General features: G+C 40.4%; 53 protein-coding genes (1 of these 53 running past the window's edge). 29 read left to right on the top strand and 24 right to left on the bottom strand.

The features are described 5' to 3' along the window. The 6 genes from FNZ24_RS09145 to FNZ24_RS09120 all read left to right on the top strand — a co-directional run. On the top strand, positions 1-165 hold the 3' end of the coding sequence (locus FNZ24_RS09145; RefSeq protein ID WP_153914174.1) for a peptidase. The gene continues 579 nt to the left of window position 1, outside the view; 165 of the gene's 744 nt are visible here — the last part of the coding sequence; its start codon lies off the left edge, out of view; the stop codon is at positions 163-165. Between the two features lie 321 nt (positions 166-486). Beyond that, the gene (locus FNZ24_RS09140) at positions 487-1,710 is read left to right on the top strand and encodes a tyrosine-type recombinase/integrase (RefSeq protein WP_153914173.1); all 1,224 of its coding nucleotides are present in this window, start codon (positions 487-489) and stop codon (positions 1,708-1,710) included. Next, positions 1,707-2,270, top strand: coding sequence for a hypothetical protein (locus tag FNZ24_RS09135; RefSeq protein WP_153914172.1), 564 nt, complete (start codon positions 1,707-1,709; stop codon positions 2,268-2,270). Before FNZ24_RS09140 ends, FNZ24_RS09135 begins: the two co-directional genes overlap by 4 nt. A gap of 169 nt (positions 2,271-2,439) precedes the next feature. Further along, a complete protein-coding gene (locus tag FNZ24_RS09130; RefSeq protein WP_194945025.1) occupies positions 2,440-2,625 on the top strand; it encodes a helix-turn-helix transcriptional regulator in 186 nt (61 codons plus the stop codon). Between the two features lie 111 nt (positions 2,626-2,736). Beyond that, positions 2,737-3,750 carry a hypothetical protein gene (locus FNZ24_RS09125; protein ID WP_153914170.1) on the top strand — a complete coding sequence of 338 codons (1,014 nt, stop codon included), beginning with the start codon at positions 2,737-2,739 and terminating at the stop codon, positions 3,748-3,750. Continuing rightward, on the top strand, positions 3,747-5,072 hold the full coding sequence (locus FNZ24_RS09120) for a virulence-associated E family protein (RefSeq protein WP_228768428.1): 1,326 nt from the start codon (positions 3,747-3,749) through the stop codon (positions 5,070-5,072). The genes FNZ24_RS09125 and FNZ24_RS09120 overlap by 4 nt, the downstream gene beginning before the upstream one ends. Positions 5,073-5,175: 103 nt before the next feature. Here FNZ24_RS09120 and FNZ24_RS09115 read toward each other — a convergent pair whose 3' ends face one another. Then, a complete protein-coding gene (locus FNZ24_RS09115) occupies positions 5,176-5,745 on the bottom strand; it encodes a hypothetical protein (protein ID WP_153914169.1) in 570 nt (189 codons plus the stop codon). Positions 5,746-6,945: 1,200 nt separating this feature from the next. Between FNZ24_RS09115 and FNZ24_RS09110 the strand changes: the two genes are divergently transcribed. Both FNZ24_RS09110 and tenpIN read left to right on the top strand, forming a co-directional pair. Beyond that, positions 6,946-7,536, top strand: coding sequence for a hypothetical protein (locus FNZ24_RS09110; protein ID WP_153914168.1), 591 nt, complete (start codon positions 6,946-6,948; stop codon positions 7,534-7,536). Between the two features lie 699 nt (positions 7,537-8,235). Continuing rightward, positions 8,236-8,778, top strand: coding sequence for a type III toxin-antitoxin system TenpIN family toxin (gene tenpIN / locus FNZ24_RS09105; RefSeq protein WP_153914167.1), 543 nt, complete (start codon positions 8,236-8,238; stop codon positions 8,776-8,778). A 306-nt stretch (positions 8,779-9,084) separates the two neighbouring features. Here the strand turns inward: tenpIN and FNZ24_RS21835 are convergent, their stop codons facing one another. The 4 genes from FNZ24_RS21835 to prmA form a co-directional block, all read right to left on the bottom strand. Beyond that, a complete protein-coding gene (locus FNZ24_RS21835; RefSeq protein WP_267463728.1) occupies positions 9,085-9,207 on the bottom strand; it encodes a hypothetical protein in 123 nt (40 codons plus the stop codon). Positions 9,208-9,394: 187 nt separating this feature from the next. After that, a complete protein-coding gene (gene fis, locus FNZ24_RS09100) occupies positions 9,395-9,703 on the bottom strand; it encodes a DNA-binding transcriptional regulator Fis (RefSeq protein ID WP_055023591.1) in 309 nt (102 codons plus the stop codon). An 18-nt stretch (positions 9,704-9,721) separates the two neighbouring features. After that, positions 9,722-10,690 carry a tRNA dihydrouridine synthase DusB gene (dusB, locus tag FNZ24_RS09095; RefSeq protein ID WP_153914166.1) on the bottom strand — a complete coding sequence of 323 codons (969 nt, stop codon included), beginning with the start codon at positions 10,688-10,690 and terminating at the stop codon, positions 9,722-9,724. A 173-nt stretch (positions 10,691-10,863) separates the two neighbouring features. Then, positions 10,864-11,745 carry a 50S ribosomal protein L11 methyltransferase gene (prmA, locus tag FNZ24_RS09090; protein WP_153914165.1) on the bottom strand — a complete coding sequence of 294 codons (882 nt, stop codon included), beginning with the start codon at positions 11,743-11,745 and terminating at the stop codon, positions 10,864-10,866. Positions 11,746-12,128: 383 nt separating this feature from the next. On the opposite strand from prmA, the gene FNZ24_RS09085 reads away from it, so the two are divergent. From FNZ24_RS09085 to FNZ24_RS09075, 3 genes are all read left to right on the top strand, one after another. Then, on the top strand, positions 12,129-12,869 hold the full coding sequence (locus FNZ24_RS09085; RefSeq protein WP_153914164.1) for a fumarate reductase cytochrome b subunit: 741 nt from the start codon (positions 12,129-12,131) through the stop codon (positions 12,867-12,869). A gap of 69 nt (positions 12,870-12,938) precedes the next feature. Further along, on the top strand, positions 12,939-14,927 hold the full coding sequence (locus FNZ24_RS09080; protein WP_153914163.1) for a fumarate reductase flavoprotein subunit: 1,989 nt from the start codon (positions 12,939-12,941) through the stop codon (positions 14,925-14,927). Continuing rightward, positions 14,927-15,664, top strand: coding sequence for a fumarate reductase iron-sulfur subunit (locus FNZ24_RS09075; RefSeq protein WP_153914162.1), 738 nt, complete (start codon positions 14,927-14,929; stop codon positions 15,662-15,664). The genes FNZ24_RS09080 and FNZ24_RS09075 overlap by 1 nt, the downstream gene beginning before the upstream one ends. A gap of 628 nt (positions 15,665-16,292) precedes the next feature. Here the strand turns inward: FNZ24_RS09075 and FNZ24_RS09070 are convergent. Together FNZ24_RS09070 and FNZ24_RS09065 are read right to left on the bottom strand one after the other, a co-directional pair. Beyond that, on the bottom strand, positions 16,293-17,312 hold the full coding sequence (locus FNZ24_RS09070; protein ID WP_153914190.1) for an IS110 family transposase: 1,020 nt from the start codon (positions 17,310-17,312) through the stop codon (positions 16,293-16,295). A 571-nt stretch (positions 17,313-17,883) separates the two neighbouring features. Continuing rightward, a complete protein-coding gene (locus FNZ24_RS09065; protein ID WP_153914161.1) occupies positions 17,884-19,137 on the bottom strand; it encodes an alginate lyase family protein in 1,254 nt (417 codons plus the stop codon). A gap of 548 nt (positions 19,138-19,685) precedes the next feature. Here FNZ24_RS09065 and FNZ24_RS09060 point away from each other — a divergent pair. Further along, positions 19,686-21,461, top strand: coding sequence for a sodium:solute symporter family protein (locus tag FNZ24_RS09060; protein ID WP_153914160.1), 1,776 nt, complete (start codon positions 19,686-19,688; stop codon positions 21,459-21,461). Between the two features lie 103 nt (positions 21,462-21,564). Here FNZ24_RS09060 and FNZ24_RS09055 read toward each other — a convergent pair whose 3' ends face one another. Then, on the bottom strand, positions 21,565-22,278 hold the full coding sequence (locus FNZ24_RS09055) for a FadR/GntR family transcriptional regulator (protein WP_153914159.1): 714 nt from the start codon (positions 22,276-22,278) through the stop codon (positions 21,565-21,567). Positions 22,279-23,151: 873 nt separating this feature from the next. Here FNZ24_RS09055 and FNZ24_RS09050 point away from each other — a divergent pair. Next, complete coding sequence (locus FNZ24_RS09050; protein ID WP_153914158.1) at positions 23,152-23,862, top strand: FadR/GntR family transcriptional regulator; 711 nt, start codon at positions 23,152-23,154, stop codon at positions 23,860-23,862. A gap of 73 nt (positions 23,863-23,935) precedes the next feature. Then, complete coding sequence (locus FNZ24_RS09045; protein ID WP_153914157.1) at positions 23,936-25,309, top strand: MATE family efflux transporter; 1,374 nt, start codon at positions 23,936-23,938, stop codon at positions 25,307-25,309. Positions 25,310-25,397: 88 nt separating this feature from the next. On the opposite strand, the gene FNZ24_RS09040 is transcribed toward FNZ24_RS09045, so the two are convergent. The 3 genes from FNZ24_RS09040 to FNZ24_RS09030 form a co-directional block, all read right to left on the bottom strand. After that, positions 25,398-25,883, bottom strand: a complete 486-nt coding sequence (locus tag FNZ24_RS09040) for a VOC family protein (RefSeq protein WP_153914156.1) — start codon at positions 25,881-25,883, stop codon at positions 25,398-25,400. A gap of 310 nt (positions 25,884-26,193) precedes the next feature. Next, on the bottom strand, positions 26,194-28,368 hold the full coding sequence (locus tag FNZ24_RS09035) for a heparinase II/III domain-containing protein (protein WP_153914155.1): 2,175 nt from the start codon (positions 28,366-28,368) through the stop codon (positions 26,194-26,196). 1 nt (position 28,369) lies between these two features. Continuing rightward, complete coding sequence (locus FNZ24_RS09030; protein ID WP_153914154.1) at positions 28,370-30,532, bottom strand: heparinase II/III domain-containing protein; 2,163 nt, start codon at positions 30,530-30,532, stop codon at positions 28,370-28,372. Positions 30,533-30,831: 299 nt separating this feature from the next. Here FNZ24_RS09030 and FNZ24_RS09025 point away from each other — a divergent pair, with 299 nt between their 5' ends. The 3 genes from FNZ24_RS09025 to FNZ24_RS09015 are packed head-to-tail and all read left to right on the top strand — an operon-like array spanning position 30,832 to position 32,777. Next, entirely contained in the window at positions 30,832-31,167 is a 336-nt protein-coding gene (locus FNZ24_RS09025; RefSeq protein WP_153914153.1) for a cupin domain-containing protein, read from the top strand. Between the two features lie 27 nt (positions 31,168-31,194). Continuing rightward, positions 31,195-32,145 (top strand): sugar kinase, encoded by a 951-nt coding sequence (locus FNZ24_RS09020; RefSeq protein WP_153914152.1) that lies wholly within the window; start codon positions 31,195-31,197, stop codon positions 32,143-32,145. Positions 32,146-32,153: 8 nt separating this feature from the next. Then, on the top strand, positions 32,154-32,777 hold the full coding sequence (locus FNZ24_RS09015) for a bifunctional 4-hydroxy-2-oxoglutarate aldolase/2-dehydro-3-deoxy-phosphogluconate aldolase (RefSeq protein WP_153914151.1): 624 nt from the start codon (positions 32,154-32,156) through the stop codon (positions 32,775-32,777). A 303-nt stretch (positions 32,778-33,080) separates the two neighbouring features. On the opposite strand, the gene FNZ24_RS09010 is transcribed toward FNZ24_RS09015, so the two are convergent. Next, a complete protein-coding gene (locus FNZ24_RS09010; RefSeq protein ID WP_153914150.1) occupies positions 33,081-34,475 on the bottom strand; it encodes a PhoH family protein in 1,395 nt (464 codons plus the stop codon). A 345-nt stretch (positions 34,476-34,820) separates the two neighbouring features. Here FNZ24_RS09010 and rapA point away from each other — a divergent pair, with 345 nt between their 5' ends. Together rapA and FNZ24_RS09000 are read left to right on the top strand one after the other, a co-directional pair. Then, positions 34,821-37,727: an RNA polymerase-associated protein RapA gene (gene rapA / locus FNZ24_RS09005; RefSeq protein WP_153914149.1), complete on the top strand. Its 2,907-nt coding sequence runs from the start codon at positions 34,821-34,823 to the stop codon at positions 37,725-37,727. A 92-nt stretch (positions 37,728-37,819) separates the two neighbouring features. Then, a complete protein-coding gene (locus FNZ24_RS09000; protein WP_153914148.1) occupies positions 37,820-38,770 on the top strand; it encodes a DUF3530 family protein in 951 nt (316 codons plus the stop codon). Between the two features lie 100 nt (positions 38,771-38,870). Here the strand turns inward: FNZ24_RS09000 and FNZ24_RS08995 are convergent, their stop codons facing one another. Beyond that, positions 38,871-39,677 (bottom strand): crotonase/enoyl-CoA hydratase family protein, encoded by an 807-nt coding sequence (locus FNZ24_RS08995; protein ID WP_153914147.1) that lies wholly within the window; start codon positions 39,675-39,677, stop codon positions 38,871-38,873. A 378-nt stretch (positions 39,678-40,055) separates the two neighbouring features. Here FNZ24_RS08995 and FNZ24_RS08990 point away from each other — a divergent pair, with 378 nt between their 5' ends. Further along, positions 40,056-41,051 (top strand): response regulator, encoded by a 996-nt coding sequence (locus tag FNZ24_RS08990; protein ID WP_153914146.1) that lies wholly within the window; start codon positions 40,056-40,058, stop codon positions 41,049-41,051. A 60-nt stretch (positions 41,052-41,111) separates the two neighbouring features. Further along, positions 41,112-42,074 carry a sensor domain-containing diguanylate cyclase gene (locus FNZ24_RS08985; RefSeq protein WP_153914145.1) on the top strand — a complete coding sequence of 321 codons (963 nt, stop codon included), beginning with the start codon at positions 41,112-41,114 and terminating at the stop codon, positions 42,072-42,074. A gap of 82 nt (positions 42,075-42,156) precedes the next feature. Here FNZ24_RS08985 and rraB read toward each other — a convergent pair whose 3' ends face one another. The 6 genes from rraB to FNZ24_RS08955 all read right to left on the bottom strand — a co-directional run bounded on the left by rraB (position 42,157) and on the right by FNZ24_RS08955 (position 46,857). Further along, positions 42,157-42,552 carry a ribonuclease E inhibitor RraB gene (gene rraB, locus FNZ24_RS08980; RefSeq protein ID WP_153914144.1) on the bottom strand — a complete coding sequence of 132 codons (396 nt, stop codon included), beginning with the start codon at positions 42,550-42,552 and terminating at the stop codon, positions 42,157-42,159. 55 nt (positions 42,553-42,607) lie between these two features. Further along, a complete protein-coding gene (locus tag FNZ24_RS08975; protein WP_153914143.1) occupies positions 42,608-43,339 on the bottom strand; it encodes a 1-acylglycerol-3-phosphate O-acyltransferase in 732 nt (243 codons plus the stop codon). Between the two features lie 202 nt (positions 43,340-43,541). Then, entirely contained in the window at positions 43,542-44,327 is a 786-nt protein-coding gene (locus FNZ24_RS08970; RefSeq protein WP_153914142.1) for a metal ABC transporter permease, read from the bottom strand. Positions 44,328-44,331: 4 nt separating this feature from the next. Beyond that, complete coding sequence (locus tag FNZ24_RS08965; protein WP_416384829.1) at positions 44,332-45,240, bottom strand: metal ABC transporter solute-binding protein, Zn/Mn family; 909 nt, start codon at positions 45,238-45,240, stop codon at positions 44,332-44,334. Then, positions 45,224-46,489, bottom strand: coding sequence for a hypothetical protein (locus FNZ24_RS08960; RefSeq protein ID WP_153914141.1), 1,266 nt, complete (start codon positions 46,487-46,489; stop codon positions 45,224-45,226). Before FNZ24_RS08960 ends, FNZ24_RS08965 begins: the two co-directional genes overlap by 17 nt. A gap of 77 nt (positions 46,490-46,566) precedes the next feature. Then, complete coding sequence (locus FNZ24_RS08955; protein ID WP_228768427.1) at positions 46,567-46,857, bottom strand: ABC-type zinc uptake system zinc chaperone; 291 nt, start codon at positions 46,855-46,857, stop codon at positions 46,567-46,569. A 219-nt stretch (positions 46,858-47,076) separates the two neighbouring features. Here FNZ24_RS08955 and FNZ24_RS21830 point away from each other — a divergent pair, with 219 nt between their 5' ends. Then, the gene (locus FNZ24_RS21830; protein WP_267463727.1) at positions 47,077-47,202 is read left to right on the top strand and encodes a hypothetical protein; all 126 of its coding nucleotides are present in this window, start codon (positions 47,077-47,079) and stop codon (positions 47,200-47,202) included. Here FNZ24_RS21830 and FNZ24_RS08950 read toward each other — a convergent pair whose 3' ends face one another. After that, positions 47,203-47,535, bottom strand: coding sequence for a hypothetical protein (locus FNZ24_RS08950; protein WP_153914140.1), 333 nt, complete (start codon positions 47,533-47,535; stop codon positions 47,203-47,205). A gap of 105 nt (positions 47,536-47,640) precedes the next feature. Between FNZ24_RS08950 and FNZ24_RS08945 the strand changes: the two genes are divergently transcribed. After that, positions 47,641-49,266: a mechanosensitive ion channel family protein gene (locus FNZ24_RS08945; protein ID WP_153914139.1), complete on the top strand. Its 1,626-nt coding sequence runs from the start codon at positions 47,641-47,643 to the stop codon at positions 49,264-49,266. Positions 49,267-49,337: 71 nt separating this feature from the next. Here FNZ24_RS08945 and FNZ24_RS08940 read toward each other — a convergent pair whose 3' ends face one another. Then, the gene (locus tag FNZ24_RS08940; protein ID WP_228768426.1) at positions 49,338-50,207 is read right to left on the bottom strand and encodes a MaoC/PaaZ C-terminal domain-containing protein; all 870 of its coding nucleotides are present in this window, start codon (positions 50,205-50,207) and stop codon (positions 49,338-49,340) included. Between the two features lie 159 nt (positions 50,208-50,366). Then, entirely contained in the window at positions 50,367-51,278 is a 912-nt protein-coding gene (locus FNZ24_RS08935; protein WP_153914138.1) for a TraB/GumN family protein, read from the bottom strand. Positions 51,279-51,327: 49 nt separating this feature from the next. On the opposite strand from FNZ24_RS08935, the gene FNZ24_RS08930 reads away from it, so the two are divergent. Together FNZ24_RS08930 and FNZ24_RS08925 are read left to right on the top strand one after the other, a co-directional pair. Continuing rightward, a complete protein-coding gene (locus FNZ24_RS08930; RefSeq protein WP_153914137.1) occupies positions 51,328-51,639 on the top strand; it encodes a prephenate dehydrogenase in 312 nt (103 codons plus the stop codon). Between the two features lie 262 nt (positions 51,640-51,901). Continuing rightward, positions 51,902-53,644, top strand: a complete 1,743-nt coding sequence (locus tag FNZ24_RS08925) for a GGDEF domain-containing protein (RefSeq protein ID WP_153914136.1) — start codon at positions 51,902-51,904, stop codon at positions 53,642-53,644. A gap of 54 nt (positions 53,645-53,698) precedes the next feature. Here the strand turns inward: FNZ24_RS08925 and FNZ24_RS08920 are convergent, their stop codons facing one another. Continuing rightward, positions 53,699-54,229: a DUF3016 domain-containing protein gene (locus tag FNZ24_RS08920; RefSeq protein WP_153914135.1), complete on the bottom strand. Its 531-nt coding sequence runs from the start codon at positions 54,227-54,229 to the stop codon at positions 53,699-53,701. 311 nt (positions 54,230-54,540) lie between these two features. Between FNZ24_RS08920 and FNZ24_RS08915 the strand changes: the two genes are divergently transcribed. Continuing rightward, complete coding sequence (locus tag FNZ24_RS08915) at positions 54,541-54,867, top strand: hypothetical protein (protein ID WP_153914134.1); 327 nt, start codon at positions 54,541-54,543, stop codon at positions 54,865-54,867. A 123-nt stretch (positions 54,868-54,990) separates the two neighbouring features. Here the strand turns inward: FNZ24_RS08915 and FNZ24_RS08910 are convergent, their stop codons facing one another. Continuing rightward, complete coding sequence (locus FNZ24_RS08910) at positions 54,991-55,500, bottom strand: DUF4240 domain-containing protein (protein ID WP_153914133.1); 510 nt, start codon at positions 55,498-55,500, stop codon at positions 54,991-54,993. Positions 55,501-55,604: 104 nt separating this feature from the next. Here FNZ24_RS08910 and FNZ24_RS08905 point away from each other — a divergent pair, with 104 nt between their 5' ends. The 3 genes from FNZ24_RS08905 (at position 55,605) to FNZ24_RS08895 (ending at position 57,381) form a co-directional block, all read left to right on the top strand. Beyond that, positions 55,605-56,012: a hypothetical protein gene (locus FNZ24_RS08905; RefSeq protein ID WP_153914132.1), complete on the top strand. Its 408-nt coding sequence runs from the start codon at positions 55,605-55,607 to the stop codon at positions 56,010-56,012. A gap of 88 nt (positions 56,013-56,100) precedes the next feature. Next, positions 56,101-56,898: a response regulator gene (locus FNZ24_RS08900; protein ID WP_153914131.1), complete on the top strand. Its 798-nt coding sequence runs from the start codon at positions 56,101-56,103 to the stop codon at positions 56,896-56,898. Positions 56,899-57,108: 210 nt separating this feature from the next. Continuing rightward, entirely contained in the window at positions 57,109-57,381 is a 273-nt protein-coding gene (locus FNZ24_RS08895) for an HU family DNA-binding protein (RefSeq protein ID WP_144212622.1), read from the top strand. The last annotated feature ends 290 nt before the right edge of the window (positions 57,382-57,671 follow it).

Below are 57,671 nucleotides of genomic sequence, written 5' to 3'. Positions count from 1 at the left end.
GATTTGATGTTTAAGCTGCACTTTATGGATTACCTACAGCAAGGCAGTTTCAATAATCCGTTTAGCTGGGTATTTGGACTATTGATGTTGTTATTGTCTTTATCTGGGGTGTATTGGGTAATTGATAACCTTGTGATGAAGCGATATCGATTTAAGCTTAAGTAGCAAGTTGAGCAGCAAGTTCAAACATGAATAACAAAAAAGGCTAATCATTTCTGATTAGCCTTTTTAATACAACAAATTAAGAATTACTTCTTAGTTCATGCCGTATTAACTTGTATAAATTCTTTGGCTATCTTAAATTGTCTTTTTTTGCCTTATCAAGCCTATAGTTTTCAGTGCTTTATGGTCTAATTGTGTCTTGTTTTATCTAATGGTATCCTACCATGTATTAACCAGTTTGTGGGTTTGAATGTGGGTTTAGTTGTATGATTGAACCCACAAAAGAAGTTTATACCTATCGCCACCTAACTTGTGAGACATACTATGGCATTGACTGACAGTAAATTAAAATCACTGTTAAAAGGGCATGATTCAAAAACACCTAAAAAAATAGCTGATAGAGATGGATTAGCTGCTTTAGTTAGGAGTACTGGTAAAGTCTCTTTTATATATCGTTATCGGTACAAAGCTAAATCTCAAACAGCAACAATAGGTGAATATACAGGAAAGGCTGGTGGGTTATCCTTAGCTGAAGCGAGATTAAAAGCTGCCAAATGCAAAGCTTGGCTAAGTGAAGGACGAAACCCAAGCGTAGAAATTGAGTTAAATAAATGTGCTATCCAAGAAGCTGTAACAGTACAAGAAGCACTTAACTATTGGATAGATGATTTTGCTCGGCAAAAACGAGCAAATGCAGATAAACATTTAGCTCAGTTTGAAAAACATATTTACCCACATATAGGTGGATTGCCTATTGAGGAGTTAGCTACAAGGCATTGGATTAAGGTATTTGATGACATAAAACGAGGAATTCATCATAAAGCCGCACCTGTAGCAGCAGGCTATATTTTTGGGAATGCGAAGCAGGCACTAATTTATTGTCGTAAACGTCATTACTGCACGACACACGCACTGGATGATTTATTAATTACTGATGTTGGTGAAAAACAGGGAAAGAAAGATCGAGTATTGAGTCTTATGGAGTTAAGGGAGCTATTAAGATGGAGTAATGATAAATCTCATAATTGGTATTATCGTCAATTAGTGATGTTGTTATTAATGTTTGGTGCAAGAACTCAAGAAATAAGATTGAGTAAGGTAGATGAGTGGGATTTAGATTCTATGGTCTGGACTTGCCCTAAATCTCACAGTAAGAATGGCCAAGATGTACTTAGGCCAATACCTGTAGGGTTAAGAGAGTATATTTTTAATCTAATTAATGAAGCAAAAAAGTCAGAAAGCTCTTATTTATTAGGTGAATATAAGGAGCCTCCAACAGTATCTTCAATGGGCGGATCTATTCATAAAAAACTCAATCATGAAAAGTGGAACTTGCATGACTTAAGGCGGTCATTAGCAACACATCTTAGTGATATGGGGGTTGAGCCACATATTATTGAAAGCTTACTGGGGCACACTATTGGAGGTGTTGCTGGTATTTATAATCGTTCACAATATCTTGAGCAAAAAAGAGCTGCATTAGAGCTGTGGCAAAGTAGGCTTTATGATTGTGATGCTAAATCAAATGTGATTAGGATTCATGTATGAAGAATTCAGAAAGGTTAAGCGAATTTTATTCAGAAAGGCTATGCGAATTTTTGACAGAGTTTGAGGCACTAGTTGAAAGTAGTGGTTGGGATGAAACTATTGGGACTATTAACTCAGGAGAAATGCTTATTTTTAGCGATATCTATCGAGATAGGGCAATTGATAGTGGAATTGATGATTATTTAATGTTGATTTATTACTTCGTTAGCAAAAACCGTAAGTTACCAAAATTGTTACAAATTGATTTGTCTACAACATTTGCCCAGACGGCTCGAGCTGAAACAAAAGCAGATAAAAAAAGAGCATTAAGTGAAGGCTTTAATATCACGTTAGCTGGTGGAGGCAAGCGTCCAACAATTAGTGATGAAAAGGTTTGGGAGTATGTAAAAACGATTATGAATAGTGAAGGAGTTTGTGAGTCGGCTGCAATTAAAGAAGCAAGTAAAGAGTTAAATCTTGCTAAAAGCACTACTCATGAGAAGTATTTTAGGTTTGAAGATGCAACAAACGATATCTTAAATTTCGCCAAGCATGGCGATCTCTCCAAATATAAAGAATAACTATTACAATACTACCTTATAGCACTATTGAAATACCCGCCTTACGTAAACTTCACTTCCTGCCTCAATTTTTGATTTCTGTTATTCGGATTGCTCTTATTCAATCCGACGATTTTTTTTTATAACCTTCATTAAGACAAGCTAAGACAAAATGAAGGATGACATCAAAATGGTAAATAAACTAATTTCAATTAAACAAATGTGCGAACTCATCAATCGAGATCGAAGAACGCTCTGGTATTGGGTGAAAGAAGGCAAATTTCCTAAAGGCGTAAGATTAGGTAATAGAACTGTGGGTTGGACTCAGGAAGAATTCTCTGAATGGCTGAGGGTTAAAAGTGTTGAAAATAATTAGATTTAAAATAGGAAACGCCCAGCAAAATTAATTACTGAGCGCTTAATTTGAATCGCTGGCGGATTTGTTCTTGGCGGATCAATCCACCTGCTTCTATAGAGTATAGCAAAAATGAAATTTTTAAATGCAAAATCGCATAAAGTGACGCAAAGATTCACTTATATAACATGGCCTGAGCTTGTGGCATTGATCGAAACACCACCAGCACAAGGTGATAGAACAAGAGAAGAGGCTAAGGGTAAAAGCCCAGTAATTGCTGCTCATGATGGTAAAGATAAATCAAAAGAGACAGCCCTGAATCACAATAACTTTACCATGCTGAGACTAGATTTAGATGATACGGATTTAGAGCTTGCAGGTATTGAAAGTACATTATTATTGCTTGGTATTAATAGTTTTATCATCCATACAACAGCGAGTCATAAACAGGAGGGGAAAGGTAATCGTTATCGAGTTTACATTGAGTTAGTCAAGTCTTTACCACTCAATGAGTGGCAATGCTTAGAAACCTATCTAGCTTATATATTCAATGCTGATGATTGCGCTAGTAGACCGCAACAGATTATGTACTTACCTTTTCAATGTGAAGGATATGAATACTTGGTCGAAGATGGTGATCCACTTGAACCCTTTAATAATGAATTGTTTAAGCTGGCAACTAATTTTAAAGCTGAGCAGGAGGCGCACGCTAGTATTCAAAAAAATCGTCCTAAGAAAAAGCAAAGTGAAAAGTTATTAGGGAATCAGATATCTATTATTTCGCTGGTTAACAAAGCATATGAATGGCCTGAATTACTGTCTTTCTATGGATATAAGCAGCAAGGTAAAGCATGGTTGCCGCCTGAAGCAACTAGCAAAGTGGCTGGTGCCTATATATTGATTAGTGATACCGATGGCAAAAAACGCTATTACTCACACCATGAAAGTGATCCTTGCAACAATGGCTATTGCTTAGATAAGTTCGATTTTATTGTTATCCGCACTTACGGTGGCGATCAACACGAGGCGTTAAAAGATCTTGCTGCTAAGTATTTTCCTGATGCTGATAAACATAATAAACGGGAATGGATTACGGCTAACCAAAATGAGCAAGTGACTAAATTGTTTTCGGAGGTGATTGTATGAGCGCACTAAATCCGATACCAGCCCCTACTAATGTGGTTAAGCTTGAACTACCAGAAGAAACTGAAAAAAAGAGACCTAAATTTGAGCATGTAAGCATGACTACGAATGGTGAGGTTAAACCTAAAAATACCGCTAATAATCTGAAAGCGGTAGCTGATTTCATGGGTATTGAGTTTAAGCTAAATTTACTAACCTATCAGCCAGAGATTTTAGATGATATTAGTGGTGATCCAATAGCCCATTCCTATGACCAAACACACAGCTATTTAGTATCAGCCGCAAATATTACTGGTTTACCGCCAAAAGCTATAGACGATCACTTGAAAGCATTATGTGAAAATAACCCATATCATCCAATTAAGAACTGGCTTGATTGTGGTACTTGGGATGGCATTGAGCGAGTAAGGAAGGTCATTGATTGTTTACCAGTGAAGGATAGAGATTTATCACAGAAAGCGCTATCTCATTGGCTGGTGGGTTGTGTCGCTTCTCTGTATGAAGATAGTTTTAAATCGAAACTTGTTCCTGTACTGCAAGGTTCTCAGTCATACAGAAAAACCGCATATATTGAGCGTATTGCTAAAGTGGCAGCATTAGCATTTTTAGAAGGTGCTGAGCTGAACCCCGACTCTAAAGATAGTGTTTTGTCATGTATATTTAGTTGGGTTGTAGAGCTTGGAGAGCTTGAACGTACCAATAGAAACAGCCAAGGCAGTTTAAAGGCGTTTATCTCTAAAGATCTTGATACTGTCCGTCCACCATATGCCAGAGGTGATATAAAGAAGCGCAGGCAAACTCATTTTATCGCTAGTGTAAACGGTTCTGATTTTCTAAAGGATGACACTGGTTCAAGTCGGTTTGTTGTTCTAGAGATGACAGATGCGGCTAAAATGGATGAACTTAATGAGCTGCTAGGTTGGCATTATGACGGAACAGGCAAGATTACCTTAGTAAAACCTGAGCTATTAAAACAGTTTTGGCTTGAGGTCAAAGTGATGTATGAAAAAGGGCATGGATGGATGTTACCAGACTCCGTTCTTGAACAGGCCAAGTTAGCGAATGATAGCTTCAATGATAAAGGTAATTGGTATCAGTACATTTTAGAACGCTACATTCAGAATGATAATAAAGCTGGTGGGTGGATAACAGCTGGTCAGTTAGTTGACGATGATGAAAAGATGAATGTTACGCACACCAAGCAAGTTGGCAAAGCTTTGGCAAAATTACATGAAGATGGCTTAGTTGATAGAAAAAAAGGGCGTTCAAGAATGACGTTTTATCAAATTGACTTGAATACTGGCTTCGCTACCCTTGAGGATTAAGTAGTTAGCCTGTCCACAGGTATGAGTTAGTACAAGTTATACCTGTGGTAATGAGCTGATAAGACACTAGAACTGTAGACACTTCTATAAATTGTATATAGATCTAGGTCTTATCAAGTTGCTTCTTTAAGTTATCTTCAAAAGCGTATGCTTCAACTTCCCAAGGTAATTTTCTGTATAAAGTTTGATCATTTTCTAAAGTGTTCTTTGTTTGAGCTGAAACATACCGCTTATACCAATCCTCACCTTCCCACTCTAAAAAATTAACCCCCATCTTCAATCGGCCATCTTCTACCTGTTGTAAATGTACATTTTCGTGTGCAAGACTAAGAATTTGCTCATTAATAGTCATATTTGGAAAGAGATTGAGATTGATTAGAATGTAAGTAGTACCACATGTTGATGTATTAACGCTTATTGGGGAAGTTGCTGGAAATAGTCTACCCCAATCTTCATCAAGTGGAGCAAAGCCACAAATGGAAGAGTTGGGAATGAGCTCTTTGAACGGCTCTATAACAGCAGATAAGCAATTGGTAATTCGCTCAGAATTAACATGTAATTCAAAATCACGCTGATACTTAAGTAAAACAGATTGGTTAAGCCCATAAGCCTCAGAGGCAGTCTGAAGTTCTTCAGTACTTATGTTTTGTTGGGGTAATTTAAATAATTTCATACAAGAACTCTGAGTTAGCGATGATTATAGTGTTACTTTCACACTTAAAATCTATTGATTCAAGCTACTATTAACCTGTTCTGGTGAATGTGGTTAATGATGAAAAATAACATTCACCAAGCTGTAGCCCTTGCTGGGTAATGGTTTCAAGCTAAAGTGGTGAATGATGAAAGAGATTTACTATAACTTTTATTTTATCTCTTGGGAGAGAGTAGGTTATAGGTAGCTAACCTGAACTTACTAGAACCGCTAGCCAATATCATAAGTTGGTGTTTTCTCTTTCATCATTCATCACAAACACTCAACCCCTTATGCAGCAAGGCTTTGATGGTGATGAAAGAGCTATTTTAACATTCACCACTTTCACCACTAATAAAGATAGGGGGGGGACTAATTAAATATTAATGATATCTATTATCACCTGCGAATTCCTTTATTTTGAGCTAATGTGATGAAAAGTATTTTCCCCTAGAAATAGAGAGAGACTAGTATTTTTTTCAGAAAATTTCTTAGGTTTGATTATCTAGTAAACGAACTTAGTAATAGCCATAGTAGATACATAACTATATAGACAGGGATAGCCGCTATAGATGCTTTAAGCATGAAAAGCACTAATGAACCAAATGGAATGTTAATTTCTGTGATACTGACTCTTAGAACATTCGCATTACTTTTATTTGGTAGTGTGCTCATTTGTTCATTGCACGACTCACAATGAATAATATCACCTTCTTGATAGTTGCCTTCTACTTCTGAGTTACAAATTGAGCATAATATTTTCATGGCATTAAACCTAGTTAAGTTTATTTAAATTAGGTGTAGTTAACTACACCTATTTGGGTTTTTATCCATTACAAGGATTATTAATCGCAATCTTTGTAATCAAAATCTAAACTACGCTGAGCTATATCTTTCCTTATTACCATTTTTTGTAGTGCCATAGTTAAATTAGTGAACGATTTTTGAGTGTAGATGTTGAATAAGTTCTATAAAACAGTAGGATAGTTTTTTTTAGGTGGTGATAAGCAAGGGAGGTACGATAACACGCATTCACACTTTGCTTGTAAAGTTATCTAAATTAAATTCAGTAAGTTTTTGATAATAAAATGGAAGATAATGACTTATCTGAGGTGATAATCGCGCATATGAGTTATACAAAGGTTGGCCTTAAGAATGGTTTAATGTTTATAAGGAAGTTATATGATTGATTCAACAATATTAGCGGGTTTACTTGGCGTTGGTGGTTCAATCGCTGGAACTATCTTAGGCTATAAATTAAATAACACCAAAGCAGATATCAATGTATTCATTGATAACCGTGTTGTTTTGTATTACATGGAAAATAATTTTGCCATGTATGTCCCGATAACTATTACCAATGAAGGTAATAAATCAGCGACCATCTCTGATTTTAAAATTAAGTTAAAATCACCAACAAACCAAACATGGGATCTTTTTTGGTACTCTTTTGCTGAAGATAATGGCCATAAAAATGAACCGTGGTGTGATGGGAAAAGAGCTAGTCCTGTTCTAATTCATGGCAATTCTGGAACCCAGCACCATATTAAACTCATTGAGCTTGGTTTAACTTCAGAAGGTTTGTCAAATGTAATTCTTCCTGCTGGGGGGTACACTTTAGAATTAGAGTATTTTAATCGTGATAAGAAACCTATGAGCAAGCAAGAGTATTCCTTAAATATTGGTACTGAAGCTCATGAATCATTGGCTAAAATTAGACAAGATAAAGAAGATTTACGAACGTGGATATTTGGTTTAGAGCGTAAGAATTAAAGCCCAACGAATTGTTTAAAAGGATAAAAAGCTGTTGGATTTTGCTCCTTCAACGCTAATTTATGCCAATAATTTCACAGTCTTTTGAAGAGGCGTTACCACACAACTAGTTGGCATACTTTTCCTAATCAAAACCTCATGTTCTAGAGTCAAATACCTAGCTTATTTCTGTCCAGAAACGGGTTAGAGGGCTAGCACGTTTTGCCCCAAAGTGTTTTAGTGAAAAGTGTCAATAACACCTTATAATTGCGTTGTTGAAGTATCCAATCGAGGAGGTAACATTAATCATATTTATGAGCAGCAGTAGGTCAATTTCTTACAATTGTTTCTGTTATTGATTGGATATGTTGAAAAGTTAAGGCCTTGAATAGAATCCGCGATAAGTGTCGCTATAAACATTCCACAGCGTATGGCAAGGCTTGGTTTAGACTGGTGCTACGAGAGCGACGACTTCTCAGGACAGCCAACGACAATTCACTAAAATTCTTGCTTTTAGTAAACCTTTAATTTATGATTACGACAGAATAGATACTCGTGGTGTCGGATGTGCTCCTCGTATGAACGAATAAGTATCCTTTGAATGTTTCGCAGGTGGCAAGTATCCTCCTCGTAAAATAAAAAAGTACTTTTTGAATGAATATCTATTCTCATTAAACCCACCTTAATCGGTGGGTTTTTTGTATCCAAAGGAAGATAGTTTTGAAGTTTAACAAATTAAGCAATGACTTTGTAGAAAAGACAAAAGATTTACAAGAGGTTCTAGAGGATAAAGGGCGTGGCTACTCAGTAGCAGAGATTACATATAACGACCTTACCTTTGCGGTTCCTTTGCGCTCGAACCTAGAAGTAGATAGTAAGGGTAAGCCTAAAAAAATTGGCGGCGCTCCTATTTCCTTTGTAGCAGATGTCCAGACTGATGAGAATGGTGAAAAGTTCCACCGAGGATTAGACTTTCAAAAGGCGCTACTTATCTCTGATAAAGAGTCGGATTTCGGTAATGAGTATCCTTTGTCGGATAATAAACAAAAAACAACCATTAACGATAATGAATATGAAATCCTAAAGCAGTTTAAGAGGTATGTGGACTCATATGTTCGTGCGCATCAGAAAGCTCTGCCATATAAACAACAATTTTACCGTAGCACATTACAAAACTATCATGATGAGTTAGATGCTCATAAAAAAGAAGTTAAGATTACGGTAAAAAAGAAACGTACAATCGTTAAACCTGATGACGAATAGTCTCTCTTTTGGTGAGGTATAAAAGCCTCACCTCACCATGCTCTTCCCTGCCTAACAAAAGTCTCTTTCAATTCTGAGCAAACAGTTCAGATTTTGTTTTCCCCACTTTCTTACTCTATGATCCAGCAGGCTTGTCCTACAATCTTAGTTACTACAAATAACTCTCATTTGCATCCTTTTGCTTGTTCTAGCCTCTCTTTCGTCTATTATCGGTATGCAAACAAGGTAATTCTTAATAATCAGTTCGAAATTTGATAATGAAATAGTTCTATCACGCTATTGTCCAAAAACGAGTTAGGGGCACCTCTAAGCAAGTGGCCTGTATTTATTGGGCACTACAAAGCTACCAATTGGCAGTACCTCTTTAGTTAATGTTATTTCTAAGTGCAGATCTTTTAATTGGTTTTTAGCATCTTTTAAATCTTTCATCGTCGTTTCATGTGTCCGAGATAATTAGTTGATGATTTCATCTTCAGGCTCAGGTGCATAAATTGCGGTGAAGTCCACCCTAACCAGTATATTACTTATTGAGGGTTTACTTGTGGGTTTAAATAACAAAAACGGGCTTCTCATTGCTGAGAAACCCGTTTTAATACAACAAATTAAGAATTACTTCTTAGTTCATGCCGTATTTTTTTAATTTCTTACGTAAAGTACCACGGTTGATACCTAACATGTTTGCAGCACGTGTTTGGTTACCACGAGTGTGTTGCATGATGATGTCTAGTAGTGGTGCTTCAACTTCACTTAAAACCATTTCATAAACTTCAGACGCTTCTTGACCGTCTAACTGAGAGAAGAAGTTTGTTACTGCACGCTTAACTGCGTCACGTAATAGTTGTGGCTTGATAGTACCGTTAGCGGTTTCAATCTTACCTACGGTTAGCTGGTGAACTTCTGTGTTAGTAGTTGTCTGATCAAACATTCTATTCTGCTCTTTATATTAAAAATTTACTAATTCATCAAAGTAACATTCCACTAAGGAATATTGCTGTTCAGCGGTTTCAAGCCTATTGAAGTCAGCACGGAACTGTCGCTGTTCTTCTTGGTTTAGGTACCATCCCATATGCTTTCGGGCAAATCGGACACCTTTGTATTCGCCGTACAATTCGTACAATTTGTTAAGGTGTTCGAGCATGATTTCTCGTTGCTCGCTCGCCTCAACTGGCGGTAATTTTTTACCTGTTTCCAAGTAGTGGTGGATTTCTCTAAAAATCCACGGTCTGCCTTGGGCTCCTCGTCCTACCATCAAAGCATCGGCGCCAGTGTAATCTAAGACAAACTTAGCTTTCTCTGGACTGTCGATATCTCCGTTGGCAACAACAGGGATTGAGACATTTTGTTTTATTGCTTTAATGGTGTCGTATTCGGCAAAGCCTTTATACATGCATTGTCTCGTTCTACCGTGAACGGCGAGAGAGGCGATACCACAATCTTCTGCAATGTGGGCAATTTCAACACCGTTACGATGTTCAGGTTGCCAACCTGTGCGGATCTTCAGTGTCACAGGGACATCAACTGCACTAACAACAGCTTGTAAAATCTCTTTCACTAGCTGGGGATCTTGCATTAATGCCGAACCTGCGAGCTTTTTATTCACTTTTTTTGCAGGGCAACCCATATTGATATCAATGATATGCGCACCTTGTTCAACGTTGAACTGAGCTGCGTTTGCCATTAATTCAGGATCTGCGCCTGCGATTTGTACTGAGCGTATACCTTCTTCACCAGAATGCATCATGCGCTGGCGGCTTTTATCGGTATCCCAAACTTCAGGATTCGATGAAAGCATTTCTGAAACCGCTAGACCTGCGCCATAGCGTAAACAGAGGTTTCTAAAAGCGCGATCGGTGACACCTGCCATTGGTGCCACGATCAGCTGATTGCTCAGTTGATAAGGGCCAATTTGCATTGAGTTAATCACCTTGCTCGTCAAAGGGGCGCTATATTAGCCCTTTTTTGCCTTCCTGAAAAGGTCAATAAATGAACTAAATGTAACTTTTTTTCTTGACTTTTAGTTGGGGAGTCGTAATTGCCCCCTTTGACAGAGATCTAGCTGCCATAGGGGGTGTAATGCCTTTACCGTTATTTACGGGTGCCTGTCAAGCGGCTCCAGTCGTCTTTGTGAGCCGCTTCATCCATGATGAACCATTGGCTATAGAACTGTGAGATTTCTTCTGCTTGCTCTTGTAAAAGCCCTGACAGCGCTAATTTTCCGCCAGGTTTAACTTTTTCTGCAATCAGTGGTGCTAATTCGCGTAAAGGGCCAGCAAGAATGTTAGCTACCAGAATATCAGCTTGCAGATTCTCAGGTTGATTCTCTGGTAAATACAGTGCCAGTTTATCTGCAACGCCATTTCGCTCGGCATTGGCTGTTGATGCATCAATGGCTTGGTAGTCAATATCGACACCCGTGACGGTTTTGGCGCCAAGTTTAAGGGCGGCGATGGCTAAAATGCCTGAACCACAACCAAAATCGATCACTTCTTTGTCTGATAAATCTAAACCGTCTAACCACTCTAAACAGAGTGCGGTGGTTGGGTGAGTCCCCGTACCAAATGCTAAACCAGGGTCAAGAATGACGTTGACTGCATCAGGCTCTGGAATATCACGCCAGCTAGGGCATATCCATAGGCGCTGACCAAACTTGATTGGGTGGAAGCTGTCCATCCATTCACGTACCCAGTCTTTGTCTTCAATTTGCTCGATTTTATGCTTAAAGCCTTTACCTAAATAAGGCAGAGTTTCTAAAAAGCTCACGGTAGGACTTAAGTCAGTACCTGCGTCAAATAAGGCAATGACAATAGTGTCTTGCCAAAGCGGCGTTTCACCTAACTTAGGTTCAAAAATAGGGGTGTCTTTACCATCTTCATAGGTAATTGATACAGAACCTTGCTCCATTAAAAGGTCACCGAGTGCGTCGGCGTGGTCGCTGTTAGTGCTAATGCGAAGTTGAATCCAAGGCATGGAGTTTTTCCTATGAGAATAATTTAATCGCGTATTGTACCTGCTTGAAGGCTAAAACAGCAGCATTTGATAGTGAAATATTGCACATTTGCTTCGAAAGGCTTGTTTTAGCACTTTTAACGACTGGTTAATGATTAACCTATTAATATCCATGATGAAATCAGTGTAACTCACTCCCTTGTTTGAATGTCACTATAAATTAATGAAAGATAAGCGAAATTTTGAGTTCTTAAATTTGAACAATTTGTGATTGTGATCAAGTTCTAAAAGACGATCAATGGTAAGTGAGCTTGATCACGATTTAATTTTTATGGACAAGGAGAAATAGGGATAGCTGATAAGCTAAATTTACCAGAAATATGTCATTAACAGGCATGGAAACTATGACTGCTTCATCGCAAACTCAAACACAAAAGATTCATGACGTCTCGTCAAAAGGGTATTTGAACCCGATTTGGGCAGCCAGAGCCGATAAATTACAAAGTGCTACCGGGTTGTTGTTAGGTTTTTTCATTATTATGCATTTGCATTTTGAATCGAGCATTTTGATCAGCAAAGATGCCTTTTATCATGTGGCGCATTTTCTTGAAGGCAGTATGTTCAGTGACAATGGACAAGGTTTTCCTGTAACGACTAAATTCGTCTCGGCATTTATGTTAATCGTCGTATTAGTGCATGCTCTGTTTGCATTAAGACGATTCCCTGCCCAAATCCAACAATGGCGAGCACTGCGCAGCCAAATGACAATTATGCCGCACCAAGATACTAAGATATGGTTTTGGCAGCTTATCACTGGCTTTCTTTTATTCTTCCTCGCGCCAGTGCATTTATTTGACATGATCACCAACCCTGAAATCGGACCGCATTTATCCGCTGAGCGGGTTTATCACCAAGATGTGTGGATGCTTTATGTATTGCTGCTCCCTGCAGTGGTCATTCATGCCATGTTTGGTTTGTATCGCGTAGCCATTAAATGGGGCATCACGACTAAACGCATGGCGGCATTAAAGCTTGCCAAAGTGATGGTGGTGTACTTGATGATTATTGGTATTGCTAGCTTGCTTACTTATATTTTTATCGGTCAATCATTGGAGTTACCTGTGACTCCATTCGTGCCGAGCTAAAGACTAACGAGTTGTAGATGAACCTGGGTGCATTGCATTCATGGCTCATAACGTATTTAAGGAGTATCCGTGAAAATTATTTATACAGACTCATTAGTCGTCGGCGCAGGCCTTGCTGGTTTACGTGTGGCTATTGCTTCAAAAGAGCGTGGTTTAGACACTGTGGTGTTATCGCTAATTCCCGCTAAGCGTTCTCACTCAGCTGCAGCACAAGGTGGCATGCAAGCCAGCCTTGGCAACACGGTTAAAGGGATGGGCGATGATGAAGATGTTCATTTCCAAGATACCGTAAAAGGGTCTGACTGGGGCTGCGATCAAGACGTAGCGCGAATGTTTGCTCATTGTGCGCCCAAAGCTGTGCGTGAACTGGCTAATTGGGGCGTACCTTGGTCGCGTATTACCGCGGGCGATCGCCAAGTGGTGGTGAATGCTGAAAAGGTGACAATTACTGAAGCTGAAAAAGCCCATGGTTTAATCAATGCACGTGATTTTGGCGGCACTAAAAAGTGGCGTACCTGTTATACCGCTGATGGCACCGGACATTCGCTGTTATATGCCGTTGATAACAAAGCCATTGAAATGGACATTCCTGTTCATGAGCGCATTGAAGCACTATCGCTTATCCATGATGGCAAACGCTGTCACGGTGTGATTGCGCGCTGTTTAGTGACGGGAGAGCTACGTGCCTATATTGGTAAATCAACCACGATTGCTACGGGCGGCTATGGTCGTATTTATGAAGTATCGACCAACGCTATTATTTGTGAAGGTATTGGCCAAGCATTAGCGCTGGATTCAGGTGTAGCAAGCTTAGGTAATATGGAAGCGGTGCAGTTCCACCCAACAGCGATTGTACCTGTGGGGATTTTAACCACAGAAGGTTGTCGTGGTGATGGTGGCTTATTGCGTGACAAAGATGGTCATCGCTTTATGCCAGACTATGAGCCTGAAAAGAAAGAACTCGCATCACGTGATGTGGTTTCTCGTCGCATGACCGAACATATGCGAAAAGGCAAAGGGGTTGATAGTCCGTATGGGCCACATTTATGGCTTGATATTACCTTGCTTGGCCGCAAACACGTTGAAACCAACTTACGTGAAGTGAAAGAGATTTGTGAAAACTTCTTAGGGATTGATCCTGCAAAAGATTGGATCCCGGTTAGGCCAACACAGCATTATTCTATGGGCGGTATCCGCACTAATGCAACTGGTGAAAGCCCGCAACTTGCAGGCTTATTCAGTGTCGGTGAAGCAGCCTGTTGGGATATGCACGGCTTTAACCGCTTAGGCGGTAACTCACTGGCTGAGACCGTTGTGGGCGGCATGATAATCGGAAAATATGTGGCCGATTATTGTGAGAAAAACACGCTTGAAATCAACACTCAAGTGATTGATAACAGCATGAGCAAGTTACAAGCTGAAATTGATGACTTACTTGTAGGCGACGGCACTGAAAATGTGTTTGAAATTAAGCTCGCCATGCAACGCATTATGATGGATTACGTGGGCATTTTCCGTAATGGCACTGAGCTTGAAAAAGCCATTACCGAGTTAAAAGACTTGCTGCAGCGTAGCAAAAATATTGGCCTTAAATGTAAGAAACGTCATGCCAATCCTGAGCTAGTGGAAGCATTGCGCGTACCGCGTATGTTACGTGTTGCTTTAACTGTTGCCTGTGGTGCTAATGCTCGTACAGAAAGCCGCGGTGCCCATGCCCGTGAAGATTACCCACAACGTAACGACAAAGAGTGGCTTAACCGAACACTATCCACTTGGCCTAATGAAAATGCATTAGAGCCGACGTTAAGTTACGAGCAGCTTGATGTAATGAAAATGGAATTACCACCAGGTTATCGTGGTTACGGTAATGATAATGCCGTAGCGCATCCTGATACTGCAAAACGTGAAACTCAGATCGCAAACATCCTTGCAGAACTAGGTGAAGATGCAGATCGTTTTGATAAGCAAGCGGCGATTATGCCATTTGATTTACCTGAAACATTACGTCCTCGTAATGAAAGATTAAGTGACACGATTGCTGTGTCGGGAGAGAAGTAATGACTAGCCCACGTACGATTAGTTTTGAAATTTTTCGTTATGATCCGCAAGATCCAAATGACAAGCCAAAAATGGTGACTTACGAGATCACCGAAGCGCCAGGTATGACGGTGTTTATTGCATTGAACTTGTTACGTGAGCAGCAAGATCCATCGTTGCAATTTGATTTTGTTTGTCGCGCGGGTATTTGTGGCAGTTGTGCCATGGTGATTAATGGCAAACCCACCTTGGCTTGTCGCACGCTAACGGCTAATTTTCCTGATGGAAAAATTAAACTGATGCCATTGCCAGGTTTTGAACTGATTGGCGACTTATCGGTTAACACAGGCAAGTTTATGCGTCAGCTTGCTGAGCGTTTACAATTGTGGCTACAACCTGATGCGAATGATATTGATATCCATCGTTTAGAGTCTCCAATGGATCCTGCTGAAGCGGCGAAATTGTATGAGTTAGAACGTTGTGTGGAGTGCGGTGTCTGTGTATCTGCGTGTGCGACTAAGCAAATGAAAGACAGCTTTGTTGGCGCGGTTGGTATGATGAAAATCGCCCGCTTTGAAATGGACAGCCGTGATACCCGTAGTGCTGAAGACTTCTATCATGTTATTGGTAATCAAGATGGCGTGTTTGGTTGTATGACCTTACTAGGTTGTCAGGATGCGTGTCCGAAAGATTTACCTCACATGCAGCAAATTGCCTATTTACGCCGTAAAATGGCGCAGACTATTGTTAGCTGCTAATTTGTAGCTAAACATTTAAAAGCCGCTAAACAGCAATGTTCAGCGGCTTTTTTGTTGATGGGCTTGGTTATTAACTATTTGATTAAATAGCGGTTGGCATATGGAATAAGCTTTGCCTTATTCCTTGATTGCTATTTGAACAAACCAAAGTCGTGGCGCTTCGCCCACACCAGACCAAAGGGGCAAAGCGCTTGCGCCCCTTTGGAAACCCTCAGCGCCCCAGACGAAAAATGCTGAAAAACGCATAATTTTCGATGGGGTTCGATCCAGTTTCAAACTTCATGTGTGCCTGCTTCGGCCGTTGCCGAAAAGGCCTAACGCTTCCGATAGGCCATCCGTGGCCTAACGAAAGCTAACTTGGCATATATGGACCCATCCGGTTTGCAAGATATTTAATATCGACTTTGAGAATAGTTCATTGCACCCATATATTCGGCCTGTTATTGAGGTACWCCTCTGGCCCTGATGGATATTTGCTTCTACTTTCCTTATCATCCTTACGGCTTCTTTAGAGCCAATGCCAGGCGAAGGTTTTAAGTAGAACAGTCTGACTGTCTCATCATCAATTYAATTATCTTGGCAACTTGGTGGTTGGTAAAACTAATTGTTAGCGCGTTAATGATTACTTTTATGCAGCAGCGATACGATATTCATCTTCTCTTGCTGCTATAACCCACGCTATCCGTGCAAGCATGTTCGCGACGGCAACACAAGCTCTGTTAAAGCCACGTCTTTCTGCAAGTGCGGTTGCCCAGCGACTAAATTTATCCCCTTTAGCCTCACTATGGTAAAGAACCGCTCTTGCCCCGTGGATAAATAGCGTTCTCAAATAAGCATTTCCTCGCTTACTAATACCAAGCAAATTATTTTTTCCACCACTGCTATGTTGCTTGGGGACTAGACCGCACCATGCTGAAAAATGTCTGCCGTTGGTAAAATCTTTACCTTCTCCAACAGCGGCATAAAATGCCGTTGCGGTAACAGGGCCAATGCCAGGCACACTCTCCAAACGTTGGCATACTTGATTGTTCTTCATCTCTTGTTGAACTTGAACGTCACAACTTTTAAGCCTTCGCTCAATATCATTAAACTCTTCGTACAGTTGATAGAAAATATTTCGGCCTCTGGCTGTTAATTCGTTATCAGCATTTTCTAGAATATCAGGTAGCTTTGACCTAAAAGACGCTTTTCCTTTTGTGATAATAATGCCGTACTCAGCAAGCATCCCTCTAACCTGATTAATCAGTGCTGTCGATTGYTTGTTTAGCCTTTCTCTCATTCGATGCAACATCTGAATATCTTGTTGTTCTATAGGTTTTGGTTCTACAAAGCGCATGTTAGGYCGTTGCGCTGCTTCAGCTATCGCAAGTGCATCGTTATAGTCATTCTTATTTCCCTGTCTGTAGGGCACGACATACTGAGGCGCTATCAATTTGACTTGATGACCCACTTTCTCAAACTCTCTAGCCCAGTAATTTGCGCCACCACAGGCTTCCATCACAACAAGACAAGGTTCTATTTGAGCAAGAAAAAGTACTAACTCTTTTCGCTTAATTATCTTCTTTTTGACRAGCTTTCCGGCTTTATTAACGCCAACAAAATGAAAAACAGACTTTGCGATATCAAGACCAATTGTAGTAATGTTCATAGTGGACCCGTCCTCTTTCTGATGAGTTTTAGCAACTACATCGTGGCCCATTGCGAGGCCGATTAAAAGTGGATGGGTCCATTCCATTATCCATGCCATCGTGACATTCGTAAATCCATTTACTTCAGATGCACCATCGGAAGCGTTAGCATTTTTACTCTTAACAATAAAAAAGACCGAAACTATCAACAAATGAAGTTTAAAGCTGGATCAATCCCCCGTTGGAAATCTTTCGCTTTTCAGAAAATTTCGCCGGGGCTGCTGGGGAGATGCAAGAGGGGTGAGCAGTTTCACCCTTCTTGCTCTGGTGTGGGCGAAGCGCCACGACCTTTATCCAAACGGAGTTTGGAAATACAGAAAGGAAGTTTACGGTCTAAATCAGGTGTGAACTAAGCGCCACGACTTTATTTTATGAACCCACAATAATTCATTACTGGGTGAACAATTCTTTGTAATCAACTCTTTGTGAACAATTTCGTGCAATCAACTCTGTGTAATCAAAAGTCCCTGAAACTAAAAAGCGAATACTTATTTCAGTATTCGCTTTTCATTTTGAAGCAGACAGAGTCAGTTAGTTTGAACGGTACAATAACTCAATTTCACGCTGTGCCCATACTTCAGCTAAGTTTTTACTCACGCTGTAATCACTAAAATCAGTATCTTTCGCCAAGTTAATCCATTGCGGGTTATCTAGTGCTTGACCTGCTTTTAAATAAATAGGTGACATACGTGCAATTCGGCGGCTGTCTTTTTCAGGGAAAGGCCAGCTGGCTTTAGGGTCATTGTATTTCACCATGAATTCGATACCTTTTGACAAGGATACGCCTTGATCATTTTCATAGTGCCACAAGTCAACGCCCACTTTGTCTCCTAACTGAGCAATGCCCACTAGCGGATCTAAACTAAAGTAATGATAGTGATAAGAGCGAGTTCGCTGCGCTTCATGGGGTTGTGAGCCATCTTCAGCAAATTGAGTATCAATGCGCACTTTACCCTTTTGCACCATTTGTTTAGTTAAATGACTATTTCCTAGGAAGTAGGCAATGCCAGCCATTTGATAATCGTACCAAGTGCCATGGTTATTAGGCGCATAAGCTTCACCTTTTGGTCCGCCGCTTAAATCATCTTCAATAAGCCAATCTAAGTAATCGCTATACCATTGGTTAATTCCAGCTTCATCTTTATCAGTCCAAGTAGTCGACTGAGATAAAATAGCTATCGCATCTAAATTACGTTCTACTAAAGTGCGTGTATCAATCAAACCACTGCGTCGACCATCAGCGACACCTGGCACACCTTGCCCAAAGTTCACATTGGGATTCATGCGTGTATCTTCATCTATATACCAAGCGCGCACTAACTCAATCGCTTTGTTGGCGTAAGCTTCGTCTTCACTGAAATAATATGCCAATGCTAAAGCACGTACTGTACGGGTAAATCTCCCAATACGGACCGAATCGGTTTCATCAGACTTTGAAGCTGGATTGGTTTTACCATCAAAACGTATCCAAGGCAGTCCGTCTGCTTTAGATTCGTCAGGCCACCAATATGGGCTAATACTCATATAATCATTTTTATCACCACTAGGGGGTGTAAACCCTTTATGAGCAACACTGAAAATAGTCGCTTGCTTGCCAATATCAGCCTCTTCTATGAGTTGCTTATAACTGTGCTGCATTGATTGAGGAGCATTTTCTGAATGAAGCAAAGTACGGCTTTGGGCTAAACTTACTTCATCTAAGAACACAAAATTTGCCGATAGGGCTGAGCTACTCACCAAAGCACTTAAACATGCAACTGCAAAAGCTGATTTTGAACCTTTCATTTACTTCCCCTTACTTATTAAGTAATACAAATATAGCATACATTAACCACAGTTCAGTGAGTTAGATCATGAAATATAATTTAAAATAATGAAAAAACAACACCCAAAAACCATAAAAACCAACAACTTGAGAGAAAACTTAATATTTTTAGATAAATACTGCAACGAAATTTGATACGTATCTCACAATTGATATTGTATTATGTTAATATCATTTTTAGATAATTAATCGAAAGCCATCGAGCAACCTTTGTTAAGTTCATGGGGACATGATGTAGTTACTCTAATAGACAGCGGTTACTATTAATTGAGTTAACGACAATACAAGTATTGCTTAGCCTTTCTGAATAGACAGTATGCGCCCTCATCATTTTTACGAGGCCACAGTCGCTACAAGCCTAGCCTCTGATATGCGCATAACAGTAAATTATCAATGATTTACATAAGCACTTTATAAAATTCAGCCTTAAAAAGTTGGTTGTTAAAGTTTTTTCAGCATTGCGCTGAAGTTGGTTCCCATAGATTTACTCTTAGAAAAGGTTATAAAAATGGAGCTAAATACAGTCATAGTAGGAGTCTACTTTCTATTCTTAATTGCAATAGGATGGATGTTCCGCACATTTACAAGCAATACCAGTGACTATTTCCGTGGGGGCGGAAGTATGTTGTGGTGGATGGTCGGTGCTACGGCCTTCATGACTCAATTCAGCGCTTGGACGTTTACAGGCGCAGCTGGTAAAGCCTACACCGATGGCTTTAGTGTCGCGATTCTCTTTTTAGCCAATGCTTTTGGTTACTTAATGAATTACGTCTACTTCGCACCTAAATTCCGTCAACTACGTGTAGTGACAGTAATTGAAGCCATTCGTATGAGATTTGGTAATGCCAACGAACAAGTATTCACTTGGACAGGCATGCCAAACAGTGTCATTACTGCCGGTATTTGGCTAAACGGTCTTGCTATTATTGCTTCTGGTATCTTCGGCTTTGATATGACCACCACCATTGTTCTAACAGGCTTGGTTGTACTCGTCATGTCAGTTACAGGTGGGTCGTGGGCGGTTATCGCATCTGACTTCATGCAAATGGTTATCATCATGGCTGTGACTATTACCTGTGCGGTAATGGCTTATGTTCATGGCGGTGGTATCACTAATATTATCGATAACTTCCCGACAGATTCATTTGTATCTGGCGGCGATCTTAACTACTTAAGTATCTTTGGTGTTTGGGCTGTATTTATCTTCTTAAAGCAGTTCAGCATTACCAACAACATGTTGAACTCGTACCGTTACTTAGCGGCTAAAGATTCTAAAAATGCACGAAAAGCAGCATTGCTTGCCTGTATTCTAATGAGTATTGGTCCAGTGATTTGGTTCCTACCAAGCTGGTACTTAGCGGGTTCAGGCGTTGATTTAACAGCTATATACCCTGAAGCAGGCAGTAAAGCGGCAGACTTTGCATACCTATACTTCGTACAAGAATACATGCCAGTCGGTATGGTAGGTTTATTGATTGCAGCCATGTTTGCGGCAACCATGTCATCTATGGATTCAGGCCTTAACCGTAACTCAGGTATTTTTGTTAAAAACTTCTACGAGCCAGTTGTACGACCGCATGCCAGTGAAAAAGAATTGATGTTAGTGTCTAAACTGACTTCAACCTTCTTCGGTATTGCGATTATCTTAGTATCGTTATTTATTAACTCGCTTAAAGGGTTAAGCCTATTTGATACCATGATGTATGTGGGTGCCTTGATTGGCTTCCCAATGACTATTCCAGCATTCTGTGGTTTCTTCATCAAGAAAACACCTGACTGGGCAGCATGGGGAACACTGGTTGTCGGTGGTTTTGTTTCTTACATTGTCGGTTTCGTTATTACCGCTGAAATGGTAGAAAACGCACTGGGTCTTGAACAAGCCTTAACAGGACGTGAGTGGTCAGACTTAACTGTTGCAATCGGCCTTATGGCACACGTTGTGTTTACAGCAGGTTTCTTCGTCCTATCAACATTGTTCTACAAGCCGTTAACTGAAGAACGTCAGAAAAATGTTGATAAGTTTTTTGAGAACTTAGCGACACCACTGGTTTCTGAAGGCAATGCGCAAAAGCAACTGGATAACAAGCAACGTCGTATGTTAGGTACGTTAATCGCTGTCGCTGGTATCTTTGTTATGGCAATGTTCCTGCTACCGAATCCATTCTGGTCACGTATGATATTTGTATTATGTGGTGCGATTGTGCTCTCGGTTGGTTTACTGTTAGTCAATGCTGTTGATAGCAAAATTGAGGACGAAGCTGCTGCAGAAGCAGAAGCTAAGTAATACCAATAATGGTCTTAGATAATAGGTGGTTAATCTATTATCTAACCCAACAAAAAACGCAGACCTAGGTCTGCGTTTTTTTATGTCAAATTAACAAGCTATCTTACTCTTTAATCCGATGATTGATTGACTGTAAATGCTCTTGAGATATTGCGCGGGCTTTAGTCGAATCACCACTCATAATGGCTTCATAAATCAATCTATGTTCATTAAAGCAGGTGCCACCTTCTTCAGATGAATAAGCAATAAAGTGCTCAAACATGGTGGTAAGAATATTGCCAAAAGGCAGGTAAAAGTCATTACCTGTAGAGAAGAAAATAATCCGATGGAATTGAATATCGATTTCAATCCATGCTTCGATGTCTAACTCAGGCGCCGAGTTTAATTCACTCATTTTCTGAAACACTGAAGACAACTCTTTTCGTTGCTCAACCGTGGCATTTTGCGCAGCTAATGCACAGGCTTCTGGCTCAATTGCACGACGAAAACCTAAAAATTGATTACAGAAGTCATTAATATCAGTCAGCCCTTCCATCCACTCGATTAATTGCGGATCTAAAAAGTTCCAATTACTTTTATCAACAACGCGAGTACCGATTTTAGGACGTGACTGTAATAAACCTTTAGAAGTCAGTAATTTCACTGCTTCTCTCAATGCCGTTCGGCTAATACCGAATTGTTCGCACAATACCATTTCACTTGGAATGATACTGCCTTGAGGTAATTCACCTGAAAGGATCGCTCGAGCGATTTCGCGGGCAACGTGTAAATGTAAACTACGTTTAGCCCCTGAAATAGAATTGAAGCCATTCGTCATTTGCTTATACAACGCTGTTTTTGGGATTATCGGCGTAATATAGCATGATAAATATAAGACTAAAATGATAGCGATTTGCACTTTACGACTGTTTTATAACAAGTTTAATGACTAACACTCTATTTAAATCATACAAATACCAACCAGTTCGTTAAGGCTTAAAATGGCAGATGACAATATAAAATGTGAATCGAACAACTCATAGAAAGGCAAGCTTGTTTCTTTTTCATAACTATCATTACTTTACAATTTTTGATCAATTTGTCAGTTATGCATGTTAAGCGACATAAAGCTAACAAACTTGTTAGAACTGAATCACTTAACTAATGCTCAATCTTTACACTTATAGAAAACATCAATTTGTAGGACAATAAGGAGCAGTTTCAAGCTAATTTCAGTAGGAAAAAGTGATTAAATAAAATAGATAAAAATACAAATTTTATTTATATATGTGAGTTACGACAACTTTTTACCCCCCTTGATAACATAAACATGTTTTATAAGACCTTTACATATTGTAGTATAATACAACAGGAAATGATGAGTGCTGTAAGTCCAGATAATAGGTCTATTCTTAACCTATAGGGCGTTAAGTTTTTGCCAAGATCTGTATCACTGGCGTTTTATGCTCATTCAATTGTTAAGGTATATAACTGGGTTTGATATTTCAGACTCAAAAATACCCCGCTCTATAACAGCCTTTAAAGCAATAAACTCACTACGGGTTATTGTTATCAGCCAGCTACACCACTTTTATAACTATCTGTGACGAACACTGTATTGAACGAATTGCGCCGTCAGTATTTTTGTTAGCCAATGTTCTTATCTCATTGATATTTTTGTCAATTTTATATTTAAAAGGATCGTAAGATCATGTTCATACAAGTTGAAGATTCAAGCAGACGAGTCCACGTGCAAGTTGCTAGACAAATTGCCCGTAAAATATTGTCCGGTGAAATAAAACCATTGCAGCGACTTCCTTGTGAAATGGAATTATGTGACATGTTCGGTGTAAGCCGCACAGCATTACGTGAATCAACTAAATTATTGTCAGCTAAAGGCTTAATAGAATCACGACCTAAAGTGGGCACCACGGTAAGAGCTAGGGCTAACTGGCATTTTCTCGATCCACAGTTATTAGATTGGATCCAAGGGCTTGAAAACACCGAAGTCTTTTTAAGCAAATTCTTAGGTCTACGCAAGGCCATTGAGCCTGAAGCCTGTGCGTTAGCGGCAAGCTACGCCACCATTGAGCAACGTAAACAATTGTCGGTTTATATGCAAAATATGATTAAAGCTGCTGAAGAGTTTGACTATGAGCAATGGACAATTAATGACCACCTGTTCCACCAAACCATTTATTTATCGACTGAGAACCAATTTTATATCCCGTTCGGCAATATCTTAACCACCATATTTAAACTGTTTATTGACCATTCAGCTGAAGGTGGCCGTTTTTGTATTAATGAGCACAAAGGCATTTATGACTCAATTATGTCTGGTGACGCTGATCAAGCACGTAGTTATTGTCAGCAATTATTAAAAGACGACAACCAACGATTCTCAGAGGTGCCTGCTGTATAGTTTTTCAGCCATTTGCAGAGGCTTAGATTCAAGGAAGAATTCATGATTAACCCATTAATGATTGTTGGTAACCATGCAGCTCATTAATCGCTATATTCGCAACCCATACGTACGCAGTAACATTGCATTAGCTTGGCCTTTAGCGTTAAACGCCCTGCTGATGCAATCAATGTTAATGATCGATACCCTATTAGTGTCGCCACTGGGAGAAATCCCTTTGGCTGCAATGGGGATAGCAACCACGATTGTCGCCTTTATCATGGGCATTCAAATGGCACTGGCTAATGGTTCACAATTGGTGATGAGTAGAGCTGTAGGGTCTAAAAATGCCCTGGCACTCACCAAATCATGCTGGTCCGGTATGAGTATCAATTTCTCTGTCGCATTACTCTTTTGGTCTGTACTTCTGCTATTTGAAGAATCCATCGTCGCGCTCATTACTCAGGATGCTGCTTTACAGGCTGAAGTGCTGCGCTACTTAAGTGTGGCCAAGTACGTAGTGCTTTTTAATGCTGTTACTCAAGTTTTTATTGCGCTATTTAATAGCTTAGGTAAAACCAAAATCGCGTTTAAAGGCTATTTGATTGAACTCCCTATTAACGCAGTTTTGTCATACGCTTTCATATACGGCACGGCATTCACACCTGAACTTGGCGTTGTCGGCGCCGCAATGGGTAGTCTAGTCGCTATTTTCGTGCGTTTTATTTACCTTGGTCTTTGCGTCTCCACCCTAGATAACCTCAATCTAAAACTAGCAGTCAATATCCAAGAAGGTTTCGCTAATATGCGCAAGCATTTTATTGAGATTTTCCCTGTGGCAGCCAATGTCACCATGCTGTCTATTGGTGTGAGTGTCTATCAACTGCTTTACTCACAGTTATCGATTAATGCGTATGTGGCTATTACCCTTGTTTTACCTTGGATGAGAGCTGGCGGGCAATTTATAACGGCTTGGGCGCACTCTTCCGCAATTTCTATCAGCCAAGCCATTGGCTCTAAACAGCTCAACGATTTAGAAGAAAACGTTAATATCAGCATAAGGCTTGCAGTGGCCATATCATTGGCCACTATGGGGTTCTTTTTTGTATTAAGTTTTTGGATTGCCGATATTTATCCTGATATGGCCGATGAAACCTACCAAGCATTAGCCATCATAGCGCCAATTTATATTATTTTGCCTTTGGTTCGCGGATACAACACAGTGCATGGCCATGTGCTCAGAGCCATGGGGCATACCACTGCAGTATTTAAAATCAACTTCACTGGTCAGTGGGTGGTATCAATTCCGCTGTGTGCTCTGCTTATTTTGTACTTTGACGCATCAATCTTCTGGGCATTTGCGATTCAGCCTTTTGAGGAGATCATTAAAGCATTTCCATTTCGATTTTTAGCTAGAAAAGCGGTAAAAGAATTTAGCCACCATGATGCTGAAAAACTCAGTTATTAACATGATTTCAAGGCTTCAGCTTATCTCAGGACGGGCACACATAAAAAAAGGGCTAACTTCTCAGTTAGCCCTTTTTGCAGCATCAGGTTTACTCGTATTCAGCTGCGTATGTTTCTTCATACGTGTGCGAATATAATTCAAATAAGTTTCCAAATGGGTCTTCTAAATAAACCATTTGTGCGGTGTTGTTATCGCTTTCTGGATGGTAACGCATGATGTCCATACGGACTTTACCACCAAGCGCTTGAGTGCGTTTGATAACACCGTGAAAATCATCAGTTTGCAAACAAAAGTGGAAGATACCAATGCGTGAGAAGTCTACTTCGTGACGCTGTTGACGCTCTTTCATTTCAAAAAGCTCAAAACCAATGCCGTCTGATGTAAGTAAATGAGCAATGTTAAAGCCTTTAAAACCTTCACCAAATACCGCGATACACATTCTACCAATAGCCGTTTCACGTTCTTCTTTCACTTTAGTGTTGCCCATGACAACCTTCATATCTAAAGCTTTAGTGTAAAACTCAACAGCTGTGTCCATGTCGCCAACCATGATACCGACGTGATTCATTTTCATAACTTACCTCAAATTCTATTAAGTGAAACCGTGTTTTGTTTCGATGAGGTAATATTAAGCCTAGCTTGGAATAAATAAAAATTATTAGATTTTATCAAAATGATTATTTTTATTTATCACAGGTTGCATTTATAACACGTGCATTTATCACAAATTGCGTTTATCACAACTTTTATGGTTCAGTCCTACTAGGGTTATTCAATGCATCGCTTTAACTCAACATCCTAATGATGGCCTTGATTACCCCGAAATACGCCCAATAAAAATGGGAAGCCATTGCTTCCCATTTTAGTATCAAGTTTATACCCGCTTATGCTGGCTCTTCACCTGTTGGCTCTACTTGGGCAAAAGCACCTGTCCAAGTGTAGTAGTGAGAATCAAACTTCACTGTACGGGTTTCAGCATGTTTAGCTTCTGCTTCGTTTGAAATAGCAAAGTAGTAGTCGTTACCTTTAACTGTTTCAATGCGAATAACTGTACCTATGTCGTCATGGCCCATCACGTTAACTGACTTCACTTCACCACGCGCATTCAATGATGCTTCAGTTGATTCGTTAAAGTAACCGTGGGTTTCAAGTACTGAGGCAAACACATGGTTTTTGCCCGATTGACGCATAATTAACGCAGGCTCACTGCGCATATTGAAGTCTGGGTCATTGGCACCTGTACGCGCAAAAATCACTTTACTGTGCTCAACGGCGCTCGTGACCAAGCTGTAATAACTGCTGTCGTGCAGCCAAGTCACTAATGCACTGGCTTCAACATCAGCGCTACCGACATTCCATAAATGCTCGTAGCCATTGTCTTCACCTAATGGTCGCAGTTTACTTTCAACTTTGTAGTCAAAATCCGTACGGATAATTTGGCCAGAGTAATGCACTGGTAAGTCATATTGATGTTCAGCATCAGCTTCAATTAAATAAACATCAATCACTAATGGTTTTTCAAACTCTGCCAGCTCAGCCAAAATCACGCTACGCTGCATAGTAATACCATCATAGTAATCACTGATGATGCCGCTCATGCCTTGTAGTGCCGGGTTATCAGCAACAAAGAAGTGCTTCTGACCAAACTTAGATTCGGCAGTTGCGGTATCGAAGTTATTTTGGGTTTTCTGGTCAACAGTCACAGTGTTATGAGCAACGGTCTGCTTACAATATGATTTATTTTCTGGGATATAACGGCCGCCAAATTTCGGCTCAACGTTCACCCAACGGCCAAAGCCATAATCGTTTAATACTTCATGGCCGCGATTAAACACGCTTAAATGCAAACCGTCATAATGGCCGTGATCTAACGCTGAATGGTACTGATGATCACTACCATGCTGACCAAACCAAATCAGCGCCATGGTGTCATCATCTTGAGCATCACGGTGACGTAAAATACTCACGCCGCCCTTCTCGCCTTCAGGACCATCGGTGACAAACAAACTCCCCCAGTTAAACGGTTTAATATTGTCTGTATTAGCGACCGCTGTTGATAAGGTTTGACCTGAAGTATGGACCCATACATCTTGTTGATGGTTTGCCATACCTAGCAAGGTTTCAGTTTGCTCGTAACGATGGAAACATACAGATGTTGCCATGATCACGCCTTCATCGTTAATCGAAATCGTTTTCGATGAATCATTTAATGCTGGTAAAGAACCGTTTGGGAATGCGGTTTTAAATACTGCATAAGACGTGGTTTTAATCACTGAATCATTGAACTGGTAAATACCAATATCAGGCTGACGACGCTCAATCGCTTCGGCAAACAAGTAAATTGGGCGCAGTGAGAAACGGTGATAATAAGGCCCTTCCATGTAATAGCCATCTGGAGAGAACAATTGGTCTAGCTGAGCTAAGAAACCACCGCTGACTTTATCAAGCTTTAAGCCATATAGCGCTTTATCCACTGATTCTTGGTCATTAATGGCGTAACCACAAATCCCCACAGCAGCCACAGCCCATAAGCCATGGTTATGCACAATGTCGAAGTCGTGAGCATAAGTCACCACAAACATTTCGATCATTTGCTTTAATAAATCATCTTCGATTAAACGTTTTTGATCGTCACTTAAGGTGTGGTAAATGCAGCTATAAGCACAAGAGGCGTATAGCATCCACATGTTTTCATTTAACGTTTGGTGGAACAATTTACCCGGAGGGTTAGAGTCCTTACTAACGTTACTTTCAAGTGTTGGGTACACGGTCGCGTATGCCGTAAGCATGTCGACAATGTAATCACGGTATTTAGTTTCTTCGGTGATTAAGAACAAACGGCCAGCAAGATCCATATGGATATAGTTTTGCTTATGACGGTTATGCTCATAACCGCCACCTTCACCGTGACCAGGCACTTCAATGCCAACTTCAGCCATGTAGCTATCAGTTTGGTTAATGTCACGGCTTAAGGCATTACCCAGTAATGTATTTTTACCTAATTCTTTACGCAGCTCGATGGCTTCATCAAAGCTAATTAATAATGGTTGATAGCTCATCTTACTTCTCCTGCGCTGGGGCTGAGATTGCATGACTTGAAACAGCATAAAAGCCAGTCCAAGTATAAGTTTGACCGTTGAAGTCAATATGATGTTCAGTGGTATTAATCGCATCCGCTTGGTTGCTAATCATTACTGTCACCACTGTATTGGCCGTTTCAATTTCAACAACTGAGCCCACTTCGTTATGACCAATCACTTTGATGTTTTTAACTTGGCCACGAGCACTGACAGACTGCTCAAACTCTTCATTGAAATAGCCGTGCGTTTCTAATACTGAAGCAAATAACGTATTGCCACCTTTGCTGCGTAAGGTGAATGCTGGCTCACTACGTAAATTGAAGCTTGGGTCATTGGCACCTGTACGGGTAAAGATAACTTCATCATTGTCGTTAGAGCTTGTGCCTAACCAAGTGTAGTAATTGTTATTTTGCAGCCAGCTAACTAATGCTGTGTCATTTACTTTACCGTCTGCCACATGCCATAAATGTTGGTAACCGTCTTTGTCACCTAAGGTATCGAGCTCTTTATGGGTGGTGTAATCGAAGTTGGTACGAATAATTTGGCCATCGTATTGATGTGAATAATCGTACTGATGTTCACCTTCACCGTTTAAGCGATAAAGGTCTAACAGTAACGGCGCTTCTAGCTCATCAATGTTAAGCATAAACACACTACGCTGCATGGTAAAACCATCGTAATGGTCATTGGCAAATGCACTCATACCTTTAATGTCATCACTGTCGACAGTAAAGAAGTGCGGAATACCATGAATGCTATCTGCGCGGGCGACATCAAAGTAGTTTTGACAGGTTTCATCTATCGTCACTAAGTTATGAGCAATGGTTTGACGAGCATAAGACTTGTTTTCATCTAGGTAACGGCCACCAAATTTTGGCTCAACGTTGACCCAGCGACCAAAGCCGTATTCGCGCAACACTTCTTGGCCACGATTAAAGTAAGTGATACCTAAAGTATCAAAGTTACCATGACCCATACCGTGTTGACCGTAGTTCATCACCAACTGGAACACGTCTTGTTTTTTATCCTGCATACGGATAAAACCTTGTGCACCGCTTTGACCTTCAGGGCCTTCGTTAAGCTCAACACTCGGCCAGAATGGCATGCCAATGTCACGCTCTTGGCTCGCTTGTTCAAATGCTTGCGATAAGGCTAAACCACATGGGTGCATCCACACCGCATCTTGAATTTTTGCCATGCCTAATAGGTTGTCATCTAAACCATAATGCTTGCTATAAACACTCACAGCCACTTGAACGCCCATATCAGTAATGCCCATAGTGCGAGATGCATCGTTTAATGCTGGGAATTCACCATTAGGGTAAGCAGTAGAAAGTAAAGCCTGCACAGTGTTGCCAATCACGCCATCTTTGTAGCTGTAAATATCGACTTCAGGCATATGGCGATGCAAGACTTCGGCAAATACACAAGTAGGACGTATCGCGTAGCGGTGGTAATACGGGCCTTCCATGTAATAACCCGATGGCGCAAACAATTGTGAGATTTGCGCTAAGAAACCGCCAGTATCATCACGGTCTAACCCGTAAACGGCATGTTCTAGATATTCGCGCTTACCAATGGCTAAGCCACATATTCCCACTGCGGCTACCGCCCATATGCCATGATTATGAATGCGGTCAAAATCATGAGCATATTTAACAGTGAACATATCTAGCATAGGTTCAAAAATACGTTCTTTAATGCGTTGTTGCTGCGCTTCGCTCATTTCTGAAACAACACAAGAGTAAGCAATACTGGTGTAAAACAACCAGCAATGCTCATTGAGAATTTGGTGAAATAAACGACCCGTTGGATTGGTATTCTTCTGAACATGAAAATCAAAGGTCAGATATTTATCTGCATATTGTTCTAAAACTTCGATGACAAAATCAGCATATTTTTGCTGCTTAGTGATCAGGAATAAACGACCCGCTAAGTTCATATACGTGTAGTTTTGCTTATGACGGTTGTGCTCATACCCGCCCGCTTCACCATGCCCTGGAATATCGATAGGCAGTTGCATAAATGCATCGACGTCTTTTTGATTAGCTGCAATGGTTTTACCCATCAAGCTTGAACGACCGACTTCTTTACTTAACAGTGAAATCTCGGCTTCAGTTAGCAATATTGGTTGCGTTGCCATAAGTTTAGTCACCTTTTTACAGTCATGAAATTTAAGAGCTGGACATAAAGTAATACAATACGCGTTATAGTTATATCTAATCCTACCAGAAAAATGAACTTGATCACATTCGCAACCACCTGCCCAACATTCAAGGTATACAACGTTTTACAGATAAATATCTTACTTATCTGTCGATAAATAATACTTGATTTAGCTCACACAAATAAAAACATATTGTATTACAAATCAAAAGTAAGCATTATGATAAACAAATATTGATGATTAGCAATGTTTTTAAAACCCTTTGGAGCGACAAGATGAACGTATTTTTTAAAGCTGATGAACATCCATGGGAAGTGATTGAAGAAGGAATTAAAAGAAAAATTGTTGGTTTTACTGACGATTTAATGGTTGTTCATGTGTGTTTCGACAAGGGTGCAGTTGGCACTCCGCACACCCATGAGATACATGATCAAATTGGCTATGTGGTTCAAGGAAAGTTTGAAGCACAAATAAACGGCGAAAAACAAATATTGAATCCTGGCGATGCATTTATTGCGCGTAAGCATTTCGAACATGGCGCCGTGGCATTAGAACAAGACAGTGTATTGGTCGATGTGTTCTCGCCTTCAAGAGAAGACTTTCTTAAGTAACAGATAACCCTAAATAGGCACTTGAATATGAAAAATCAAAAAATTGCGATAATTGGCGAATGCATGGTTGAGCTAAGGCCATCAGGCGAAATGCTAGCGCAAAACTTTGGTGGAGACACACTAAATACCGCATTGTATTTAGCTCGCCTTACCCAAGATGCCAATTTAGCGACCTATTATGTTACCGCGTTAGGCCACGACCCTTTCAGCACGGCAATGAAATCAACTTGGCAAGCCGAAGGCATCAATACAGACCATGTATTACATGTCGAAGGTAAACAGCCAGGTTTGTATTACATTGAGACTGACGATAGCGGCGAGCGCTCGTTTTTTTATTGGCGCAATGATGCTGCAGCCAAATTTTTATTTGAGCAAGCCGGCAGTAATCAACTTGCAGAATCGTTACTCGAATTTGATGCCATTTATTTAAGCGGGATCTCACTCGCGATTCTTACCGCTGAAAGCCGTAGCGTATTGTTCAGTGTATTAAAACAGTTCAAACAAAAAGGTGGCCAAGTTATTTTCGACAATAACTATCGACCACAATTATGGCAAAACAAGTCTGAGGCGATTGCGAGCTATAAAACCATGCTGGCATTAACTGACATTGCCTGTTTAACCTTTGAAGATGAACAGGCGCTGTATGGTGATACCGATGTTGAGCAATGTATTTCGCGCACTGTAGAACTTGGCGTGAGTGAAATCGTTGTCAAATTAGGTAGTGAACCTTGTTTGGTTATCACACCTGATGATCGCATCAGCGTAGCTGCCACCTTAGTAGACAAGGTGGTTGATACCACGGCAGCAGGTGATTCTTTCAGTGCAGGCTATCTTGCCAAAAGACTCACTGGCGGAACAACCGAAGATGCAGCCAAAGCTGGCCACACGCTAGCAGGAACGGTTATTCAATATGCTGGCGCCATCATTAGCCCGCAAGCCATGCCTAATTTAAGCCTTTTGAATTCTAGTAATAAGTGAGAAGTATTGTGCCAACATTAAATGAAAAGTTATCTCAATTAAAAGTTATCCCAGTTATCGCGATTGAAAACGCTGATGATGCAATCCCGCTAGGAAAAGCATTAGTTGAAAACGGCATGAATTGCGCAGAAGTGACCTACAGAACAGCTTGTGCATCACAAGCAATTCGTAATATGCGTGAAACCTTTCCTGATATGTTAATTGGCGCTGGTACAATCTTAACTCCTGAACAAGTTGATGATGCTATCGATTCTGGTGTTGATTTTATTGTTAGCCCAGGATTTAACCCAAAAGTTGTCCAGTACTGCTTAGATAAAAACATTCCGATTATTCCTGGTGTAAACAGCCCAAGTTTAGTTGAACAAGCTATGGAAATGGGCCTAAAAACTGTTAAGTTTTTCCCTGCTGAGCCTTCTGGCGGCATCCCTATGCTTAAAGCATTAACTGCAGTTTATCCAGTATCGTTCATGCCTACTGGCGGTGTGAGTCTGGCCAATGTTGACAAATACTTAGCGATTCCAGCTGTGCTGGCTTGTGGTGGCACTTGGATGTTACCGCCAAAAATGATTGCAGACGGTCAATGGGATGAAATTGGACAATTAGTCAAAGAAGCGGTTGCCCACGTAGCGTAAGGCAAGTAAATAATTAACAACAAAAATAATGCTGTTCCCTCGGCGCTAGTCTGATTCATCAGCAGACAACTTAACACTGATTGTTCTTTAGAACATCAGTGTTTTTTTATGCCTCTAAATTAGATCACAAGTCAGTTGATACAAGTCAGTTAATACAAGTCAATTGGTTCTAATCGATTGTTCAAAAAAGCCATCGATGAAAACCGATGGCTTAATGGTTTGTGAAAATGATTTTGAAAATGATGCCTTAATCATTAACTCACACTTGCTACTTGCTACTTGCTACTTGCTACTTGCTACTTGCTATAAATGCTCCTCAGCAAATTCAGCTAAACGAGAGCGAACCACTCCGTTAAGATAAATATTAGCGCTGCCTTCAAAATCTTTAAAGCGCTCTACAATATAGGTTAATCCCGAAGTCACCGCGGTGAGATAAGTCGAGTCAATTTGCGATAAATTACCGCAACACACTAACTTAGTACCCTCACCCATACGGGTAATCATGGTTTTAATTTGTGACGCCGTTAAGTTCTGACATTCATCTAGTATCACCACAGAGTTTTGAATCGATCGGCCACGCATAAAGTTTATCGACTTAAACTGCACGTTGGCTTTTTCCATGATGTAATTCATGCTGCCTGTTGGGTTAACATCATTTTTATGCAACACCTCAAGCGTATCGGTAATCGCCGCCAGCCAAGGCGCCATTTTCTCTTCTTCTGTACCGGGTAAAAAACCAATGGATTCGGCAATCTCAGGTGTATTACGAGTCACGATGACCTTCTCGTATTGCTTTTGCTCCACCACAAGTTCAAGTGCTGCAGCCATGGCAATTAAGGTTTTACCGCACCCAGCAGGCCCTGTCAGGATCACTAAGTCAATGTCCGGATCTAATAAAGCATTTAGCGCCATGCCTTGATAAATGTTTTTCGGTTTAATCCCCCAAGCTTGCAAGTGCTCAAGTCTGTCGCGGCCGTAATCAATAATATTTAAATGAGAATCTGTTCGACTGGCCACTTTGCCGCAAAATTCAGTGGCTTCATCAATAAGATATTGGTTCTTATAAAATGGTTCGTTCCCTACTTCTTCAATATTAACTTGATGGACTGTTTTGCCGCCGACTCTGTCTGTTGACACTTTGTCGACGTTGCCCCAAAAGTCACCTTCAAATTGATAAAAACCTTTTGCTAAAAAGCGAATGTCATCAATTAACTGATCGGTACGATAATCTTCGACCCGCTCAATACCCGCACCTTTCGCTTTAAGACGCATATTGATGTCTTTAGTCACCAATACGACTTGTCTTGGATGATGTAATTTTTGTAGATGAAGTGCAGTATTAATGATGCGGTTATCGTTGTTATCACCGGGCAGATCGCCTGCTGTAAAATCGATTTGATGGTCTGGGAAAATGGATAAACTACCTGAAACGTCTAAATGGCCTTCGCGAGCTGGGAGTGATACACCGTTAAGGATTTGTTCTGGTGAGGTTTTACCCCCGAGGATATCTTCTAATGCTCTAATGGCGACTCTTGCATCACGACTGATGTCGTGTTTTCTGTCCTTAATATTATCTAACTCTTCTAACACTGTCATTGGGATGATTACGTCATGTTCCTTAAACGAATATATCGCTAAAGGTTCATGCAGTAACACATTGGTATCCAGTACAAACAACTTTCTGTCGTTATGTTCCATGGCGCCTCCAGAGTGCTCAATGCAATTGGGTAACTAAGGGATTAATCTAACTTAAACTCCTGATATTAAGAATATAATAAATTTATTATGGCAGATATTTTCTGCTAATGCACAATCAAACTATGCCAGTAAACTTACTAACTCTCAATAGTTAATCGGATGTTTACTGAGCCAGTTTAGGGGAATAAAGATGTCATTTAGATGACAAAATTGTGTCAAATTCTGCCGCTGTTAAATAAAATTGACCATCATGAATATTTAAATCGCTGCTAGAATTTAAATCTAGTAGCGTTTGTTATAACATACGCGCCCTTTGTTTTAATCAGTCCCCAATGAGAGTAAAAAATGCCGTTTGCTTTAGGTCAACGCTGGATTAGTGATACCGAGTCAGAACTAGGTTTAGGTACTGTTGTCGCCGTCGAAGGACGCATGGTAACCGTACTGTTTGCTGCCGCCGATGAAAACCGCCTGTTTTCTCGCGATGAAGCCCCATTAACTCGTGTTATTTTTAATCCAGGTGACTCAATTGAAAGCCATGAAGGCTGGAAACTTACCGTCAATGAAGTCGAAGAAAAAGATGGTTTAGTGACCTATATCGGCACTCACAGTGAAACGAATGAAAGTGTTCGTTTACGTGAAACCTTATTGAACCACAATATTCGTTTTAATAAGCCTCAAGATCGCTTATTTGCAGGTCAAATCGACCGTTTAGAGCGTTTTGGTATTCGTTATCAAAGTCAGCTATTGCGCCATAAATTAGCTACCTCTGACTTACTGGGTCAGCAAGGCCCTCGCGTTGGGTTAATTCCTCATCAACAGTGGATCGCCCATGAAGTAGGTCGCCGTTACGCGCCGCGTGTTTTACTGGCTGATGAAGTTGGTTTAGGTAAAACTATTGAAGCCGGTTTGATCATTCATCAACAATTACTGACTGGCCGTGCTGAGCGTATTTTAGTGATTGTGCCTGATACCTTGCGCCATCAGTGGTTAGTCGAAATGCTACGCCGCTTTAACTTAAAGTTTTCAATTTTTGATGAAGACCGCTGTGTTGAAGCTTACGCTGATAATGACAACCCTTTCTATACTGAGCAGCTGGTCATTTGCTCTCTTGAACTATTACGTAAGAAAAAACGCTTAGAGCAAGCTATCGATGCTGATTGGGACTTAATGGTGGTAGATGAAGCCCATCATTTAGAGTGGAGCGAAACAGCCCCAAGCCGCGCTTACCAAATTGTTGAAGCATTAAGTGAAGAAGTACCTGGTGTGTTACTGCTTACTGCAACCCCTGATCAACTTGGCCACCAAAGTCACTTTGCGCGTCTGCGCCTGCTTGATCCTGATCGTTTCTATGATTACGAAGCGTTTCTTGAAGAAGAAAAAAGCTACCAAAGTGTGGCTGAAGCCGCAGAAGCACTGACAGCTAATACTCAGCTGGCTGATAGCGCCATCAACAGCTTAACCGAGCTGCTGAGCGAAAAAGACATTATGCCTAGCATTAATGTTATTCAGGCTGAAGATGTGGCTGATGACGTGAAGCAAGCTGCTCGCGATGAGTTATTACAAGAACTACTCGACCGTCACGGCACGGGTCGTATTTTATATCGTAATAGCCGCGCTTCTGTGAGTGGTTTCCCACAAAGATTCTTTAATCCACACCCATTAGCGATGCCCCAGGAGTACATTACTGCTGAGCGAGTTAATGCCATGATGGGTTCTAAAAAGTCACCGCAAGATCAAGCTAAACAGTCTTTGAGCCCAGAAAAGCTCTATCAAGCCTTTGAAAGCGACAGTGCCAGTTGGTGGAAGTTTGATCCTCGCGTAGATTGGTTAATCGATTTCTTAAAAGAGCATCGCAGTAAAAAAGTGCTGATTATTGCCAGCCAAGCTGAAACCGCTTTAAGTCTTGAAGAAGCCCTACGTACTCGTGAAGGCATTCAGGCAACGGTATTCCATGAAGGCATGTCGATTATCGAACGTGATAAAGCAGGTGCTTACTTCGCCCAAGAAGAAGGCGGTGCGCAGGCACTGATTTGCTCTGAAATTGGTTCTGAAGGACGTAACTTCCAATTCGCCAGTCACTTAGTCCTGTTCGATTTGCCTTTAAATCCAGATTTACTTGAGCAACGTATCGGTCGCTTAGATCGTATTGGTCAGCAAAACGATATCCAAATCCACTTGCCATATCTTCAAGATACCGCTCAAGAACGCTTAATGAATTGGTACCATCAAGGCCTTAACTCATTCGAGCTAACCTGCCCAAGTGGTCATGTGCTTTATTCTGAGTTTGCTGACGAATTGACAGCAGTGCTTAACGATGCCAATCCAGAGTTAATGACCCAATTACTCAATCACACCCAAACTCGTTACCAAGAGCTTAAGCAAGCGATGGAGCAAGGCCGTGATAAGTTATTAGAAATTAACTCTCATGGCGGTGAGCAGTCGAAGAAATTGGTTGAGCGTTTAGCTGAACGCGACTCTGATACCCACTTAATCGGTTCAGTCATTCGTTTATGGGACATCATTGGTGTAGATCAAGAAGATCGCGGTGAAAACTCAATTGTATTGCGTCCAAGCGAGCACATGTTGTTCCCATCTTATCCAGGTTTGCCTGAAGATGGCGTATCTGTGACGTTCGATCGTGAAACTGCACTGTCACGTGACGATATTGCATTCATTTCACAAGAACATCCGCTGGTACAAACGGCATTAGATTTAATCACAGATTCTGAAACCGGCACTACCAGTGTTGCGGTACTTAAAAACAAAGCCTTACCTGCTGGCACTTTGTTTTTAGAGCTAATTTATATGGCAGATGTCACAGCACCCAAGTCATCACAGCTTTACCGCTACATGCCGCCTACACCTATTCGAGTACTATTGGATAAAAATGGTCAAAACCTGTCGGATAAAGTTGATTATGCAAGCTTTGATAAGCAACTAAGCGCGGTTAATCGTCATATTGCCAGTAAACTTGTAAACGCTTCTCAACCAATTTTGCATCCATTATTGGCTAAAGGCGAAGAGCAAGCACAAACTGCTTTAGCTGAACTAGTCGAGCAAGCACGTGAGAAAATGACTCAACAACTCACAGGCGAGTTAACTCGTTTAGAATCACTTAAAGCGGTTAACCCAAACATTCGTGACTCTGAGTTAGACTACATTCGCAATCAAATGGCTGAGCTAAATAGCTACATTGATGATAGTCAATTCCAGCTAGATGCTATTAGAATGGTATTAGTTAGCCACGTATAATACACTGTTAACATGAAGTAAAAGCCCTGAACTTCTTTAGTACAGGGCTTTTTTTGTATTGGAACAACAGGTTTTAACAATAAGCTATCAAGATGAAAATAACCCAATTACTTCAATTCTGCTCCAGTTACTTTAAAGGCTTAACGGTGTTAATGAGCTTAGTGTTCTCGTTAAGCTTATTATCATTCAATGCTTACAGCGCACACTTTTTACACGCCAACCTATTTAGCGTAAGCCTATTATCTGAAAGCGTATTTACCCCTGTAAGTGATAATGAAAAACAACAAATCACAGTTCAAGATAAATCGGTCGAGGTATTAGTTAAACCTTGGGAAGGTAAAAAGCAACGAGGCGCTGTGTTTTTGGTAGGCCCTTCTGATACAGGAGCCAGTGGCCGAGGCTTTATTCGTTATTTACGCCAAGAAGTCCCATCAAAGGGCTGGGCAACAATCAGTTTAAAGCCCACCGGAGGCTTATATCGTCCTAACTTTGCCACCTCAGCAGATCAAATTACCAAAGCGGGCGAAAAACAAATTGAATTAGATGCGCACCAAATGACGCCTAAATACAGCTCATCCCAATTATTAGAGCTCAGAAATTTTCAGCAAAATGTCATTAACGAATGCCTAGCACAACTTGATGGGATCGGTGCTCAATACCCAGGAAAACGTATACTAATTGTGGCAGATGACAGTGCTGGAATGGTGGTTAATTTGCTGCATCAAGACAAATTAGCCAAACCGGATTTACTCGTTGTGATCAATCCTTACCGTGAATTTGAGCAGCTAATCGATGAGCAGAATCGTGACTTATCAATTGCAATGCAACTAAAAGAGCTCGATATTCCCATATTAGATTTACAGTCAGCCAATGCGAACCGAGTGTCGATTACAGAAGCTGAAGTGCGCAAACAACAAAATCAAATCAAGTCGAGCCACCACTATCGTCAATACTTATTGCAGTTAGATCTTAATCATCAAGGTGGTTGGGAGGAAGCGTTAAAACATATTGAAGGGTTTGCCCGTAAAATCGTTGGCCGCTAACGCGGCCAATGGTAACTAGTCTCAACACTAACAAATCAGAAACTATCCAACTCAATCTACTAAAGCCAAACTACTAAAGCCGAACGGCTATAGCCTAAAACTACCAACCAGATTGACGGTCTTGATAAGGCTTTTCAGACTTTTTAATTTCTCTATGCCCAGCAATACTGCGATTCTTTCCGACTAATAAACGAATTTGGCTTAAAGACTCACGGCTCAATAAACTACGAAGAGTGCCAGACCAATTGTTATTAATGCTGAGTTTTACTGCTGCATTGGTATCTGGCGAGCGTAACATTAGTTTTTCAGCGAATAACTGAGCTTGATGGTGTGGGTCATCATACACTTCTGTCACTAGACCGAACTCTAAGGCTTTTTCTGCAGTGATAATATCTGCGGTATACGTTAGCTGCAGCGCTTTATCTTTTGGCATAATTTGTCTTAAACCAGCCAATCCAGCCATATCAGGTAACAGTCCCCATTTAGACTCCATTATAGATAATTGTGCATTCTGACTGGCAAACCTAAAGTCAGCCCCTAGAGCAATTTGCACCCCTCCGCCATAACAAATACCTTCGATTACAGCGATAACGGGAATAGGTAAACGCTGCCATCCTAGCGATACTCTTTGAGCTAGATTGGCATTACCTGGAAGCCATTTAAATAATAACTTCAAAGCTGGCATGATTGATTTAGAAACACTTTTTACATCCAGACCAGAACTAAAATTACCTTCTGCGCCCGATAAAATAACCACCCTAACAGATTTATTCTTATGTAATTTTTTGATGGTTTTATCAATAGCAACAAACATGTCGAAATTAAGGGCATTGTACTTATCAGGTCTATTAAGCATGACATGAGCAATGCCATTCTCTATCGTTAACTTAACAAGCTTGTTATCCATGGTTCATCCTTTACTGGTCAGTCCAGATTGCAAGTTAACATAAATCTACAATTTGGCGAATAGTTAACCACAGCCAAAGCACAAAATTAATCAACCAAATCAACCCACAAAAAACACCAGCAATAAACAGTTGTATCAATAACGATATAAGGAACCGCCATAAAAGATACAATTTCGCGATAAACGCCAAAATTTTGTCGATTTTTGGTGCTAATCATCAGTAATAAGTTGTAAAATATTGTTTAATAAATGTAGGATGTACAGAGGTCAACATTTCAGCAGCTAACCCACTGTTGCTCAATGAAATATGCTTTATTAGCAGGATCTTCGACTACACTAAATAATAATAATAACCCCGTAAAAGGATCATCTGTCTCTATGACTATTCCTATTTTGATATGCGATGACTCAGGATTAGCCAGAAAGCAAATGGCGCGAACCTTACCCAAGGAATGGGATGTTGACATCAGTTACGCTACCAATGGTGCTGAGGGGCTTGAGGTTATTCGTGCAGGTAAAGGCGAGATAGTCTTTCTCGATTTAAATATGCCTGTTATGGATGGTTATGAAGTATTAGAAGCGATCCAAAAAGAAGATTTGCCCGCACTGGTCATCGTTGTGTCTGGCGATATTCAGATCAAAGCCCATGAAAGAGTAAAAGCGTTAGGTGCTTTGGATTTTATTCAAAAACCCGTTAGCGCTGAGTCCATCAGTAATATCCTTGAAGAGTACGGCATCCTCACCTTAGCACTTAAAGACGCTGGCGATGACACGCCGATGTTTGAAGTTGACTTACGTGATGCCTGCCAAGAAATCGCTAACGTTGCTATGGGGCGCGCGGCTGATCTTCTAGCGACACTACTCGATGTGTTTGTGATGCTGCCTATCCCTAATGTAAACGTCCTCGAAGTGAGTGAACTTACTATGGCGTTAAAAGCCACTGAAGAAAGCTCGAAAATTTCAGCGCTATGCCAAGGGTTCATTGGTGCTGGCGTAGCAGGTGAAGCATTACTGTTATTTCATGATTCAAGCTTTGAAGACATGGCAAAACTAATGGGCCATAAAAACCCAAAAGATGCTAACAATGAAATTGAAGTGTTAATCGACACCGGTAATGTACTTATTGGCGCGTTTCTTAATGGTATTTCAGAGCAATTAGACATGAAGTTTAGCCAAGGACACCCTGTGGTGTTAGGGCGTCACTGCACGGTTAATGAACTCATTCATGACAACTCTGAAAAATGGCAGCGCACCTTAGCAATGGAGATCAATTACCAAATTGAGAACCACGATATTCAGTGTGATTTATTGCTGCTATTTACTGAAGACTCAATCCCCACACTTAACTTTAAGCTGGGTTACTTACTCGATTAATCAAATTTATTAGCGAAATTTCGTAAATAATTAAAATAATAAAAAAGTTGGATGTTACTCATGTCTACTGATCAAAATGCAATGAACGAACTTCACTGGCTTATTGATATGGTGCAAACCATAGAAGTCGGGCTGGTCGTATTAGATCGTAATTACAACATCCAACTATGGAACGGCTTCATGGAAAACCACAGTGGTGTGTCGCCTAACGCCATTAAAGGTAAAAACCTGTTTGAAACCTTTCCTGATCTCCCTAATGAATGGCTCACCCAAAAGATGGAGTCGGTTTTCTTACTCAAAAACCGATCTTTTATTAGTTGGGAGCAACGTCCCAATGTGTTCGAGTTTAAAAACTATCGCCCAATCACTGGCCGAGCAGATCACATGTACCAAAACATCACTTTGCTGCCACTCGCTTCACTCACTGGCAATATTACTCATATTAGTATCATTGTTTATGACGTGACAGATGTCGCCATCAACAAACTCCAACTTAAAGCCGCTAATGAGAAATTAGAAAAGCTCAGTCAAACCGATAGTCTGACTCAACTATATAACCGACGCCACTGGCAAGAGTGCTTCGAGAAAGAGTATGAGCGCTTTGCGCGTTACGGTGAAAACGGCAGCATGATCATGATTGATATCGATCATTTCAAACAAGTTAATGATAAGTATGGACACCCTGCTGGTGATAAAGTAATTCAAAGTATTGCTCACATCTTAAAACAATCTCTGCGGGAGACTGACTTTGCAGGGCGTTACGGCGGGGAAGAGTTTGCGGTTGTCTTAACCAATACCAATGCAGACGAAGCTAAGTACTTCACTGAGCGATTACGTAAGAAGGTAGAAGCCTCTCAAGTAGTCTACAAGAACCAAATTATTAAGGTGACCATTAGTATTGGAGTCAACGCCTTATCTGAAGAGACTAAAAACAGCGCTAGCTGGTTATCTGGTGCAGATAAAGCCTTATACCTTTCAAAGGAAAATGGCCGAAACCAAACTTCAGTCTACTCAGAAAAATAGTAATACAGAATAGATGACAATAAAAAGCCCACTCATTTGAGTGGGCTTTTTAATCGAAATTCAATAATGAATTTGTGCTTAATTAAAACTCATCTTCATCTTGTTCTTCATCAAGGTCATCTTCGTCACCAACAAAGAAAGTGCCCCAACCGTCATAATCCACTTTTTGTTTCTGAGCTAAAATCATCAGTTGCTCGCAAGCTTTATCTAACAAGTCAGCTTCAAGTGCATGATTGGCAATGGCATCAAAACAGAAAATGGTTGAGCCATCTTCCAGTTCCATTTCTTCTGCATCATTAACTTCAAAACCTAACTTAAATGCATCAACAGCCGCTTTTTCTAAACGATCAAAATTAGTCGAAGAAAAGTGATGCTCGATTGTATATTCAGCATCGGCTTGCGAACCATCATCTAATAGTGCTTGGATGATTTCACGGTTTTCAGCAAACTGCTCTTTTAGTAGACCTTCAATAGACATGGAGTAACTCCGTTAACAAAATTATGCGGCTAATCGCTAATTATACGTGATAATTTTACTGAGGTTTAGCCATTAATGCCGATGCTTCTTGATTTAGTTCAGCTAAACGCGCTGACATTGCTTCATGCACCTTAGCGCAAAGCTTTTTGACATCCGCTTTATCAACATTAGCTGTCGACATCGGTGCCATCATTTCCACAATCACCACGCCATTATTCCAGCGGTTTAATTTAATATGATTCTGACAAGAAGCCAGTACTGGCACGATAGACGCTTTGGCAGCGACAGCAGTATGAAAAGCACCAACCTTAAAAGGCAATAAACCACGGCCACGAGAACGGGTTCCTTCTGGGAAAATCCAAACTGATAATAGTTTGTTTTTCATTTTCTCAACCGTTTTTGCCATGGTATCAAAGGCACTATGGCGGTTTTTACGGTCAATTAAAATATTGCCTGATAACCAATAAATTTGTCCGAATAACGGCATCCACGCCAAGCTTTTCTTGCCTAAGCTCACTGTAGCCTTAGGGACAACGGAAGTATGGGTAAACAAATCAAAGTTATTTTGATGGTTGGCTAAATAGATTTTTGGTTCTTTTGGACTTTCTTCAGTGGCATAACGCTTGATCACTTTAATACCAAGAATTGGCGCAACTGATGAAAAAATTCGAGCGATAACATGGACATTGTCACGATGCATTGGTCTAACAAGACAAAGAATTATTGCGAAAATAAACGCCAGTGTTAATAACACTGCAAGAATAATTGAACGAGCAATTAACAGCACAAGCAGACTCCTGCGAAGAAAGTGGCGACAGTATAGCCAGCACTGATGCTGGACTCAATGGTTTGTTTGGTTTCAGTTTACAAATGTAAGCTTAAATGATTATACACCAGCCAAGATGAATTAATGATGCGTTAAACATTAACGCATCATTAATTATACAGTTTGACTCGGATTTTATTGGGTGTGTTGCTGATTTGAGTATTTAGTTACTTGGCAATGAAGCCGCTTTTGGCACCTTCATCGACAAGAATACTCGCATTAGAATCGCACTTATAGCTAACGCAGCTACAATCGCAGCACCACTCGGTAAATCATAAGTGGCCGAAAGTATAAGCCCTGCAATGTATCCAACAAATCCAACCACATAGGCAAGTGCCAATAACCCTTTACCTTGGTACTTATTCAGTGCCAAAGCGGGAAGGATTAAGGTACTAAAGACCAAGTAGACGCCAATTAATTCAACCGAAAGTGTTATGACAATGGCGAACAGGAAGTAAAAACCAGCACCGTCTAACACTTGTGGTTTAATCACGATTAACGCCAATATAGCGGCTGAAACAATGGCTGGCAGGACAAGCTGAGACCAGTTAACCCATAATATTTGCCCGGACATTAGCTGTTTTAATAGCTCAGCACCATGAGGATCATTCGATAGCAGTAACATGGCTGCCACCGCACTCAGCACATAAAAACAACCAATAATCGCTTCAAGTTCATCAGCAAATCTTTTAGATAACCAAGCAATAAAAGCTGCGCCCACCAATGCAAATAACGCAGGCATCCACACATGAGAAAAAGGGAGTTCCTCAATACTGTGGTCCATATGCGATACGATTGCACCTAAAGCAGCCACTTGAGCAATGGCCAAATCAATAAAGATAATCCCACGCTTTAATACTTGGCGGCCTAATACAACATGAGTAGACAGTACGAGTAAGCCAGCAACAAATGCAGGAATTAAAATAGGTAGCAAATCGAGATCAAGCATAAGTTTATTGAACCTCTGTAAGCATTGTTATAACGCTATCATAAAGGCTAAACAAATCTGTGCTATCACTGTTGCCACCTACTGACATAGGCAGAATTAGCACAGGTAAGTCCGTGCGTTCACCAAGCCAATTAGCACCGCGCTCATCTTGATAAGATGTCACTAATATCGCCATCACATCGCCTTCTTGGCTACGACTAACCAATTTTGCTAAGTGGCCACTACTAGGTGGAATGCCAGGTTTAGGTTCTAAGTCAGCAACTTGTTCCATACCCAGCCAGTTAAACAAGTAACGATAACTTGAATGATAGGCAATCACTTTCTTGCCTTTCAAGCTAGCCGCTTGCTCTTCCCATTTAGGAATAGCTTGCTGCCATCGGTCAGTGAAGTCGGTAAGTTTTGCCTGATAACCTGCTGCACCTTCAGGATCTAACTGCCCCATTTTAGCCGTTAGGGCTGTCGCCACTTTAAGTAGCTTACGCGGGTCAAAGTGCAGATGTGGATTACCCTTTGCGTGAACATCACCCATAGAACGATCGACATGTTCAAGCTTATCTAAGGTATCAATATGCTCAGCTGCGTAGAATAAACCCTTATCGGTTGAACGCACTTTATTGTTAGATGCCTTCATTTGTAACATTGGCAACCAGCCCACCTCTAAATCAGCACCCGCACAGACAACAAGGTCTGCTTGGCGCATCTTAGCGATCAAACTAGGTCTTGCCTGAACCAAATGCGGATCTTGCATTGCACTTGTCGCTGAATAAATTTTAGCTTCTGGCGCAATCTCTTGCGCTAAGGCTGCATATTCAGGCTCACACGCAAACACATTTAACTGGGCATTCGCCGCACTTGTCATAAAGGCACTACAAAGCGCCCCCATCACAATGAGTTTTTTAGAATTGATGCGCACCGTGAGCTCCTAATGTCATTACGTATTGTAAAGAAACAATGTTGTCGTCTTCAAAACCATCAAAGTTGGTTCCTTTCTGGTTTGTATATTGTAGACGCACAGTGGAGAAGTGGCTGTGATGCCAAGCTAAGCTTAGCTCAGTTTCTTTTAGTTTTTGAGGATCTAAATGGTCACCATGAAGTTCATAGGTATCAACTTCACCGTAACGAACACCTGCAGACCAATGAGGAGAGAACTGATAAACACCACTTAAGTACCAACCTTCAAAATAATCATCGCCATGAGACTCTTCATGATCATGATCTTCCTCTTCGTGGCCATGGTCGCCTTCTTCAAACGAAAAAGTATCCGTCACTCTGAAGTATTCACCACTCACAGTTAAATGTTGGTATTTGTAGTTACCGTTTGGCGCCCATTTATAAACAAAGTCTGCGATATACGTATTTTCACCCGTGTAAGATGCGCTATGGGTATGACCTTCATGCTCATGTTCTTCATCAGCATGGCCTTCTTCCTCTTCACCCTCTACGACCATGACCTTACCATTGGCATTATATAAGTAGCTTAAGCCAACCTGCCAAGAGCTTGAGTTACCGATATCGCCACCGAATTTAGTAAAGGCAGAGTACACACCTACAGTGTCATAATCACGTGGTCCATGCTCTTCATGTTCTTCTTCATCCTCGTCATGACCTTCTTCATGCTCTTCATACATGTCAGCAGCGCGCATTTTGTCGCCTTTAAAGACTTCAACACCCATGGTCCAGTAAAGGTCAGTCGGAGCAACATAAGTAAGACGTACACCATCATCAAAATAATGATTACCCATGAATGCGCGGTATGCACCAGGACGGTCAACGAAAGAGTCAGTATGTAAATGCTGATTATTTAAGTAACCAACATCAGATAGGAAGCGACCAGCACGAATACCTAAACCAGCAGGAAGCCCCATTGTTTGAATAAACGCTTCTTCAAGTTCAATTTCAGTTTCACCGTCGTGAGACTCTAAAATAGCGGTCACTTTTCCGTAAAACATGTCATCAATGTTTGCACTAATCGCCAACTCTGTTTCGCCTAGGCCAAAACCTTCTTCACGTCCGCCTAAACCTCGATCTCCAGTCTGATAAAAACCATCTAGAACCGCACTAATGTTAGGGTTTGTTAAGCTAGAATCTTCAGCTAAAGTATGAGTTGAAGCGAATGCGCATGCAACTGCAACTAAAGAAAGGCGTTTGTTTAAATAAGACATTTTATCTCCAAAATACAACAAGTCTTCGTCCATCATCTGTGATAGTCGAATAAAAAATTAAGGTTAACGTTGTTAAATTAAGAGAAAAATGGTGGTGCGCGACTGGAGTAAAGCGATTGGTGGACACTGAAATAAGTTCGGCAGTTGTATGTGACAGTCTCGAAATGCTGACGTACAACCGCGACGCTTAATTCAGATGAGGGAAGTGAAGCATTAAACTGATGCTGATGAACACATAAAGTACAGCTAGTACTTAAGGCATCATGGTCATGGATAGCGTTATGTGCAGAAGCCGCAAACGACAGTAGTACTAGCATGGCTGAAAGCCATACCACAATACTGCGCTTTATCGGTCTAAATCTATGCACCAAACTCATCCTTGCATTTAAAAATCTGAGCTATCTTAAAAAAATTCAAAAAAAAAGCAACAAATAGAGTGTTACAAATCACTTTTTAATAAAATTCGTGACATAACATAGCAACTTAAGACGATCATCGTTATGCTGTTTTAAGATTAGCTTAAGCTGAAAAAGCTAAAATATTAGCCATATATAGCAGCTTAGCCAGCCAAGACAGAGGATTTAACTATGATGAATTTGCTCAAAGACAATATCGGTATTATTTTAACAATGGTCATCATTGGCGTTGTTGTACTTGGCGGTATTTATTACGTTGAAAGAGCTTTAGAAAACCAAGTGCAAGTTGTTGATTAATTATTTGGTTTCATCTGTTGATTTGCCGTCTTCTTCAGGCGCTTCGATAACTAACAGGTGATCCATCAAATGTGTTACCCCCGTCAGTATCAGCGACAGCATGATCACGGGGGTGATAATATTAGCCAACCCTTCAACAAAATACCCTGTCACACCAGCAATCACAGCCGTATAAAAGCCAATCACTTTTAGTAGCGTTAGCATACCATGACGTCCTAACCACGCCTGACAATGATAACATTGTATTTGCGACGAAAACCCTTTGCCGCGCGTTCCAGTAACTTTACTGACCGAAATAGGTTTGTGACAATGTGCACACTGCAAGGCAGCCATAGATAGCCTATCTAAAAATAAAAAGTGCGTAAGTTTAGCAAATTATCGTCAAACTTCATCCAATAACTTATCATTAGCGTTCTACCATTCTACAGGACGTTAATCATGCCAAGAATTCTGTTTGTTATTTGCTGTCTCATCAGCTTAATTAGCTTTTCTGGTAATAGTTTCGCAGCTGCCGTTGATCCAGCAACAAGCAAAGCAATTCAACAATTACAAAAAACCATCGATACCGATATTCTTTGGCTAAAAACCGCTAAAGGTGAACTTAAAGATGTCAGTGAGTATCGTATTCGTGTCAAAACCAATTTATTACGCGAAAAACTCGCCACGCTGGTTGAACAACCTGAACCAGATTTAGATTACTTAGTTCCGCAAGTGAATAAGCAATTAATCTTTCTGGATAAAGTCGGTCAGTACATTGATGAAAGAACCTCTGAGCTAAAAATGGAGCTTGGTGGAGATAATGATGCAGTCATTATGCAACAAATTATCAAACGCGAAGAAGATCGAGATCATTATCTTCAAGCTGAATTAGAAACAATCAACTGGGGTAAGTCTCTTAATATTAATGTAGCCAATGCTGAAGCAGCCTTAACTGCCGAAGTATTACTAAGAGCCGATTACTTTGAAAGTTTAGTCACCTATACTCAAGCACAATTACAAGAAGCGGTTGACGATGCTTCAAGTGCGGGTGCTGACATTACTGCAGATCAAAAAAGTAAAGTTTCATTACTTAAAGATCGCTTAGCAATGCATACCACAAGCTTGAATGTAGCCATCGAGATGTTGGAAACCCTCGGCCAAGATACTACCCAGATAAAGCAAACTCTGTTTAGCGTATCGGGCGATATCACTCAAGATGTGTTGAACTTTGATGTGGCTTCAAGCCTTATCGAAGAGTGGATGACCATTGCTAAAAATCAAGCACTGGAAAATGGCGCAGGAATGACTTTTAAAATTATCATTTTCTTGATCATTATTTCTCTAGCAAGCTTAGTCGCTAAAGTAATCAGAAAAGTCGTTAGAAAAGCTGTTAATTCGTCAAAGCTTAATTTTAGTAAGTTGCTACAAGATTTCTTTATCTCTATTTCAGGTAACGTCATTTATGCACTAGGGTTACTGATTGCATTATCACAACTTGGATTTGAATTAGCACCATTACTTGCTGGTTTCGGTATTGCGGGTGTGATTATTGGTTTTGCTTTGCAAGACACACTATCAAACTTTGCCTCAGGTATGATGATTTTAATTTATCGTCCATTTGATGTAGGTGACTTAATTAAAGCAGCAGGTGTTACAGGTAAAGTCAGTAACATGAGCTTAGTGTCCACAACGGTGATGACGTTCGATAATCAACGTCTGATCATTCCAAACAATAAAATTTGGGGTGATACCATTAATAACATCACAGTGGAGAAAGAGCGCCGCGTTGATATGATTTTCGGTATTGGTTATAGCGATGACATCCCTAAAGCTGAAAAAATTCTAGCAGATATTGTATCGGCTCATCCTAAGGTAAAACAATTCCCAGAACCTATGATTAAGCTGCATACTCTAGGTGAGTCATCAGTAGATTTCATTGTAAGGCCATGGGCAGACCCGCTTGATTATTGGGATGTATATTGGGACATTACTCGTGAAGTGAAAATGCAATTTGATGCGCAAGGTGTGAGCATTCCGTTCCCGCAACGAGATGTGCATATTTATCATCAAAAAGCGGAAGATTAGTCTAATCCAACAAAAAGCCCGAGTGAACCACTCGGGCTTTTTAATTAATGTCTTCTGGTTGCACACATTATTTAATCGAGATAAGTCATGTTGCCCAGTAAATGCGGGCGACGGCCTTTAATATCACGCATCTCAAAACGCTTACCATTTTCCATACTTTCAAAAGCAAAGGTCACTTCTGATGGCATAAACACTGGCAGTTTAAACTCGACATCAACTTTAAAAGGACGATCGCCAATAAACTGCATTAGTGCCGCTAACGAACGCGCTTTCGACCACATACCATGTGCTAATACACGTTCAAAACCAAAACGCTTTGATACGATAGGATGCAAATGGATCAAGTTATAATCGCCAGATGCTTTCGCGTATTTTCGGCCTAGGTCTTCAGGTAATGACCATGTTTGCACATCTTCCCAAGTCATATCTGAAGCACGTGGAGGTCTGGCTCGACGGCCTTTAGATTCAATGCGATAAAGATAAGTAGATAACGCTTCCCAAACTAACTCTTCGCCAACATAGATTTTTGATACTAATTCAAACTCAAGGCCTGCATCTGTGGTTTGGCTTGAGGTTAGTTCACACTGAACATCAAACACTTCATTAGCAAGAATAGGTCGGTGTAAACTAATACTGTTCTTTAAGTGGATCATTCCAAGTAATGGAAAAGTAATCGCTTTATCCGTAAATATTGTCGCGTGTAGTCTAAATGCGAGTACATACAGAAAGGTCGGCGGTAAAATTTTACCGTCAAATTCAAACTCACATACATCCGCATACTGGTGGATTTTTTTCTCTGTAAGCTGAATGCCTTTTGCCTGAACTTTAACGTTCGGCAAAGGTTGCTGATCCCAACCAGGCTTACGAGACAGTAATATCTTGCGATATAAAGACAACAACGATGGCATAGAAGCTAATTCTATAGAGTAGTCGTTACTCAAATGAGTTACCTTTTCCTTAATAACTGAAAAACGCAGTATTTAGCCAACCTAAACACTGCGTCATAAAATGTTTCATTGGCACTATTATACATCTAGATTGATAACATCAGTCAAAAAATGACTCATCTCGCTAAAAAATCCGAAATGGATTTCACATAATCAATACGCATTACATCGTGTTTGCCAACAATCAACCACACGTAAACCTGATTTCTGTAACAACTCAGGTAATGCTTGCTGACCTACTACATGCCCAGCTCCGACGATGACAAACAGTTGTTGATAATCTGATTGCTGCAAAATTTCAACGATACGTTTTGTCATTGTATGATTTCGCTGCCAAAGTAATTTATCTAACAGCTCCTCAGAATCTTCAGCTTGATGCTCCATAATATCGGTTATCCCTTGATGATCCCCCGTTCGCCATGCTGATACTAACTTAAGCATGTCATCATCAGTGGCATTTATGGCTTCATCCAATAATTGTTGCTGCGTCTTATCTGAAAATGAGGAAATGAGATCAAACTGAAATTGTACGCTTTCAAGCTCTAACAAGGGCTTTAAAGGGTCGCGGGCGATAAAGGTAACATCGACTCCAGCTTCAGGGGTAAAACCTAAACTGGCAAATCGGGCTACCCCTATTTGGTTTGCTTGAAGCCATGTTGCCAAAGGTTTTAAGCCATCACACATGGTTTGATTTTTACCGCAGTACTTAGGGTACAGACTATTAATATCAAGTTGGCCCCCTTTAGCAAAACCATACTGTTGCAGCAATTGTTGCACATTGGCTTTAGTCACATCAGCCTCTACCACCAATGCATCGGATTCTACAAACGCTTGTTCAATTTGCAGTGGCAGTGGATAAAAGTCGGCTTTACCTATATGGATTGAACCTAATAAATATACTTCTTTATCTTGATAGCTGGCTTTAAAAAATGGCGGCTTATCTGACTCTGCAGCCAATGCAGCACTAGAGAGCAGTAATGATAAAACCCCTAAAGCTGTGAATTTACTTAAGCAAAACTGCAGCATCATTGCGATTTTTGACGGTATTTGACTTGTTAGTCCCATGCCAGCCCCTTATAATTTAACTTAATTTTATGATGTAAATGAGGCTATCATGCCGTATACCCAAGTTATCAAGCAATTAAAAGAAAGTTTGCAAACAGGATACCGTCAAGCCATTGATGCCGACAAAAGACTCGACGAATTACGTCAAGCTGGCCATGGTAAGTTTGTTGCAATCTTTACTGAAGAACAAGGATTTACCCAAAAAAGTAACCGTTTTTTGCCTTATGTTCAGGAACTTGCAAATGAGTTAGAGGAACTACAAAGCCTTACTCATATTCCACCTGAAGCGCTTGAAGCTCATGTTCAAAAAATTGCAGCCTTATTAAAAACACTGCATTTATTCAAACAGAATACCAAGTAACGCTTGTCGAATACCTGATAAAAAAGCAGCATATAGCTGCTTTTTTATTGGCTGTTATTGCTAAGCTCAGTCAATAACTCCACCAGTTCAATAAATTCCATTTGCTCCCTAAGCATTAGTCATTTACCGAAAAATGATGCATCGATTTAGAACAAATAATTTCTTAATACTTTGGTTTTTAAATAGATTTCACTATTAACGACATATTTCTGTCATTTTTCTGCCATAGACTGAAAAATTAAATTGCTATGGAATTGATTCAATGAGCGTTATAGATCTAGAAAAAGAACTTGCCAAAATTATAAATAAGCAGTCAATCAACGCCATCTTTCAGCCAATTTTTAATATCACTAATCAGAAAGTTCATGGTTTTGAAGCATTAAGCCGTGGTCCAGAACACAGCCCTCTTTTTTCACCAGTGCCCTTATTCAAAACAGCTGAGCACTATGGCAAATTAAGCGAACTTGAAACCTTATGTCGTAGCATTTCTATCAATGCATTTAAGGCATGCCAGCTTAATGGCAAATTGTTTATTAATATTTCGCCTAAAGCATTGCTAGACCCAGAACACCCCAAAGGGCTAACACTTCAATTAATTAAACAAATGGGCTTGCGTCCTGAAGATGTGGTCATCGAACTGTCTGAACAATACCCTGCTGATGACATAGATCTATTAAAAGACTGTTTAAATCATTACCGCAACCAAGGCTTTTTAACCGCCATAGATGATTTAGGTGCAGGCTACTCTGGTTTACGATTATGGTCAGAGTTATCGCCTGACTATGTCAAAATCGACCGCCATTTTATTCACCAAATTGATAGTACTGCGGTAAAACAAGAATTTGTTCGCTCCATTGTCGAGCTATGTCAAAACCTAACTTGTAAAGTCATTGCTGAAGGCATTGAAACACCTGAAGAGTTGACCATGCTCAAGCAATTAGGCGTGACTTATTGCCAAGGTTATTTACTGGGTCGCCCACATATAAAGCCTAATACTCACATGGATTCGAATCTAGTTTCCATGCCGCTTCCTGCGCAAAACCGTTATTGCGAAACAGCTGAAAGCTTATGTGCCCCGGCCAATATCGCCACACCCGATACGAAACTTAAGCAACTAAGCGAACAATTTATCACTCAGCCAGCTTTACAAGCGATTGTTATCGCAGAAAATGGTCAAGCCCAAGGAATAGTGAGTCGTAATCATATTCTAGAATTATTTAGTACGCCTTATGGCCGAGCATTACACGAAAATCATCCAGCGAGTGCTGTGATGGATAAGCAGGTGCTAAAAATAGATGCCAGCGAACCATTATCCAGCGTCAGTCAATTACTCACATCAGAGCATGCCACCACCGTCGCTCAACAATTTATTATTTTACGCCATGAAAAACTCATCGGTATTGGACACACCAAGGACTTATTACAACGTATTACTGAACATAGAATTAAAGTAGCAAGACACGCTAACCCTTTAAGTAATTTACCGGGTAATGTCCCAATTCAAGAGGAGCTAAAGCGTTTACGGTCGCAGAACAAAGCCTTCTTTCTCGCTTATTTCGACTTATGCCACTTTAAGCCTTATAACGACATTTATGGTTTTTCACGCGGGGATGAAGTGATTATGGAAGTAGCAAACCTCCTCGCTCATCATCAGCATGACCGAAGTTTTGTAGGTCATATTGGTGGAGATGATTTCGTGATGATAAGCACCTGTGCTGACGCCATAAGCCACAGCCAAAAAATCATTGAGCAATTTGAGGCCAGTAAGCAAACATTTTATTCTCCCGAACATTGGCAATCACAAACCATGCACGCTAAAGATCGTCAAGACAAAATGGTTGACCACCCATTAATCTCTTTATGCGTAGGGGTTTTACCCCCAGAGGTCACCGCAAGTACCACAGATCATGAATTATCAATGCTAAGTGCTGATGCTAAAAAACAGGCAAAATTTGCCAAAAATGGTTTTTATTCGTTGAATAAAAACCAACAAAAAACGGCTTAATCAATAAGCCGTTTCGGTTTTTAATTTCGAGTTTAGCTGAATTTTAATCAGTGATTATAACTTTGGCTCAACTGTTTTCTTTAACCAATCTTTTAGCATGTCAGACTCGTACTGAAATGGCTTTTGATTTCGTTTTGAGCTAGTGCCATACATAAAATTCATATCAACCAGCTTTTCATCACCGGCCATAATCACCTTGTCACCTTCAGTAATACTGTAAGTAAAGGTCATTCTTGGTGGGTACAAATCCTTAACGATACGAAGTTCATTTGCCGTCGTTGCGCCAAATGTTGGGCGTAAATCACCGGCTAAATCAACATCAGAAACCTGCATTTCAAGCTTCTGGTTTGGCTTGAGGATCTTGCTAGCTTCTTTATTTACGTTTTCGGTTATAGTGTCAAAGAAACGCTGTTGAAAGCGCGATTTAACTTCTGTAGCTGTTTTTAAATCGCGATATTTGTTTGGCTCTTGCCATTCGACTTTAACAACTCCCTCTTCAGTCACTGGATTTGGGACCACTTCTTCATCTGCAATAGCGACATTACACATTAATGCGCCTGCAATAAGTAGATGTTTAACCTTCATATGTCGTCTCCTGGCTGTTTAAATATCTCAAACCTAATTGATGCCATTAGTATAAAAACCTAACCTGTATATCAGCTTAACGTAATGTGATTAATTTTGCTGTAGGAAATAAGCGAGTTTACAAATAAGCTAAACACTTTAATGTTCAAAAAGACATCAACCTCTGTTCAGTTTCTATTCAGCAAGCTTTCGCTAATATACATCCCAAGCAAACGCACAGACTCATTTAACAACTAAATGATTGCGTCACTGACATTATCGCTCAAGGAAATAGCGCAAAATTAACCTACGTGTATGACTGGAGTTATAATATGAACAAGAACACAACCAAAGCGGCTTTATCTATGACTAGCATGACTAAAAAACTGTCTTTAGCTGCAACTTTCCTAGTCGCCATCGCTATGTCTTCTTCAAGTTTTGCTCATCAATTTGATGTGGATGCTCAAGGTGAACAGGCAATTAAAGAGCACCAACAATTATTGAGCCAATACATGGCTTCAGCAGAACAAGAATATGTATCAGAGCTCAATCAAGATTTTAATAAACAGCTAGAAACTGCTGAAAATAAGTTCTTAGATGAGAAATGTGAACAACGCGGCATGGATTTTGACACTCAGTCTGAAGTTTGTGACGGCTAAGCAGCAAGGTTAAACCCCATTAATACAAAAATGCAGCCACTGATTAAGCAGTGGCTGCATTTTTATGTGCGGTATTATATTCCATTGACATAATCAGCTCTCATCAGCGCGCAGATATGACAACTAGAATGGGAAACGTTCACTTAATTTAGGGTAGTTCTTTCTTAAATCTTTCTTCTTCGTACTAAACTTTTTCCCTTGCGGAGAATGTTGTCCTGAAGGGACAAATGGCAGCTCATCGCCAGTTCTATCCTCATATAATTGACCCGCAACTAAATCATAATCTTCTATGAACGGATAAGCTGAACCATCTTTAGTAGGCCACAAGGCAATATCCCCTAAACAATCTGGCTCCGAGATCACCTTGTTATACCACTGCTCACCCAGCGATAATAAAAAGCCTCTGAACTCAGCAAAAGCATAATCAGAGTCGCAACCCGTGATAATGTAGGCCGCGCCCCAAATAGACCAAGTGTAACTTCGACGCATTTGTTGACCAAACATTTTGTCAAAGGCTGCTAGGGAGTCATCATCAAGCTGAGTCAGTTTATCTTTTAAAGCATCATGGCATTGCTGTTCGGTTTGCTGCGGTTCAGTTCGGGTCACAAGTGACCAAAATTCAGCATCTGTCATTTCATTTTCCTAAATTCTTTTGCAAACAACTCACAAAATTGATTCTACTCGCGTTATTCTACACCACATAAAATCTAAAACCTTATTACCAGTACCTTATCACCATGAATAAACTCAGCACTGAAAACATTAAACCACCGCGTAGACTCATCATTCTGATGACCTTTTATGTGTTTCTGTCCATTTTAGCGCTACTGCGTTCTTATTCGATTCAAGGCATAGATCTGTTTACCATCGGGGTCATTCCGGTGTTATTCGGCTTAGTAAAACGAACTCAATGGGCAGGTATGGTGTTTAAGATATACTTAGGGATTCAAACCCTTGCAGCCCTAGCCTTAACAACAACGGCAGTTATCGCTTATCAAATTACCCCTGAAGATGTGAAAGTTGAATTCAATGGCATTAACCTGCCAATTCCAGCAATTGCACTGACTATCACTATGGTACTTGGTTTTCAGTATTGGGTCGCATTTAGCCAAAAAACCAAAGCCTATTTGCAACAAGGTTGTTAACAAATAAAGGCTTATGAGTGTATTCATAGTCATGCTTAGGTTAAAATGAGCTCAGTAAGACTCAATTCAAATAATAAGAAGAAGTAGCATGAGCCATTTATCACCCAGTGAATTATCTATTTTACTGCTGGAACCCTCTGACGTTCAAAGAAAAATCATTATTGCTAAATTGCACCAAGAAGGTGTTGACAGTATTCAAACAGCCTCGAGTATTACGGAAGCGAAAGAAATCATTGCTCGCCATACACCCGATCTCATTGTAAGTGCATTACACTTTGAAGATGGCGAAGCCATTGAGCTTCTGAGCTTTATAAAACAGCAACCCGCTTATAAAGATATTCAATTTATGCTCGTGTCTAGCGAATGTCGCCGTGAACAACTTGAAATATTTAGGCAATCAGGTGTGGTTGCCATTCTACCAAAACCCTTTGATGCCGATCATCTTGCGACTGCACTCAATTCGACCATCGACTTAATCAGTAATGATGAATTGGATTTAAGCCACTTTGATGTGCAAGACATACGTACTTTAGTCGTTGACGATAGTAGGATGGCACGTAACGTCATTAAGCGCACCATCAGTAATCTAGGCATTAGAATTATTGTTGAAGCTGAAGATGGCGCAGAGGCAATTGAATTAATGCAGCAGCAAATGTTTGATTTGGTCATTACTGATTACAATATGCCTAGTGTAGATGGATTAGCCCTGACTCAGTATATTCGCAACCAAAGCCAACAATCACATATTCCTATTCTCATGGTCTCATCTGAAGCCAACGACACTCATTTGAGCAATGTTTCAAGCGCAGGTGTGAATGCATTATGTGATAAGCCATTTGAACCAAAACTCGTTAAGCAATTGCTGTATCAGTTACTAGAAGAGTAAATAACCATGGCTGCAGAGCCGACAAAGCAAGATAATCACTAGTCGTTTTCTCTTGTGAAGTAGCACAATTGGGTAATTTACGCCTTAAATGTCGCCTAAATGCCTTATAGCTACACATTTATCGGATAAAAGGCTTTTAAACCCCCATGGCTTATGGCATGTTAATCTAGTTTTAAATAAACACATCTATGGAAAGCAGAGAATATCAACATGAACAAAAGTGAATTAATTGCAAAAATTGCAGAAAATGCTGAGTTAACTAAAGCTGAAGCTGGTCGCGCACTAAAGTCTTTTGAAGAAACTGTTACTGAAGCCATGAAAAATGGTGACAAGATTTCTATCGTAGGTTTTGGTTCTTTTGAAACCTCAGTTCGTGCAGCACGTACTGGTCGTAACCCACAAACCGGTAAAGAAATTCAAATCGCAGAAGCGACAGTACCAAAATTCAAAGCTGGTAAAACACTAAAAGATAGCGTTAATTAATTTAACAGCTTGAATTATAAAACCTCCTACTCGGAGGTTTTTTTATGCCTAAAACCTCTGTTACCTCCTAAAAAACGCCGTTTAAACGCACAAAACAAGTGCACCACCGCATCATATTAATGCAACATTCTTGCTACAAGTCGGTGCAAAAACATACAAAGCACTGATATAGCTCAATTTATAAACATGGCACACCATTAGCAACACCTCATACAGATAAAATCAACATTGAACTTAGCTGCCCGATTATCAAGCAACAAGCTCAATGAATAAGAAAAACTAGAGRGATC

This window comes from Shewanella sp. TC10, from assembly GCF_009663145.1.
Taxonomy (GTDB): Bacteria; Pseudomonadota; Gammaproteobacteria; order Enterobacterales; family Shewanellaceae; genus Shewanella.
Note: the sequence above shows the minus strand (reverse complement) of the source record. Positions and strands in the feature narration are given on the sequence as shown.

What these genes read in the sequence shown, in the direction of transcription:
- FNZ24_RS08985 (WP_153914145.1), top strand. Translation starts at nt 41,112, where the DNA reads ATGTCTACTGATCAAAATGCAATGAACGAACTTCACTGGCTTATTGAT.
- FNZ24_RS09120 (WP_228768428.1), top strand. Translation starts at nt 3,747, where the DNA reads ATGAGCGCACTAAATCCGATACCAGCCCCTACTAATGTGGTTAAGCTT.
- FNZ24_RS08930 (WP_153914137.1), top strand. Translation starts at nt 51,328, where the DNA reads ATGCCGTATACCCAAGTTATCAAGCAATTAAAAGAAAGTTTGCAAACA.
- prmA (WP_153914165.1), bottom strand. Translation starts at nt 11,745, where the DNA reads ATGCCTTGGATTCAACTTCGCATTAGCACTAACAGCGACCACGCCGAC.
- FNZ24_RS08910 (WP_153914133.1), bottom strand. Translation starts at nt 55,500, where the DNA reads ATGACAGATGCTGAATTTTGGTCACTTGTGACCCGAACTGAACCGCAG.
- FNZ24_RS09085 (WP_153914164.1), top strand. Translation starts at nt 12,129, where the DNA reads ATGACTGCTTCATCGCAAACTCAAACACAAAAGATTCATGACGTCTCG.
- FNZ24_RS09010 (WP_153914150.1), bottom strand. Translation starts at nt 34,475, where the DNA reads ATGGAACATAACGACAGAAAGTTGTTTGTACTGGATACCAATGTGTTA.
- FNZ24_RS09045 (WP_153914157.1), top strand. Translation starts at nt 23,936, where the DNA reads ATGCAGCTCATTAATCGCTATATTCGCAACCCATACGTACGCAGTAAC.
- FNZ24_RS09055 (WP_153914159.1), bottom strand. Translation starts at nt 22,278, where the DNA reads ATGACGAATGGCTTCAATTCTATTTCAGGGGCTAAACGTAGTTTACAT.
- FNZ24_RS09065 (WP_153914161.1), bottom strand. Translation starts at nt 19,137, where the DNA reads ATGAAAGGTTCAAAATCAGCTTTTGCAGTTGCATGTTTAAGTGCTTTG.
- FNZ24_RS09035 (WP_153914155.1), bottom strand. Translation starts at nt 28,368, where the DNA reads ATGAGCTATCAACCATTATTAATTAGCTTTGATGAAGCCATCGAGCTG.
- FNZ24_RS09125 (WP_153914170.1), top strand. Translation starts at nt 2,737, where the DNA reads ATGAAATTTTTAAATGCAAAATCGCATAAAGTGACGCAAAGATTCACT.
- FNZ24_RS21835 (WP_267463728.1), bottom strand. Translation starts at nt 9,207, where the DNA reads ATGAAAGATTTAAAAGATGCTAAAAACCAATTAAAAGATCTGCACTTA.
- FNZ24_RS09030 (WP_153914154.1), bottom strand. Translation starts at nt 30,532, where the DNA reads ATGGCAACGCAACCAATATTGCTAACTGAAGCCGAGATTTCACTGTTA.
- FNZ24_RS08970 (WP_153914142.1), bottom strand. Translation starts at nt 44,327, where the DNA reads ATGCTTGATCTCGATTTGCTACCTATTTTAATTCCTGCATTTGTTGCT.
- rapA (WP_153914149.1), top strand. Translation starts at nt 34,821, where the DNA reads ATGCCGTTTGCTTTAGGTCAACGCTGGATTAGTGATACCGAGTCAGAA.
- FNZ24_RS09060 (WP_153914160.1), top strand. Translation starts at nt 19,686, where the DNA reads ATGGAGCTAAATACAGTCATAGTAGGAGTCTACTTTCTATTCTTAATT.
- FNZ24_RS21830 (WP_267463727.1), top strand. Translation starts at nt 47,077, where the DNA reads ATGATGAATTTGCTCAAAGACAATATCGGTATTATTTTAACAATGGTC.
- FNZ24_RS09025 (WP_153914153.1), top strand. Translation starts at nt 30,832, where the DNA reads ATGAACGTATTTTTTAAAGCTGATGAACATCCATGGGAAGTGATTGAA.
- FNZ24_RS08950 (WP_153914140.1), bottom strand. Translation starts at nt 47,535, where the DNA reads ATGGCTGCCTTGCAGTGTGCACATTGTCACAAACCTATTTCGGTCAGT.
- FNZ24_RS09115 (WP_153914169.1), bottom strand. Translation starts at nt 5,745, where the DNA reads ATGAAATTATTTAAATTACCCCAACAAAACATAAGTACTGAAGAACTT.
- FNZ24_RS09110 (WP_153914168.1), top strand. Translation starts at nt 6,946, where the DNA reads ATGATTGATTCAACAATATTAGCGGGTTTACTTGGCGTTGGTGGTTCA.
- FNZ24_RS09020 (WP_153914152.1), top strand. Translation starts at nt 31,195, where the DNA reads ATGAAAAATCAAAAAATTGCGATAATTGGCGAATGCATGGTTGAGCTA.
- FNZ24_RS08920 (WP_153914135.1), bottom strand. Translation starts at nt 54,229, where the DNA reads ATGAAGGTTAAACATCTACTTATTGCAGGCGCATTAATGTGTAATGTC.
- FNZ24_RS08995 (WP_153914147.1), bottom strand. Translation starts at nt 39,677, where the DNA reads ATGGATAACAAGCTTGTTAAGTTAACGATAGAGAATGGCATTGCTCAT.
- FNZ24_RS08905 (WP_153914132.1), top strand. Translation starts at nt 55,605, where the DNA reads ATGAATAAACTCAGCACTGAAAACATTAAACCACCGCGTAGACTCATC.
- FNZ24_RS08925 (WP_153914136.1), top strand. Translation starts at nt 51,902, where the DNA reads ATGAGCGTTATAGATCTAGAAAAAGAACTTGCCAAAATTATAAATAAG.
- FNZ24_RS09135 (WP_153914172.1), top strand. Translation starts at nt 1,707, where the DNA reads ATGAAGAATTCAGAAAGGTTAAGCGAATTTTATTCAGAAAGGCTATGC.
- FNZ24_RS08895 (WP_144212622.1), top strand. Translation starts at nt 57,109, where the DNA reads ATGAACAAAAGTGAATTAATTGCAAAAATTGCAGAAAATGCTGAGTTA.
- FNZ24_RS09130 (WP_194945025.1), top strand. Translation starts at nt 2,440, where the DNA reads ATGGTAAATAAACTAATTTCAATTAAACAAATGTGCGAACTCATCAAT.
- FNZ24_RS08915 (WP_153914134.1), top strand. Translation starts at nt 54,541, where the DNA reads ATGAACAAGAACACAACCAAAGCGGCTTTATCTATGACTAGCATGACT.
- FNZ24_RS08960 (WP_153914141.1), bottom strand. Translation starts at nt 46,489, where the DNA reads ATGTCTTATTTAAACAAACGCCTTTCTTTAGTTGCAGTTGCATGCGCA.
- FNZ24_RS09000 (WP_153914148.1), top strand. Translation starts at nt 37,820, where the DNA reads ATGAAAATAACCCAATTACTTCAATTCTGCTCCAGTTACTTTAAAGGC.
- FNZ24_RS08945 (WP_153914139.1), top strand. Translation starts at nt 47,641, where the DNA reads ATGCCAAGAATTCTGTTTGTTATTTGCTGTCTCATCAGCTTAATTAGC.
- fis (WP_055023591.1), bottom strand. Translation starts at nt 9,703, where the DNA reads ATGTTTGATCAGACAACTACTAACACAGAAGTTCACCAGCTAACCGTA.
- FNZ24_RS08935 (WP_153914138.1), bottom strand. Translation starts at nt 51,278, where the DNA reads ATGGGACTAACAAGTCAAATACCGTCAAAAATCGCAATGATGCTGCAG.
- FNZ24_RS09040 (WP_153914156.1), bottom strand. Translation starts at nt 25,883, where the DNA reads ATGAAAATGAATCACGTCGGTATCATGGTTGGCGACATGGACACAGCT.
- dusB (WP_153914166.1), bottom strand. Translation starts at nt 10,690, where the DNA reads ATGCAAATTGGCCCTTATCAACTGAGCAATCAGCTGATCGTGGCACCA.
- FNZ24_RS08900 (WP_153914131.1), top strand. Translation starts at nt 56,101, where the DNA reads ATGAGCCATTTATCACCCAGTGAATTATCTATTTTACTGCTGGAACCC.
- FNZ24_RS09050 (WP_153914158.1), top strand. Translation starts at nt 23,152, where the DNA reads ATGTTCATACAAGTTGAAGATTCAAGCAGACGAGTCCACGTGCAAGTT.
- FNZ24_RS09140 (WP_153914173.1), top strand. Translation starts at nt 487, where the DNA reads ATGGCATTGACTGACAGTAAATTAAAATCACTGTTAAAAGGGCATGAT.
- FNZ24_RS08990 (WP_153914146.1), top strand. Translation starts at nt 40,056, where the DNA reads ATGACTATTCCTATTTTGATATGCGATGACTCAGGATTAGCCAGAAAG.
- FNZ24_RS09075 (WP_153914162.1), top strand. Translation starts at nt 14,927, where the DNA reads ATGACTAGCCCACGTACGATTAGTTTTGAAATTTTTCGTTATGATCCG.
- rraB (WP_153914144.1), bottom strand. Translation starts at nt 42,552, where the DNA reads ATGTCTATTGAAGGTCTACTAAAAGAGCAGTTTGCTGAAAACCGTGAA.